The sequence below is a fragment of the Cohnella silvisoli genome, from assembly GCF_021190915.1.
Lineage (GTDB): Bacteria > Bacillota > Bacilli > Paenibacillales > Paenibacillaceae > Cohnella > Cohnella silvisoli.
Genome location: NZ_JAIOAP010000002.1, coordinates 459,523 through 516,674 on the forward strand (window position 1 = coordinate 459,523; position 57,152 = coordinate 516,674).

Annotated in this window: 61 protein-coding genes and 1 other annotated feature (2 of these 62 only partly in view); of the genes, 15 read left to right on the forward strand and 46 right to left on the reverse strand. The window is 52.5% G+C overall.

The features are described 5' to 3' along the window. The 9 genes from K7P76_RS05760 to K7P76_RS05800 all read right to left on the reverse strand — a co-directional run. Positions 1-277, reverse strand: the 5' portion of a protein-coding gene (locus tag K7P76_RS05760) for a SpoIIIAH-like family protein (protein WP_232184195.1). Its footprint begins 407 nt before the window's first position; only the first 277 of its 684 coding nucleotides appear in the window; the start codon lies at positions 275-277; the stop codon falls past the left edge of the window. A gap of 53 nt (positions 278-330) precedes the next feature. Next, positions 331-978 carry a stage III sporulation protein AG gene (gene spoIIIAG / locus K7P76_RS05765; RefSeq protein ID WP_232184196.1) on the reverse strand — a complete coding sequence of 216 codons (648 nt, stop codon included), beginning with the start codon at positions 976-978 and terminating at the stop codon, positions 331-333. Positions 979-994: 16 nt separating this feature from the next. Continuing rightward, positions 995-1,732 (reverse strand): stage III sporulation protein AF, encoded by a 738-nt coding sequence (spoIIIAF, locus tag K7P76_RS05770; RefSeq protein WP_232184197.1) that lies wholly within the window; start codon positions 1,730-1,732, stop codon positions 995-997. A gap of 19 nt (positions 1,733-1,751) precedes the next feature. Further along, a complete protein-coding gene (spoIIIAE, locus tag K7P76_RS05775; RefSeq protein ID WP_232184198.1) occupies positions 1,752-2,996 on the reverse strand; it encodes a stage III sporulation protein AE in 1,245 nt (414 codons plus the stop codon). 25 nt (positions 2,997-3,021) lie between these two features. Continuing rightward, entirely contained in the window at positions 3,022-3,411 is a 390-nt protein-coding gene (spoIIIAD, locus tag K7P76_RS05780) for a stage III sporulation protein AD (RefSeq protein ID WP_232184199.1), read from the reverse strand. Positions 3,412-3,420: 9 nt separating this feature from the next. Beyond that, on the reverse strand, positions 3,421-3,624 hold the full coding sequence (gene spoIIIAC / locus K7P76_RS05785) for a stage III sporulation protein AC (protein WP_232184200.1): 204 nt from the start codon (positions 3,622-3,624) through the stop codon (positions 3,421-3,423). A gap of 30 nt (positions 3,625-3,654) precedes the next feature. Further along, the gene (spoIIIAB, locus tag K7P76_RS05790; RefSeq protein ID WP_232184475.1) at positions 3,655-4,182 is read right to left on the reverse strand and encodes a stage III sporulation protein SpoIIIAB; all 528 of its coding nucleotides are present in this window, start codon (positions 4,180-4,182) and stop codon (positions 3,655-3,657) included. Further along, positions 4,175-5,314, reverse strand: coding sequence for a stage III sporulation protein AA (gene spoIIIAA, locus K7P76_RS05795; protein ID WP_232184201.1), 1,140 nt, complete (start codon positions 5,312-5,314; stop codon positions 4,175-4,177). Before spoIIIAA ends, spoIIIAB begins: the two co-directional genes overlap by 8 nt. A gap of 100 nt (positions 5,315-5,414) precedes the next feature. Further along, positions 5,415-5,678: a YqhV family protein gene (locus K7P76_RS05800; protein WP_232184202.1), complete on the reverse strand. Its 264-nt coding sequence runs from the start codon at positions 5,676-5,678 to the stop codon at positions 5,415-5,417. 191 nt (positions 5,679-5,869) lie between these two features. Between K7P76_RS05800 and comA the strand changes: the two genes are divergently transcribed. Beyond that, a complete protein-coding gene (gene comA, locus K7P76_RS05805) occupies positions 5,870-6,694 on the forward strand; it encodes a phosphosulfolactate synthase (protein WP_232184203.1) in 825 nt (274 codons plus the stop codon). An 89-nt stretch (positions 6,695-6,783) separates the two neighbouring features. Next, the gene (locus K7P76_RS05810) at positions 6,784-7,242 is read left to right on the forward strand and encodes a DUF441 domain-containing protein (protein ID WP_232184205.1); all 459 of its coding nucleotides are present in this window, start codon (positions 6,784-6,786) and stop codon (positions 7,240-7,242) included. Positions 7,243-7,328: 86 nt separating this feature from the next. Here the strand turns inward: K7P76_RS05810 and K7P76_RS05815 are convergent, their stop codons facing one another. The 5 genes from K7P76_RS05815 to K7P76_RS05835 form a co-directional block, all read right to left on the reverse strand. Next, a complete protein-coding gene (locus K7P76_RS05815) occupies positions 7,329-8,582 on the reverse strand; it encodes an aspartate kinase (RefSeq protein WP_232184206.1) in 1,254 nt (417 codons plus the stop codon). A gap of 161 nt (positions 8,583-8,743) precedes the next feature. Next, positions 8,744-9,301 (reverse strand): elongation factor P, encoded by a 558-nt coding sequence (gene efp / locus K7P76_RS05820; RefSeq protein WP_232184207.1) that lies wholly within the window; start codon positions 9,299-9,301, stop codon positions 8,744-8,746. 35 nt (positions 9,302-9,336) lie between these two features. Further along, complete coding sequence (locus K7P76_RS05825; protein ID WP_232184208.1) at positions 9,337-10,410, reverse strand: M24 family metallopeptidase; 1,074 nt, start codon at positions 10,408-10,410, stop codon at positions 9,337-9,339. Between the two features lie 54 nt (positions 10,411-10,464). Beyond that, positions 10,465-10,908, reverse strand: coding sequence for a type II 3-dehydroquinate dehydratase (gene aroQ / locus K7P76_RS05830; protein ID WP_232184209.1), 444 nt, complete (start codon positions 10,906-10,908; stop codon positions 10,465-10,467). A gap of 163 nt (positions 10,909-11,071) precedes the next feature. Next, the gene (locus K7P76_RS05835; protein ID WP_232184210.1) at positions 11,072-11,614 is read right to left on the reverse strand and encodes a YqhR family membrane protein; all 543 of its coding nucleotides are present in this window, start codon (positions 11,612-11,614) and stop codon (positions 11,072-11,074) included. Positions 11,615-11,800: 186 nt separating this feature from the next. Between K7P76_RS05835 and K7P76_RS05840 the strand changes: the two genes are divergently transcribed. Beyond that, complete coding sequence (locus tag K7P76_RS05840; protein ID WP_232184211.1) at positions 11,801-12,736, forward strand: DUF1385 domain-containing protein; 936 nt, start codon at positions 11,801-11,803, stop codon at positions 12,734-12,736. Positions 12,737-12,750: 14 nt separating this feature from the next. Further along, on the forward strand, positions 12,751-13,062 hold the full coding sequence (locus K7P76_RS05845; protein ID WP_232184212.1) for a hypothetical protein: 312 nt from the start codon (positions 12,751-12,753) through the stop codon (positions 13,060-13,062). Positions 13,063-13,109: 47 nt separating this feature from the next. On the opposite strand, the gene K7P76_RS05850 is transcribed toward K7P76_RS05845, so the two are convergent. From K7P76_RS05850 to K7P76_RS05895, 10 genes are all read right to left on the reverse strand, one after another. Further along, positions 13,110-14,060 carry a patatin-like phospholipase family protein gene (locus tag K7P76_RS05850; protein ID WP_232184214.1) on the reverse strand — a complete coding sequence of 317 codons (951 nt, stop codon included), beginning with the start codon at positions 14,058-14,060 and terminating at the stop codon, positions 13,110-13,112. Between the two features lie 167 nt (positions 14,061-14,227). Then, positions 14,228-14,650 carry a transcriptional regulator MntR gene (gene mntR, locus K7P76_RS05855; protein WP_232184215.1) on the reverse strand — a complete coding sequence of 141 codons (423 nt, stop codon included), beginning with the start codon at positions 14,648-14,650 and terminating at the stop codon, positions 14,228-14,230. A gap of 113 nt (positions 14,651-14,763) precedes the next feature. Beyond that, entirely contained in the window at positions 14,764-15,474 is a 711-nt protein-coding gene (locus tag K7P76_RS05860; RefSeq protein ID WP_232184216.1) for a cytochrome c biogenesis CcdA family protein, read from the reverse strand. 18 nt (positions 15,475-15,492) lie between these two features. After that, positions 15,493-16,296: a metal ABC transporter permease gene (locus K7P76_RS05865; RefSeq protein WP_232184217.1), complete on the reverse strand. Its 804-nt coding sequence runs from the start codon at positions 16,294-16,296 to the stop codon at positions 15,493-15,495. Between the two features lie 6 nt (positions 16,297-16,302). Continuing rightward, a complete protein-coding gene (locus K7P76_RS05870) occupies positions 16,303-17,079 on the reverse strand; it encodes a metal ABC transporter ATP-binding protein (protein ID WP_232184476.1) in 777 nt (258 codons plus the stop codon). Between the two features lie 60 nt (positions 17,080-17,139). Then, positions 17,140-18,105 carry a metal ABC transporter substrate-binding protein gene (locus K7P76_RS05875; protein ID WP_232184218.1) on the reverse strand — a complete coding sequence of 322 codons (966 nt, stop codon included), beginning with the start codon at positions 18,103-18,105 and terminating at the stop codon, positions 17,140-17,142. A 125-nt stretch (positions 18,106-18,230) separates the two neighbouring features. Beyond that, entirely contained in the window at positions 18,231-20,261 is a 2,031-nt protein-coding gene (gene metG, locus K7P76_RS05880) for a methionine--tRNA ligase (RefSeq protein WP_232184219.1), read from the reverse strand. Between the two features lie 45 nt (positions 20,262-20,306). Further along, positions 20,307-20,564 (reverse strand) — a binding site (T-box leader). A gap of 67 nt (positions 20,565-20,631) precedes the next feature. Next, entirely contained in the window at positions 20,632-21,810 is a 1,179-nt protein-coding gene (locus tag K7P76_RS05885) for a mannitol dehydrogenase family protein (RefSeq protein WP_232184220.1), read from the reverse strand. After that, positions 21,807-22,991, reverse strand: coding sequence for a mannitol dehydrogenase family protein (locus K7P76_RS05890; RefSeq protein ID WP_232184221.1), 1,185 nt, complete (start codon positions 22,989-22,991; stop codon positions 21,807-21,809). The genes K7P76_RS05885 and K7P76_RS05890 overlap by 4 nt, the downstream gene beginning before the upstream one ends. Positions 22,992-22,995: 4 nt before the next feature. Then, the gene (locus K7P76_RS05895; RefSeq protein ID WP_232184222.1) at positions 22,996-24,537 is read right to left on the reverse strand and encodes a xylulokinase; all 1,542 of its coding nucleotides are present in this window, start codon (positions 24,535-24,537) and stop codon (positions 22,996-22,998) included. Between the two features lie 167 nt (positions 24,538-24,704). Here K7P76_RS05895 and K7P76_RS05900 point away from each other — a divergent pair, with 167 nt between their 5' ends. Beyond that, positions 24,705-25,442, forward strand: a complete 738-nt coding sequence (locus K7P76_RS05900; protein ID WP_232184223.1) for an SDR family NAD(P)-dependent oxidoreductase — start codon at positions 24,705-24,707, stop codon at positions 25,440-25,442. A 124-nt stretch (positions 25,443-25,566) separates the two neighbouring features. Here K7P76_RS05900 and K7P76_RS05905 read toward each other — a convergent pair whose 3' ends face one another. Next, the gene (locus K7P76_RS05905; protein ID WP_232184225.1) at positions 25,567-26,904 is read right to left on the reverse strand and encodes a hypothetical protein; all 1,338 of its coding nucleotides are present in this window, start codon (positions 26,902-26,904) and stop codon (positions 25,567-25,569) included. A 123-nt stretch (positions 26,905-27,027) separates the two neighbouring features. On the opposite strand from K7P76_RS05905, the gene K7P76_RS05910 reads away from it, so the two are divergent. Beyond that, on the forward strand, positions 27,028-27,891 hold the full coding sequence (locus K7P76_RS05910; RefSeq protein WP_232184227.1) for a helix-turn-helix domain-containing protein: 864 nt from the start codon (positions 27,028-27,030) through the stop codon (positions 27,889-27,891). Here the strand turns inward: K7P76_RS05910 and K7P76_RS05915 are convergent. The 5 genes from K7P76_RS05915 to K7P76_RS05935 all read right to left on the reverse strand — a co-directional run bounded on the left by K7P76_RS05915 (position 27,884) and on the right by K7P76_RS05935 (position 35,361). Then, the gene (locus K7P76_RS05915) at positions 27,884-28,609 is read right to left on the reverse strand and encodes a FadR/GntR family transcriptional regulator (protein ID WP_232184229.1); all 726 of its coding nucleotides are present in this window, start codon (positions 28,607-28,609) and stop codon (positions 27,884-27,886) included. The two genes, K7P76_RS05910 and K7P76_RS05915, sit on opposite strands and share 8 nt — an antisense overlap. A 170-nt stretch (positions 28,610-28,779) precedes the next feature. Continuing rightward, positions 28,780-30,921, reverse strand: coding sequence for a TIM-barrel domain-containing protein (locus K7P76_RS05920; protein WP_232184230.1), 2,142 nt, complete (start codon positions 30,919-30,921; stop codon positions 28,780-28,782). Between the two features lie 36 nt (positions 30,922-30,957). Beyond that, on the reverse strand, positions 30,958-31,233 hold the full coding sequence (locus K7P76_RS05925) for a 2Fe-2S iron-sulfur cluster-binding protein (RefSeq protein ID WP_232184231.1): 276 nt from the start codon (positions 31,231-31,233) through the stop codon (positions 30,958-30,960). After that, a complete protein-coding gene (locus K7P76_RS05930) occupies positions 31,230-32,600 on the reverse strand; it encodes a DUF455 family protein (RefSeq protein WP_232184232.1) in 1,371 nt (456 codons plus the stop codon). The genes K7P76_RS05925 and K7P76_RS05930 overlap by 4 nt, the downstream gene beginning before the upstream one ends. Positions 32,601-32,655: 55 nt before the next feature. Further along, complete coding sequence (locus K7P76_RS05935) at positions 32,656-35,361, reverse strand: family 78 glycoside hydrolase catalytic domain (RefSeq protein ID WP_232184233.1); 2,706 nt, start codon at positions 35,359-35,361, stop codon at positions 32,656-32,658. A 105-nt stretch (positions 35,362-35,466) separates the two neighbouring features. Between K7P76_RS05935 and K7P76_RS05940 the strand changes: the two genes are divergently transcribed. Together K7P76_RS05940 and K7P76_RS33055 are read left to right on the forward strand one after the other, a co-directional pair. Continuing rightward, positions 35,467-36,369 carry a phytanoyl-CoA dioxygenase family protein gene (locus tag K7P76_RS05940; protein ID WP_232184234.1) on the forward strand — a complete coding sequence of 301 codons (903 nt, stop codon included), beginning with the start codon at positions 35,467-35,469 and terminating at the stop codon, positions 36,367-36,369. An 86-nt stretch (positions 36,370-36,455) separates the two neighbouring features. Beyond that, on the forward strand, positions 36,456-36,590 hold the full coding sequence (locus K7P76_RS33055; protein ID WP_255678304.1) for a hypothetical protein: 135 nt from the start codon (positions 36,456-36,458) through the stop codon (positions 36,588-36,590). Between the two features lie 391 nt (positions 36,591-36,981). Here the strand turns inward: K7P76_RS33055 and K7P76_RS05945 are convergent, their stop codons facing one another. From K7P76_RS05945 to K7P76_RS05975, 7 genes are all read right to left on the reverse strand, one after another. Beyond that, complete coding sequence (locus K7P76_RS05945) at positions 36,982-38,070, reverse strand: RNA-guided endonuclease InsQ/TnpB family protein (RefSeq protein ID WP_309244733.1); 1,089 nt, start codon at positions 38,068-38,070, stop codon at positions 36,982-36,984. Between the two features lie 290 nt (positions 38,071-38,360). Then, positions 38,361-39,959: an extracellular solute-binding protein gene (locus K7P76_RS05950; RefSeq protein WP_232184236.1), complete on the reverse strand. Its 1,599-nt coding sequence runs from the start codon at positions 39,957-39,959 to the stop codon at positions 38,361-38,363. Positions 39,960-39,990: 31 nt separating this feature from the next. Beyond that, positions 39,991-40,875: a carbohydrate ABC transporter permease gene (locus tag K7P76_RS33400; RefSeq protein ID WP_232184237.1), complete on the reverse strand. Its 885-nt coding sequence runs from the start codon at positions 40,873-40,875 to the stop codon at positions 39,991-39,993. 4 nt (positions 40,876-40,879) lie between these two features. Continuing rightward, a complete protein-coding gene (locus K7P76_RS05960; RefSeq protein ID WP_232184238.1) occupies positions 40,880-41,785 on the reverse strand; it encodes an ABC transporter permease in 906 nt (301 codons plus the stop codon). Between the two features lie 315 nt (positions 41,786-42,100). Continuing rightward, entirely contained in the window at positions 42,101-42,337 is a 237-nt protein-coding gene (gene yidD / locus K7P76_RS05965; RefSeq protein ID WP_232184239.1) for a membrane protein insertion efficiency factor YidD, read from the reverse strand. A gap of 31 nt (positions 42,338-42,368) precedes the next feature. Then, on the reverse strand, positions 42,369-42,569 hold the full coding sequence (locus tag K7P76_RS05970; protein ID WP_232184240.1) for a hypothetical protein: 201 nt from the start codon (positions 42,567-42,569) through the stop codon (positions 42,369-42,371). Between the two features lie 74 nt (positions 42,570-42,643). Further along, entirely contained in the window at positions 42,644-43,111 is a 468-nt protein-coding gene (locus K7P76_RS05975; RefSeq protein ID WP_232184241.1) for a hypothetical protein, read from the reverse strand. 181 nt (positions 43,112-43,292) lie between these two features. Between K7P76_RS05975 and K7P76_RS05980 the strand changes: the two genes are divergently transcribed. From K7P76_RS05980 to K7P76_RS06005, 6 genes are all read left to right on the forward strand, one after another. Further along, positions 43,293-43,529, forward strand: a complete 237-nt coding sequence (locus K7P76_RS05980; RefSeq protein ID WP_232184242.1) for a spore germination protein — start codon at positions 43,293-43,295, stop codon at positions 43,527-43,529. Continuing rightward, positions 43,529-43,735, forward strand: coding sequence for a spore germination protein GerPB (locus K7P76_RS05985; RefSeq protein WP_232184243.1), 207 nt, complete (start codon positions 43,529-43,531; stop codon positions 43,733-43,735). Before K7P76_RS05980 ends, K7P76_RS05985 begins: the two co-directional genes overlap by 1 nt. Positions 43,736-43,749: 14 nt before the next feature. Next, complete coding sequence (gene gerPC, locus K7P76_RS05990) at positions 43,750-44,430, forward strand: spore germination protein GerPC (RefSeq protein ID WP_232184245.1); 681 nt, start codon at positions 43,750-43,752, stop codon at positions 44,428-44,430. After that, the gene (locus K7P76_RS05995) at positions 44,408-44,611 is read left to right on the forward strand and encodes a spore germination protein GerPD (RefSeq protein ID WP_232184246.1); all 204 of its coding nucleotides are present in this window, start codon (positions 44,408-44,410) and stop codon (positions 44,609-44,611) included. The genes gerPC and K7P76_RS05995 overlap by 23 nt, the downstream gene beginning before the upstream one ends. Then, positions 44,611-44,994: a spore germination protein GerPE gene (locus tag K7P76_RS06000; RefSeq protein ID WP_232184248.1), complete on the forward strand. Its 384-nt coding sequence runs from the start codon at positions 44,611-44,613 to the stop codon at positions 44,992-44,994. The genes K7P76_RS05995 and K7P76_RS06000 overlap by 1 nt, the downstream gene beginning before the upstream one ends. Before the next feature lie 115 nt (positions 44,995-45,109). Then, the gene (locus K7P76_RS06005; RefSeq protein ID WP_232184250.1) at positions 45,110-45,235 is read left to right on the forward strand and encodes a sporulation protein YjcZ; all 126 of its coding nucleotides are present in this window, start codon (positions 45,110-45,112) and stop codon (positions 45,233-45,235) included. Positions 45,236-45,306: 71 nt separating this feature from the next. Here K7P76_RS06005 and K7P76_RS06010 read toward each other — a convergent pair whose 3' ends face one another. Next, the gene (locus K7P76_RS06010) at positions 45,307-46,989 is read right to left on the reverse strand and encodes a PucR family transcriptional regulator (protein ID WP_232184251.1); all 1,683 of its coding nucleotides are present in this window, start codon (positions 46,987-46,989) and stop codon (positions 45,307-45,309) included. A 47-nt stretch (positions 46,990-47,036) separates the two neighbouring features. Continuing rightward, complete coding sequence (locus tag K7P76_RS06015; RefSeq protein WP_232184252.1) at positions 47,037-47,186, reverse strand: ATP-binding cassette domain-containing protein; 150 nt, start codon at positions 47,184-47,186, stop codon at positions 47,037-47,039. A gap of 590 nt (positions 47,187-47,776) precedes the next feature. Between K7P76_RS06015 and K7P76_RS06020 the strand changes: the two genes are divergently transcribed. After that, positions 47,777-48,097, forward strand: coding sequence for a hypothetical protein (locus K7P76_RS06020; protein ID WP_232184253.1), 321 nt, complete (start codon positions 47,777-47,779; stop codon positions 48,095-48,097). 192 nt (positions 48,098-48,289) lie between these two features. On the opposite strand, the gene K7P76_RS06025 is transcribed toward K7P76_RS06020, so the two are convergent. From K7P76_RS06025 to glgB, 7 genes are all read right to left on the reverse strand, one after another. Next, positions 48,290-48,886, reverse strand: coding sequence for a zinc ribbon domain-containing protein (locus K7P76_RS06025; protein ID WP_232184254.1), 597 nt, complete (start codon positions 48,884-48,886; stop codon positions 48,290-48,292). A 269-nt stretch (positions 48,887-49,155) separates the two neighbouring features. Next, positions 49,156-49,866 (reverse strand): DUF1361 domain-containing protein, encoded by a 711-nt coding sequence (locus tag K7P76_RS06030; protein ID WP_232184255.1) that lies wholly within the window; start codon positions 49,864-49,866, stop codon positions 49,156-49,158. Between the two features lie 174 nt (positions 49,867-50,040). Continuing rightward, entirely contained in the window at positions 50,041-52,041 is a 2,001-nt protein-coding gene (locus K7P76_RS06035; protein ID WP_232184256.1) for a glycoside hydrolase family 15 protein, read from the reverse strand. A 17-nt stretch (positions 52,042-52,058) separates the two neighbouring features. Then, positions 52,059-53,486, reverse strand: coding sequence for a glycogen synthase GlgA (gene glgA / locus K7P76_RS06040; RefSeq protein ID WP_232184257.1), 1,428 nt, complete (start codon positions 53,484-53,486; stop codon positions 52,059-52,061). Between the two features lie 22 nt (positions 53,487-53,508). Next, positions 53,509-54,621, reverse strand: a complete 1,113-nt coding sequence (gene glgD / locus K7P76_RS06045) for a glucose-1-phosphate adenylyltransferase subunit GlgD (protein ID WP_232184258.1) — start codon at positions 54,619-54,621, stop codon at positions 53,509-53,511. After that, the gene (locus K7P76_RS06050; protein ID WP_232184259.1) at positions 54,618-55,784 is read right to left on the reverse strand and encodes a glucose-1-phosphate adenylyltransferase; all 1,167 of its coding nucleotides are present in this window, start codon (positions 55,782-55,784) and stop codon (positions 54,618-54,620) included. The genes glgD and K7P76_RS06050 overlap by 4 nt, the downstream gene beginning before the upstream one ends. A 102-nt stretch (positions 55,785-55,886) precedes the next feature. Further along, positions 55,887-57,152, reverse strand: partial view of a 1,4-alpha-glucan branching protein GlgB gene (glgB, locus tag K7P76_RS06055; protein WP_232184260.1) — the 3' portion only. The gene runs 642 nt beyond the window's last position; 1,266 of the gene's 1,908 nt are visible here — the last part of the coding sequence; its start codon lies off the right edge, out of view; it ends in the stop codon at positions 55,887-55,889.

The following is a 57,152-nucleotide window of genomic DNA, read 5'->3' on the forward strand; positions in this document are numbered from 1 at the left end:
CCTTATCCGTACCGCTGGCATCTCCGGAAGCGATATCGGTTACGGCTCCGTCTTTCTGCGTTCCTGCCAAGCTGTCCGTACTCTGGTCCACTTCCGTAACCTCTACGTCATTCGGATTCGTCGTCGATACTTTGCCGGCATTCAGAATATCCGTTTGCTGCGTTTTGCTTGCATTGTCGGTACGAGGCGCGTCTTCGGTAAAGAGATAGTAGGCCGATAAAATAACCATCAAGCTCAGCATCGATACCAACCAAATGGTTTGGCGTTTGTTATTCATTGTTCGATTCCTCCCGGGATTGTAAAATTGGGCTTGCTTTCCGACTCGCTCGATCAAGTTTTGCGCGGCACGACGGAAATCCGATGGATCGGCACGTCGAGTCCGCGGGATACCGCTTCGGCTATGAGCCTGTGGACCGTCTGATTCTCGGAGCCCTTCGCTACGATAAGAACTCCCCGAATTCGAGGTTTCAGCTTCTTAACGACGATAGGCGACTGGCTGCCCGACACCTCGTACAACACGACCTGGCCGTCCTTCGTAATGTCGGTGATATGCCGGCTCGCACCGTTGCGGTCGGTTTCTTCGGTAATTTGCGACATCGTTTTCTCGTTCAGCTGCACGACGGTTTCCTCCGTTGAATCGACCGTAACCATGACGTCCGCCGTACCTACCCCGACTATCCTTTCAAGCAAATCCTTCAACCGGCCTTCGATCTCGGATTCAATGTCCGTAAAGGAATTGCCCTTGTTATCCCCGCTGCCTAGGAAGGTTTCTTGCTGGGGGATATCTTCGTCGCGCGGCGGGGACAGATTCGGATCTTTCTCGGGATCGACCGTCTTGACGTTCATCAGGGAGGCCGCGAGCACCATGGCGGCGCCGATCAATCCGATCAGCACTAGCCACCGGAATGCTTTGACCCTGCGCGGTCCGCCCGAACCTCCGCCGATGAACGATTCCAGCTGCTGCAGCCATTTAGCCACATCGCACCTCCCCTGGTCAGTTAGAGTTTGCCGTATCCGCAGCCACAGGCGTTTTCACTTCAACGATGCTAGCCGCAAACCCGAAGCGACTTGCGATAAGCGCGGATATCCGCAAGCGAGCTTCGCGCTCCGGATTTAGTTCCTTCTCATTCACTGAGTTTCCTTCGACTTTCGGTGTAGCCGACACCTCGTGATCGTCGCTAGGCCAGCTATCCACCTTGATCTGGATATCGACGTCCGCGATCGGATCCACTTCCTTTGCAGCAGAGCGTACGCGGCTGCTTTCGCCGCCTACCTGTTCGGGCTCCAGGAGAACAATCACTTTGGCAACCGCCAAGGAACCGTCATTGCCCCGCTCCAGAACGACGTCCACTTTGCGCACGCCGCGTTTCTCGCTTTGCTCCACCTCGCTGCGAATGGCGGATTCCAGTCTTGCCGACACCAAGTCGGCAGCTTGGATATTTTGCTTATCGCGCAGCTTGGCTCCTTCTTTCTCGATCATCGCCAATTGTTCTGCCCCTTCTTGCGGCGTTCGTTCAACCGCATCGAGGCCTTCGGCAAGCTTAGTCGTGAAGTCGCCTTTCATCCAGTGCATGATCGGCGTCGCTACGGTCATCAGAATAAAAAGTCCCGCAACCAGCCGTACGTACCTCTGCATCGTGCGATTCGGCAGCAGCATATCGATGAGCGAAGCAAGCAAGATGACGGCGATAATTTGGCGAAGCCAGTGGGACAGCCCCTCCATTAACCCCATCGGGCGCCCACCTCCCTTGTCAGCGAATCATGAGCGCGGCATTGCCTGCGGTCAATATAATCGTTACAGCCAAGAAAAACATCAATCCAACCGAAGCCAATGCCGCGAAAACATAGATTAGCGTCTTGCCTATCGTCTGCAAGCAGTGGACGATCGGAGTATCTCCTAACGGCTGCATGATCGCGCCGGCTAGGTTATAGATTAGCGCAAGCGCCAATATCTTAATTGCCGGAAAAGCGCAAAGAAACAATAAAACGATGACCCCGGTGAGCCCGACCGCGTTTTTGACGAGAAGGCTGGCCGACATGACGGTATCCGCGGCATCCGAGAACATCTTGCCTACGACGGGAACGAAATTACCGGTTACGAATTTGGCTGTTCTAAGCGCCACTCCGTCGGTAACGGCACCGGTTGCCCCTTGCACCGACAGCACTCCGAGGAATACCGTCAGCAGAATGCCTAGAACGCCGATCCCGACGTTCCTAAGCAAGTTCGCCAGCTGGGTCACTTTATAGCGATCGGTAATCGCGCTGACCAAATGCAGAACCGCCGAGAAGAACAGCAACGGGAAAACGACGAGGTGAATGAACGTTCCTACCGTATGGATCATGAATACGATCAGCGGATGCAGCACCGCTACGGAAGCGACTCCTCCCGTGCCCGCAAGCAATGTAAGCAATAGCGGCACCATCGCGAGCATGAATTGCACCATGCTCTGGATCGCGTCACCCGCATAAGAAGTCGCCGTGCGGAAACTATTTACCGCCAATATGATCAGCACCATGTAGGCGATGCCATAAGCGACTTTGCCGACCGCATTGCGCTCGAATGCGCTTTGCATCGTCTCAAGCAGCATCGTGAACACCGTAAGCAACACGATGGTTACCAGGAGTTTGCCGCTATACAGCACCTCGTGGAGGAAAAACCGGGCAATTCCGCCAAATGCCTGTCCGACGCTCCATTGCTTCCCTTCGGGAAACATCAATTGGCGCAATTCGGGCAGTTTTCCTTCCGGAAAATAACCGCCGTATTCGGTTTTCAGATCATTCCAATACTTCTGAATTTGCCTCACATCGACGGCTTCGCTCTGCTGCTTGGCCAAGTCGCCCGATAGATTGCCTTGCGCCATCGTTCCCGACTCCGTCGCCGTTTTATCGGGGATTCTCGAATCTGCGTATACGAGGGAATCTCCCATCGGAAGAAAGAACATTAGCATAAACAGCAGGATCATTAGCTGTCTCTCTATTCCCGTCTGTCGAAGCATGTTCTCCCTCCGTCCGCGATGCCAGTCAAGCCGGCAGCAAATTCAGCACCGTTTCGACGATGACGCTGATGATGGGCACCGCCATGACCAGAATAAGCATTTTACCGGCAAATTCGATTTTGGAAGCGATGCTTTCGAGTCCGGCGTCCCTTACGATTTGCGCCCCGAACTCCGCGACGTAGGCGATCCCGATAATTTTCAACATCGTCTTGAGATAAACTGTTGGAATACCCGAACGCGCCGCAAGCTCTTCCAGCACGGTGATCACGTTGTCGATCTTCCCCACGAAAGCCAGGAAAATGGCAACCCCGACGAACGAGGCTAACAAATAGGCGAACATCGGCTTTTGTTCCCGGATGACAAGAATTAATACGGTCGCTAGAAACCCGATTCCGACGATCTGGAGAATGTCCACCCGCTTCACCTACTGGAACAGGAAAATCGTCTTGATTTCCTGAAATAAATCGTTGAGCATCCTCACGACCATGAATAAAACGACGACGAACCCGATTAAAGTAACCCAATGCGCCATATCTTCCTTGCCCATCTGCTTCAACACCGTATGAATCATCGCCACGATGATGCCGATACCGGCGATTTGGAATATGGTGCTGACGTCGATGTTCATCGTTATGGCCCCCAGTACTAATCCCCAATCTTAAACCATCAGAATGACGACCAAGGCGGCGCCTAACATTCCAAGGCTGCGGCTTAGCTTCTCATATCGTTGCTGATCGTCCCTAGCGGTCGATTCTTCGGCCTGCAATTGAATCATTGCCAGCCGGATATGCTTGAGTTGATCTTCGCGTCCGCTGCCGCCGAGCGTTGCGCCAAGCCTGAGCATCGCTTCTTTTTCCGCGTTTTTCATCGCCGTCGAAGGCCAATGAGCAAGCACGGCGTTTTCCCAGCATTCCCGTACGGTCTCGCCCGAGCCGGCGGATTCTATGGATAGCGACTTGGAAATGGTTGCGAAGAGAGCGGTCAAAGGCTGCTGCATCATCCCGGATATTCGTAGTAACGCTTCCGGCAAAGGGGTTTGACCGTAGCTGATCTCCGTTTCCAAACGCTGCAGGGCATGAAGCAGTTGGCGAATCTGCCGCGGTCGAGCGGCAAATCGGGCTGCCTGCACAAAACCTATCATCGTACCGGCGAACAATACGAGAAGTATTCCGACGAATTTAATCATCATCGTTCCCTCTTGCAGCCGTTAAGTCCGGCGATCGAATCGCTGGCATCGGCCGAGCCTTGACGGTTACGAGCGCAGGCGAGGGGGTGACGACGCTTGCGACCGGAAGCGCGGTTCCCCACGGCGCATCCCTCGGAGTCGCTCCGATTGTACGGCTGTATCGGCGAGAGGTTTCCTGAACCGCCTCCTCGGCAGATACGATTCGGTGCTCCACCTTCCCTCCAACTCGTGAAAGCAGCACATAGTTGCCGAATACTCCGTCCGCGGCGAGTTTTGCCAGTACAGGTCTTGCAAATACATCCGATAAATCGGAGGCGTGCGCGGTGGCCAATACCCGAACGCCTGCATGAATAGCTTCATTTAAGGCTTCCGCGTCCTCAGGACGGCCGATTTCGTCGACCACGATCACTTCCGGAGATAACGATCTCAACATCATCATGATGCCTTCGGCCTTCGGACACGCATCTAATACGTCGCAGCGGGGGCCTAGGTCGAAGGTCGGAACGCCTCTTTCGCTTGCGGCTATTTCCGATCGTTCATCGACGATTCCAACCTTACGGCTTCCCCAATCGAGCGCTCCGGGATGACACCATTCCCCCGAGCTGATACAACGTGCTATATCCCGAATTAGCGTTGTTTTCCCTTGCTGGGGCGGAGAGACGATTAAGGTGTGGCGTATCGTTCTCGATTTGAAATCCAACAAGCCAGGCAATACCTGAGCGCCGAATCCGATACGAGCTCTTGCCATGCGCACGTTAAAACCTGCGATATCCCGCAGGTGAGAAACGAGACCTTTGTCCAGTACCGTTCGTCCCGCCAAACCGATGCGATGTCCGCCCGGCACCGTGACGTAGCCTCTGCGCAGCTCTTCTTCCACCGCATAGACCGAGTGGTTCGTTACCCGCTCGAGCAGCGCGCGGCATTGTTCCTTGCTCGGTACATAAGCCGCCCGAAATTCATCGGTTAACGTCCCATCCTCCCGAACGAATGAAAACCGGCTTCCATAACTAATTTCAAGCGGCCTATTTTCACGTATGCGGATCTCTTCCAACGACTCCATGACGAACGCCGGCAATTGCTCCAGCACATGACGCAAGGAAGTCGGGAACAGCTCCATTAAAGGTTGCGGCACCTACGCCCCCCCCTTTCCGCCAGAAGTTGTCCTTTGCTGATTCATATTTATGCTTGGACCGTCGGAATATGCCTGCTTGACCGAAAGACGGAATCGTAAGCTACTTTCTCAGGATGCCGATTAACAAACAACCCACCCCTGCCATAATCCAAACGAATTTGACCGGAGAAAGCTTGTCCGACAAGCCGACAAGCCCGATCGCAGTGGTGGAAATAAGCACAAGCGGACCGACTAAAGCCAGCATGGAGTTAACCGCCAACGCTTTCTGCACATCATTCAACCGAAGCATGACGATTGCTGCCGTTAATTCAATACTGCCGGACAGTATACGAAGCATCGCCATGCTGAAAGCCGCTTTATCCATTTGATCTCCTCCCCCATCCAATGAATTGCGCAATACCTGCGTTACTATACCTATGCGAGCTTAGCCGACAACTTGTCTCATGTGATAAGAACATTACTTGCTTTCGCGTTGAATTGGATCACCAATGATTGGGCGAACGCATATATTGGCTTGTGAAAATCCACCTTGTGACTAAGCGAGGAGAGTAAAAAATGGAAGTAACAGCGTCAAGATCCACATGGCCTCAGGCTTTGTGCGATCCAAGTGGACAAAGGCAAGCCAAGCCTCGCACGAAGGGCTGTACGATGGTCATCGACAAAGGCCTTGGTCAACATGCCTTCGCGGATTTGCTGTCCACGTCCGGTGAATACATCGACATCGTTAAATTCGGTTTCGGTACGTCCCCCTTGTACCCGCTGCCCGTTATCCGCAGTAAAATCGAATTGGCCATCAAACACGGAATTACGGTCATCCCGGGCGGAACTCTGCTTGAGGCGGCGGTGAGGCTCGATTTAGTTCCCGGCTTTTTCCGACAGGTTATGACGCTCGGATTTACCGGGATCGAAGTTTCCGACGGTACGATTAATCTTAACCGCTCGCTGCGCAGCGATCTCATTCGGGACGCGGCAAGCTTAGGACTTAAAGTGTACACGGAATATGGGAAAAAGCTGTTCGGCTCGCGAATCGACGTTGACGATTTTGCTTTAACGGCGGAGAAGGATTGGGAATGCGGAGCGGAGCTGGTTACTGTTGAGGCAAGGGAATCCGGCATAGGCGTCGGTTTGTTCGATGAGCACGGAGATTGCAGGGACGGAGATCTGTCGCATATTCTTGACGTGGTTCCGAATCTGGATCGCGTGTTATGGGAAGCCCCGCTTAAAGAACAGCAGGTTTCCTTGATCAAAGCGCTGGGAGCCGATGTTCACCTAGGGAATATCCCGGTGCAGGATGTCATAACGTTGGAAACGATGAGACGGGGATTACGCTCTGATACGTTCAATTTACAGAAGGTGCAAGTCTTGGATTACATGATCTAAGAAGGGTAATCGCCTCAAGCCTCGTGTTCTAAACGCGGGGCTTGTTCCATATCGTAAACCAACAATCCAATCAAGGGTGTGTCATCGTTATGTACGGAGAGTTGGTACTGGTTGCGCTTATCGTCATCGGGCTGCTTGGAAGATCGTCAATCATTACAACTGCCGCCTGTATACTATTAATCGTCAAGCTAACGCATCTCGAGCGCTATCTTCCGTCAATAGAACGCAGAGGAATCGAACTCGGACTGCTCTTCTTGACGTTAGCCGTCTTAGTTCCGTTCGCTTCCGGCCGGGTTCAGCCCAAAGACATTGTGGCCGCTTTTTCCGGTTGGACAGGCTGGGTCGCCCTCGCCGGCGGCGCAATAGGCGCCTATCTAAACAGTCGGGGCCTGGATACGCTTAAAATGGATCCTCAATTGATAGTCGGCATCGTGGTCGGTTCGATCGTAGGCGTTCTTTTGCTCCGCGGAATCCCCGTCGGCCCGCTAATGGCTGCCGGTATAACGGCGATTATTCTGAAACTTATTCAATTGCTTGTTGGAAAATAAATAGGGCGTGCGGAGATCAATAAAAAACTGCTCCCCAAGTCCGAAGACTCAAGGAACAGCTATGCATTAACTCTATCAAACTGATCTTATCTACGATCCTGAGGGCCGCCGACGAACGCGGTTTCGGCCGTATCCAACCCGTAGGCGGTATGAAGCGCGCGAACGACATCGTGTACCGGCTCGGCGGAGATGACGCATGAAACTTTGATTTCCGACGTACTCACCAGCTTGATGCTAACGCCGACGTTCGAGATCGCTTCGAACATTTTGGCGGCAACGCCAGGATTAGATACCATACCCGCACCTACGATCGATACTTTAACAAGTCCTTCTTCATAGGTTGTTTCGCGGTATGGCACTTCGTTTTTAATGCCGGCGAGAACATCGATAGCGCGTCCGCGATCGGCTAAAGATACCGTGAACGAAAAGTCAGCTTTGCCGTCCAGCACGCCGCTTTGCACGATAATATCCACGTCGATGCCCTGATTAGCGAGCGCCCCGAACATCTTAGCTAGCACGCCCGGCAAATCTTCAACGCCCAGCACGCTGATGCGGGCTACATTTTTATCAAAAGCGATTCCCCTTACGACTACGCCCTGTTCCATTTCCGCGTCCTCCCTCACCAACGTGCCTTCATTATGCGTAAAGCTTGAACGAACGACTAAATTTACTTTGTTATGTTTGGCGTACTCAACCGCGCGCGGATGAAGCACAGCAGCGCCTAGGTGCGCCAATTCCAACATTTCATCGTATGAAATGACATTCAGTTTTCTCGCGCATTTCACGATGCGGGGATCGGTGGAATAAATCCCGTCCACGTCCGTGTAAATTTCGCAAACGTCCGCTTTAATCGCCGCCGCCAGCGCAACTGCCGTCGTATCCGAACCGCCACGCCCAAGCGTCGTAATTTCTCCGCTTTCGGTCATCCCCTGGAATCCTGCAACAATAACGATGCTGCCCTGGTTCAACGCCGCGAACACCCTATCCGGCGATATATCGCTGATCCGTGCCTTGGCATGGACGTCTTCCGTCACGATTCCCGCCTGCCAACCCGTATAAGACTTAGCTTCGTGACCAAGCTTATGAATGGCCATCGACAAGAGCGCAACGGATATTTGTTCGCCCGTCGTTAGAAGCATATCCATTTCGCGGGAAGGCGGATTATCGTTTATCTCGTTTGCTTTGTCGATAAGATCGTCGGTAGTATCGCCCATTGCCGACACGACAACGACGACACGGTCCCCTTGCAGCTTTTTCTCGATTATCCGCTGCGCGACGCGACCCATTCGTTCTGTGGTGCCGACGGAACTTCCGCCGAATTTCATGACTATCAAAGACACCGGTTGTCACTCCCCAAGTAAAACCGCATTTTTCTAAACGTTCATAAGAACATCCGCATACAGCATTATATTATAGCACAAGTCTATTGGCCCAAAAATATAAAAATCCCCGCTTTCGCAAAATTTCGCGAAAAACGGGGATTTCATCAGCCAGCAAAAAACTAAGCGCGAGAAATATATTTACCTTCGCGCGTATCAATCGACAAGACATCGCCTTCGTTAATGAACAGCGGCACCTGTACGGAGAAGCCCGTTTCAAGCTTAGCGGCTTTCGTTGCGCCTGTTGCCGTGCTCCCTTTAATGCCTGGCTCAGCTTCGATAACTTTAAGATCGACGCTGTTCGGAATGTTGATCCCGATAATTTCTCCTTGATAACTGGAAATGTTAACCGTCATATTCTCGATAAGAAAATTGATTTCCCATTCCAATTGGCTTTTGTTCAGCTCGAACTGGTCATAGGTTTCATTGTCCATGAACGTGTAATCCGCACCCGAGTTGTACAGGTACTGAACCGCACGGTTCTCGACATGCGCCCGGACTACGTTCTCTCCCGCGCGGAACGTTTTCTCCACTACGTTGCCATTGCGGAGGTTTTTCAGCTTAGAGCGCACGAATGCCGCGCCCTTGCCTGGTTTAACATGCTGGAAGTCAAGTACGTTATATAGACCGCCTTCCACTTCGATCGTCAAGCCCGTCTTAAATTCGTTTACGGAAATCACTTAATAACTCCTCCTGTAGAGACATTGCTCCATAATTAGTCCAATACGATTAGCTGTTTGGGTGAGTTCGTTAATATTCGGATGCCCTTGTCGGTAATGACGATATCGTCCTCGATTCTTACTCCGCCAAAACCGGGAAGATAGATGCCGGGTTCAACCGTTACCGTCATTCCGGGTTCCAAAACGACGTCGCCCGTTAACGATAGCCGGGGCGCCTCATGAATTTCCATCCCGAGTCCGTGTCCCGTCCCATGACCGAAATATTCACCATAACCATACCTTGTGATGATATCCCTAGTCAAGGCATCCCCTTCTTTTCCCGTCATTCCGGGAACGAGATGGTCTAGGGCGTATTGCTGGGCTTCCTTCACGATTTCGTAGATTTCGCGATGCTTATCGCTCGGTTTGCCCACGACGACGGTGCGCGTAATATCCGAGCAATATCCTTTGTAATAGGCTCCGTAATCGAGCTTAACAAACTCATCGCGCCCGATGATCCGATCGCTGGCAACCCCGTGCGGCAATGCCGAGCGTTCTCCTGATGCGACAATCGTGTCGAAGGAGGAGCTTGCGGCGCCTTGGGAACGCATGAAAATTTCAAGCTCCAGCGCGATTGAACTTTCGGTCGCACCGGGTTTAATGTACCGCAATATATGAACAAAAGCCCTGTCCGCCAAGTCCGCAGCCTCTTGCATGATCGCAAGCTCGCCGTCATCCTTTATCATTCGCAGTTTCTCAACGATACCTTCCGAGGGTAACAGCTTGACGGGAGTCAAGGCTTTATCCATGGAGGAATAGGCTGCGAAGGTGACATTCCGTTCCTCAAACAACAAGACGTCGACGTTCCATTGCCGAAGCAGATCGGCAACCGTCGCATTTACGTCCGTTCCGTGTTCTACGATTTGAAATCCTTGCGCTTGTTGAGGCGCTTGCTCCCGGTAACGAAAATCCGTGATGAGCGCCGCCTTATCCGCAGTGATGAGAACAACGCCGGAAGACCCCGTAAAACCGGACAAATACCGCCTGTTAACCGGATGCGTAACGAGAAGCGCCTTCCCTTGGGTGGTGGCCAGTTGCTCGCGCAGACGGGTAATACGTTGATTAGGCATAGGTTTAAACCTCGCTTTCATGTAGAACGGCATTGAAGACCATGGATGATGACCCTATTTCTGCGATTGGATGTGACGGCACAACGCTTGAAGTCCGAGTTCGTAGCTAACCGGCCCGAATCCCGCGATCTGCCCGAGAGTAGCTGCCGCGGTTACCGATGTATGACGGAAAGCTTCCCTTTTATGAATATTGGACAAATGGATTTCGACTGCGGGAAGACCAACGGCCGACAACCCGTCCCGCAACGCATAGCTCGTATGGGTCAATGCTCCGGGATTGATAAGGATTCCGTCGTGTTTGCCGTAGGCTGCATGGATTTCGTCTAACAGCGCACCTTCATGGTTCGATTGGAAAAAATGCAATTCGACACCGAGAGACTTACCCAAAGCGGTAAGATTAGCTTCAATTTCCGCCAGCGTAACGGCCCCGTAAATGCCCGGCTCGCGAACGCCCAACATATTAAGGTTCGGTCCGTTAATTACCAAAATACTAAGCATGTCCGATTCTCCTCCCGCCTCCGGCTTCTTACCCAGACTGTTAAAATGGATCTTGACCGCAGGTAAAGTTCACCAGACATTGTAACATAAGCGGGACGCTCAGGAAACGGTTGTTTGCATGGTTGTTTGCATGGTCGAAGCGGAATAATGACGTTCTTCGATTTCAGGATGAGGTTTGCGGCTTTCCTCCCGCGGATTTCTTAGTCGGCTCGCGGCCGGCTTCGTTATGAAACTCGAAAGCAATGCTATACCCGATAAAAAGGCCCCACACGAGAAATAAACAACAATCAGTGGTTAAGCTGCTCCAACCGATTTGGTTAAGGGGAGGAACGGCTCCGATGACCGGACCTGCCCAAGCATAAAAGAGTCCCCACCATGCCGCACCGAAAAAAATTCCCGGCCAGGGCCCCTGAAGGCGCTTTAAGAGCAATACATATAGCAGCGCAGCCAGCATAGACATCCCGATAAACATGACTAAACCGGCCGTTTGCCAGTATAATCCTCCCAATACCTTTCTTTGAACGAAAGGGTCGAGTAGAAAAGCTTGCGATACCCGCGTGAAATTTAATCCCGTCTCCAGCCAACGAACCAATCCCCAAATAACGCCGGCGAAAAAACCGATTTTCAAGCTGAATAAAATGGGGTTCGTAGGTTGGGGATCATTATTGCTCCTTTGTCTGTTCGAGTCAGTCTGTGCGGAAGACATCTCATCCATCCTTATGCCGATTTGGAAAAACTGGGGGTTAGTATTTCCGTCGTGCACAAGAACTAATCATCGTCGAAATGAGCCGCTCCCTTCCCTGTGGCTTTCTACCCTTTAATCTAGTAAAATAAGAGTACTTGGGCGTCATGCATCGACACTCAGAGTTTCAAGCAAAGCAGGTGGCCAATTATGTCCGAACAACCGACCGCGATCTATGGCGGGCAGGCTGTAATAGAAGGCGTCATGTTCGCAGGCAAGCATGTTCACGTAACCGCCGTGAGACGCAAAGATCAGCAGATTACTTTCTACGAAGTTCCTAAGAAACCGTCCAATTTCCTGCAAAAAGTGAAGAAAATCCCGTTCATCCGCGGAATAGTCGGGATCGTTGAATCAGCCGCCAAAGGCTCGCAGCATTTAACTTATTCCGCCGAAGCATACGCCGAGGACGAATCCGGCCCGGAAGAGGCCGCTAAACCGAAGCAAAAGGAACGCTGGAATTTGACGATGGTGCTTGGCGTTGCGCTCGTCGGCGTGCTCTCATTCGTCGTCGGAAAACTTATTTTTACTTTAGTACCCGCTTTCGTGGAAAGTTTGATCTTTGGACAAGCATTCGAGAATAAGATATTGCACAACCTACTCGAAGGCGCTATCAAAATCGTGTTCCTGCTCTGTTATCTCTGGTTTATATCCCAGACTCCTTTAATTAAGAGGCTTTTCCAATACCATGGCGCGGAGCACAAGGTCATTAGCGCATTCGAAGCAGGATCCGACCTGACCGTTGCCGACGTACAGAAATACAGCAGGCTTCATTACAGGTGCGGCAGCAGCTTTATTATTTTCACGGTGCTCGTTGGTGTCATCATCTATTCGTTCTTCACTTGGGACACAATGGGAGAAAGAATCGTTCAGCGTATCCTTCTGCTGCCGGTCGTTCTTGGCGTTTCTTACGAGGTGCTTAGATGGACGAACGCTTTGCGGGATATTCCGGTATTGAAGTGGCTTGGCGCCCCTGGATTGTGGCTGCAGCTGCTGACGACCAAAGAACCGAACGATGATCAAGTCGCCGTATCCATCGCTTCTTTTAATCGGATGAGGGAATTGGATCGGCAAGTCAATCCATCCTAATTGGGAGGAATAATATGCGAAGCAGAATCCAGCCTTGGTTTGCCGTCGTATTGGTGTTCATGGCCATCGGTTTGGCTAGTCGCTTGTACTCCGGATCTGCTCAGTCGTTGATCATTCCGCTAGTACTGGTTGCCATCGTATACGTGCTGTATAAGTTCCCGCCAACAAAGTGGCGCAATCCGCCCCAGCGCGGGCGCACTTCAACTCGCGGCCCGCGGCCCGACTTTCGCCGCACGAGCGCGAAGACGGACAAACGCCGCACTTCGCCGTTTACGGTCATTGAAGGACGCAAAAACAAAGATGACGAGCCTCCTCGTTATCACTAACAGAACCGCCTCGTTGGCAGGATGAATACCTGCTGCCGAGGCGGTTTTTATTTCGCAGTATTATTAATCGATACTTTGAGAGTGCCCAGCTTGCGATCCCAGCTTTGAAAAAACTTCTGCCCTGCCGCTAATCCCGATTCATACAGATCTTTGTTCAATTGCGGAGATAAATTAAACTGGGTACTGCTGACTCCAAGCGCGGGAATCTTGATCGTCCGGATAAGGTTATGTTTCTCGATATATCGCTCGTCATGCGCGCTGAGCATTGTATCGAACATCGCCTGGAACATCGTAATCGGCCCGCCGATCGGATGAGGCTGCGCCTCCGTGCGTCCGACCATCTGAAAACCGATAACCGGCATAGGCGCCCCTTCAAGCATATCGTCCTCGAACAACCACAAAGGAAAGTTGCTTAATAAGCCCCCGTCTACGATGTAAGAAAATTTCGTCTTCACGGCATTTTTCTTGCGTTCCTTCAGCGGCTGCTTCAGGATGACAGGATCGAAGAAGTAGGGGATGCTCGTGCTCATGCGGATCGCGCGGGCAATCGATAATTGGTGAGGCGCTATCCCATAATGCGTAATATCTTGCGGCAGGACGAGCAGTCGTCCATTCGTAATGTCCGAAGCGATAATTCGCAGTTTGTTGGCCGGTAAATCGCCGAAGTACCTAATTCCCTTAGCGATTAACAAACCGTCGATCCATCGTTCCAGCGCATCGCCGGAATATAATCCTTTGCGCAGCAATAAGCGGATTGCCGGTCCGATAACTTTGATGTTGAAAAACGGACTTCTCTTAAGAAGCGTTCGGAAAGGCGTCTTCTCGATGACTTCCTTCAACTCCGTTGCCGAGTAGCCCGCCGCAATAAGCGCAGCGACGATACTCCCCGAAGAAGTACCCGCAACCCGGTTAAAGACAACTCCGCAAACCTCGGCAGCACGCACCGCGCCAGTAAGCGATATGCCTTTAACGCCTCCGCCCTCGAACACCGCATTCACTGGAGTCGTCTGTACAGAAATCGCCTCCGTTCACCCGATTGCTTGCATCCGCACTCACTTACATCCATATGCCTGCTCCTATGGTGATATCACCATTAAAAAAAGCCGCCGCTCCCCAGATTTCTCTGCAGGAACAGCAGCTTCGTTTATTTACATTCGTTGGCTATTCAGTCATTGTCCATCTCGGCTCGAATTTTGCTTAATTCCTCGCCGCGCAATGGATCGCGATTGAAATACTCCACAAGCGTTTCGATGCATGTAATGGAATCCCAGCTAAGATGATGCTCGATTCCTTCCACGTCACCATAAATCTTATCTTCCTGAACCCCGATGATGTTCAGAAAGGTTTCCAACAGATGATGCCGGTCCACAAGCCTCTTGCCCATCTTCTTGCCCTTGTTCGTGAGGACGAGTCCGCGGTATTTTTCATAAATCAAGTAATTGTCCTTATCCAGCTTCTGTATCATCTTCGTAACCGATGAGGGATGCACTTCCAGCCCTTCGGCGATATCGGAGACCCGGGCGTATCCCTTCTCGTCAATCAACCGATAAATCCGTTCCAAATAATCTTCCATGCTTGGGGTTGGCAACGCAAATCCCCCTTTCCTTGAATATCATACACTGCGGCGAGGGGGCGGGGCAAGTCCCGATCTGCCAAATAGAATCGGGATAACCGCAATAAAATCGAATATTTCACGTGACACTAAAATTTCAGCCACTCCGGCGTAATGCTCTGCAGCCATATCGTGATGGAGGTCATTCTGTCCGTAAACAGCAATACCCCCATGAGGATCATTATCGCGCCGCCGATCTTCATGAGCGCGTTCGAATATTTCAGAATCCAGCGGGTCGAGCCTAGGAAAAAGGCAAGTACGAAAAACGGAACCGCGAATCCGAGCGAATAAGCGGTCGTTAATCCAACCCACGTCCCGGGATGACTCGCGGCAAGCAGCAAAATGGAGCCTAATATCGGGCCTACGCAAGGAGACCATCCAGCCGCAAAACCAACGCCGAATACGAACGAACCGAGGTATCCTGCCGGCTTCCACTTGAGATTCATTTTCCTCTCCTTCATGAGGAGTTGAGGCTGAAAGATTCCCATAAGGAAAAGCCCCATCAATACGATAAATATCGCCGATATTTTGCGTATCGAGTCTTGATGATCACGGAATGCGTCCGAGAAAGCATTGGCGCCATAGGCAAGCGTAAAGAAAACGGCCGAAAAACCGAGAATGAAGAAAAACGTATGGCTCATCGTCTTGAAACGCATGCTTCTGCTCGTATCCGTCTTGATTTGATTTACGGAAACGCCAGTTATGTAAGATAAATACGCGGGATATAATGGCAAGCAGCAAGGGGAAATAAAAGAGGCAAGCCCTGCCGCGAAAGCGATTCCCACGTTAACGTCCGTCATGATGGTTCCTCCTTAAGGCTAGGCCCGCCTAATTTGTGTTCCCAGGATGGATACGGCAAGTATGCCGATTAGCAGCAGTACGATCGTCCCGCCGGGAGCTAGATTCCATATCCCGGCCATCCATAAACCGGCTAGGACGGCTGCCTCCCCGATCACGACCACAAGGATGACGGCTTGCTTGAAGCTGCGAGACAGCGTTAGGCTGCAAGCGGCCGGAATCGTGAGCAAAGCGGAAACGAGCAAAGCCCCCACGATCTTAATGGATGCGCTGATGACCAACGCCGTCAAGATGCTAAGCATGATGTTGAAATATTTAACGGGCAAACCGCTTACCGCGGCCGCATCCTCGTCAAAGGTAAGCAGGAAAAGCTCTTTCTTATTTATAAGCACCATTGTCAATACGATGACCGTTACTCCTGCAATGACCGCTAAATCCGTGGAGTCGAGCGTATAGATGCTGCCGAATAAATACGAGCTTACATTGAGATTAAAGCCTTTTCCCATCGTAAACAACAAGGATGCGAGCGCAATACCGCCCGACATAATAATGGCAATCGATAATTCGGCATAAGTGCGGTATGTGCGACGCAGGACCTCGATGGCGAAGGATGCGAGTATGGCAAAGACGAGTCCGACCGCAACCGGGTACACGTTGATTAGAAATCCGAGAGCGACTCCGGCAATGCTGACATGCGCCAGCGTATCGCCAATCATCGCAAGCCGCCTGAGCACGAGAAACAGCCCCATTAGCGGGGCAGTTACCGCAATCAAAGCGCCCCCGATTAGAGCCCTCTGGAAAAATTCAGCCGTTAAAATATCCAACCTCAACTAACCTTCTTTCCGCAAGGAGTGCAGCAAATCCGTTCCATCGCAATCTTCCAAATCGTGCGAGTGGCGAACGTAGAACGAGAGCTTGCCGCATTTTTCTTTGGGCTCCTGCCCCAGATACGAACGAACCATATCCATGTCGTGGGAAACCATCAGAAAAGTAATGTTGTGCCGTTGGTGCATATGCTTGATCAGATGGAAAAAGCTTTGCTGCGTCTCGATATCGATACCGGACAAAGGTTCATCCAGTATAAGCAGCTTCGGATTATTAATAAGCGCGCGGGCAAGGAATACGCGTTGCTGCTGACCGCCTGACAGCGCCCCGATTCTTTTGTCGCCCAGATCCTGAATTTTGAGCGCCCCAAGCGCATCCTCGCACCGGCTTACGTCTTCTTTGGACAGCCGCTTAAACAGCTTCTTGCGGCCATACAGCCCGGACAATACGACTTCCCTCACCGTCGCCGGGAAAAGGGGGTTGAAATGGTTTCTTTGCGGGACGTAACCGATATGATTCCAATCCTTGAACTGTCCGGAGGGAATTCCGAACAAGGAAATCGCCCCTTGCTGCGGACGAATCAATCCAACGATCATCCGCAGCAAGGTCGTTTTTCCGGCTCCGTTGGACCCGATTAAACCGACGAAATCGCGTTCCTTGATCGTAAAAGAGACATCGGAGAGAATAGTCTGGGAATCGACGGAAAAAGATATGTTGTCCAATCTGATGATCTCTTGATGGCATCCTGGCTGCTGCTGCGACTGCAGCAAACCCGCGTTCATACTCATGGAGGGCACCTCCTCTTTCTAAGCTCCCGTAGGTATCAATCCTTCTATGTTAGTTCACTGCAGTGCCTTCTGCAAGTTTTCCAAATTGCGCTCCATTAATGTGATATACGTTTCCCCTGCTTTCTCCTGCTCCGGGGTCAAACCTTCCAACGGATTAAGCACAAGCGTATCCACGTGCGCTTCACTGGCGAGCGTGTCGGCCAATTGTTCGGAAACGAGCTCTTCGAAGAAAATATATGGGATCTTGTGCTCTTTTACGAATTTCGCGATATCCAGCAGATCCTGAGATCTCGGCTCCGCCTCGGGAGACAAGCCCATGATCGCAATCTGGTTCAGTTTATAGTCGCGGCACAAATAACCGAACGCTTGGTGGGATACGACGATATCGCGCCGCTCGTATCCGGATAATTGTTGCGTGAATTTGGCGTCCAGCTGTTTCAAACGGTGTTCAAGATCCGCATATCGCGTATCGTATTCCTTCCCGTTTGCTGGATCGGCTTTGACGAACGCATCGCGGATATTGGCCGCCATCACGATAGCCGAGCGCGGACTAACCCACGTGTGGGGATCCACGTCAAGATCGGAATGACCGGGCTTCGCCTCGCCAGCGTGACCTTCTTCGGGATTTCCTTGGATCAACTGAATTCCTTTACTTGCTTCAACCGTCATTACTTTGCTGTCGGAGCCTAAGCCATGAAGAAAATCGTCGACCCAGCCCTCTAGGCCGGCACCGTTATATAGAAACAATTGCGCTTTGGACACGGCATCCAAATCCCGGCTTTTCGGCGTCCAATCGTGCGGTTCTACCCCGGCAGCTATTAAATTGACGACGTGGACGCGATCCCCGCCGATCTCTTTGGCAAAATAATAGAGCGGATAGAAACTCGTTACAACGTTAATCTTACCGTCTGCTTGTTCGGTCTTACCGCTGCCGCCGCTTCCGCATCCGGATAATAACGCCGCAATCGATAAGCATATGCTAAATAGGAATAGTTTCGATCGTCTCGATGAGCTAGTCATGTTAAATCCCCTTAATCGTAATCATTATTATTAACTTAACCGATTATATCCCCCTCACCTTGCACTGTCAACAAAAAGACCCTGCCTTAACGAACAGGGCGGGTCTTCTGCTAACAGTGTAAGCTTTACTTCACGATCGCGCCGTTCGGCATGTTATCCGGCACGGTCGCTAACGTCAATTGTTCGCCCTGCGATGCGGCGAGAACCATTCCTTGCGACATTTCTCCGCGCAGCTTAACCGGCTTCAAATTCGTCACGCAAATGACTTTGCGGCCGATCAATTCATCCGGCTTATAAAACTTGGCAATGCCGGATACGACTTGCCGAACCTCAAATCCAAGGTCCAGCTGCAGCTTGAGCAATTTGTCCGCTTTCGGAATCGGCTCGCAAGCGATAACTTGGGCAACCCGCAATTCTACCTTCGCGAACTCGTCGATCGAAATTTCAAGCGCAAGCTCGGGGGCAGCATCCGTTGCGGCATCCGTTGCGGCAGCCGCCGTATCCACAACCGGTTCGGTTTGTGCAGGTGCTGCCTTGCCTCCGCCCATCGATTCAACGATCCATGCCACCTCGTCCGCCATCTCAAGGCGCGGGAAGATCGGGTCGCCTTTGCTGATGTTCGTTCCGGCTAGCTTGTCGCCAAATGTCTTCAAGCTTTCCCAAGCCGTCAATTCGCCTTCTTGGAGTCCAAGCTGCGCCCAGATGCGACTCGGCGTGTGCGTAAGGAAAGGTTGAATAAGAATCGATACGAATCGCAAACTTTCCGCTAAATGCCCCATTACCGATGCCAATGCAGCCCTGTTCTCTTCCTCTTTCGCAAGTGCCCAAGGCTTCGTTTCGTCAATATATTTGTTCGTACGCCCGACCAAAGCCCAGATTGCGCCTAAGGCAACGGAAAACTCCATTTTCTCAAGCGCCGACTCAACCTTCTCGACCGTCGACAGCGCCATTTCTTCCAATTCGCCGTCGAACTCCGTTAGTCCGCTCTCGAATTCAGGCACGGTTCCATCGAAATATTTGTCGATCATCGCGATCGTTCTATTCAGCAGATTGCCGAGGTCATTCGCTAGATCATAGTTGATTCGCTCCACGAAGCCCTCGGGCGTAAATGCTCCGTCCGCGCCAAAAGGCACTTCACGCAGAAGGTAATAACGAACGGCATCCAAACCGAAGTGCTCGATCAGCTTAACGGGATCGACGACGTTGCCTTTGGACTTGGACATTTTGCCATCCTTCATCAGCAGCCATCCGTGTGCGAATACCTTCTCCGGCAAAGGCAGTCCGAGCGCCATCATCATAATCGGCCAATAGATCGTATGAAAACGAACGATTTCTTTGCTCATCAGATGGACGCTTGCCGGCCAATATTGCCGGTACAGCTCATCCTCATCCGTACCGTAGCCAAGCGCCGTAATATAGTTGGAAAGCGCATCGATCCAAACGTATATGACGTGTTTAGGATCGCCCGGCACTGGAATCCCCCAATTAAACGTCGTCCGCGATACCGCCAAATCCTCAAGGCCCGGTTTGATGAAGTTGTTTATCATTTCCGTTTTGCGCGATTCCGGTTGAATAAAGTCGGGGTGCTCCTCGTAGTACGCAAGAAGTCTGTCGGCGTACTTGCTCATCCGGAAAAAATACGATTCTTCTTTGACAAGCTCGACAGGGTGTCCGCTGTCCGGGCTCTTGCCTCCGACGACCTCGCCCTTCTCGTTGCGCACGACATCCGTTAATTGCGTCTCCGTATAGAAGGTCTCGTCCGAAATGCTGTACCAGCCTTCGTATTCCCCTTTATAGATATCGCCCTGCTCGAGCAACTGAGTGAAAATTCTTTGGACCACTTTGGTGTGACGCGGCTCCGTCGTGCGGATGAAATCGTCGTTCGTGATTTCCAGCTTGCGCCATAATTCCTTGATTCCCACCACGATGTCGTCTACGAATTGCTGCGGCGTTTTGCCTGATTCCTGCGCTTTGCGTTCGATCTTCTGGCCGTGCTCATCCGTTCCCGTCAAATAACGCACGCTATACCCGCGCAGCCGTTTGTAACGAGCCATCGCATCCCCGGCTACCGTCGTGTAAGCATGACCGATGTGCAGCTTGTCGCTTGGATAATAAATCGGCGTTGTAATGTAGAAGGATTTGTTCGCTTCCGTCATATTTTCCATCTCCTTAATCTTTTTAAAGACAAAAAACTCCCGTCCGTATGGGACGAGAGTTGTTACTCACGCGGTACCACCCAATTTTCCCCCGCAATCGCGATTGCAGAGGCTCATTAAGACTTATCCGTTAACGCCGGAAACGCGTCATCCCCTTACAGGCGTTCGCTTTGTAAGCCGCTGCCTTGCTCGAAGACGATTCCTCCGGGACCATTTTCCAAAGCTGCCCTATACCGGTTCCCAGCTGCTCCGGCTCTCTGTGATAGGCGCGTATCTTCGTACTTATCCCTTCCATGGAAAAACTCGATATGTGCTATTTGCCAAAATATAACCGACTTGCTTCACCGATGTCAAGCCTGAAGGCCGCCATTCAAAGAAAAGACTTCAGCTCTTCAGGATGACTATGTTCTCGTTTTAAGCGCACGTAATAAGCGACGATTCGCTCGATCGCCGGATCGCCCGACTCCATTCCCCCGATTTCCCGCAAGCAGGCGGCTGGCCCGGCTTCCCGCAAGCGCCTCCTCAACTCGGCTTCCCGCGTCTCCCCATACCATAGCGCGGCTGCGCTGACGAGACAAAGCGGTGCCGTCTCCCCGCCAGCCTCCCTAACGAGACGAAGCGGTGCCATCAGACGTTCGTCCGGACCCAACTTCCGGATCACGTCCCTGGCGTTCCGGTCGATGTCGTCGCGAATATCGGGATTGCGAAACTTGGACAGCGCTTGTTCGGCAAAAAGCATCTGTTCTGGTAAAGGAATGTCCAGCTTTAGCGAAAGCGCTGAGTTCAAAGGACCCAACGTCCGATCCAGCACGACGGTAATATCGGGGTCATTCGCGGCTTCCGAATAACTTGAATAATCTTTCCAGACTCCTAAGTAAGCTATGCATGCGCTGATGCAGTTGTAAGTATAAATTTTGCGTGTAAGCAGCTCCCGCATGCGCGGCTCCGCGACCATGCCCGAAAGCAGCAATGACGAGGGCAATCGAAGGGAGTCTACCGGCAGCTTGTCAAAGCTTTCCGACAATATATCGAGCCTTGTGCCGGGAAGATCAACCGTCGAGCAGAATACCGCCGCTTCCGCCACTCTAACCGCATCCTGTGGAATTCCCGCTTCTCGGCAAGCGATTTCGAGCGTTTCTCCAGGCCGAACGCCGTTCTCACAAGTTAAGACGTGCAACGGTTTCATTCTCGGCATATGCAAAATACGCGCGATATCCGTTGCCACTCTCCCTAAGTTTTGTTCCCCTACCGCCGTTATCATCAAATCGGCTTTCGCAATCAGATCAGCAGCACCGTCGCTTCCAGCCACCGCAGCATCCTTCAGCTCAATCCAGACCGGAGAGCGTTCCCCCCCGAAAAAATGGACTCCGTATTTCAAGTCCTCCCGCAGGTAACGCACGAGCAACTCGTTCGCGTCTATAAAGAATAAGTCCACAGCCGAACCTGACAACAAACGTGCGGCGAACCCGCGTCCCGTTCTTCCGGCTCCGATCACTACGACGTTAAGAATACGGATACCATCCGTCGGTAAACCGCCCTTTCGTGTCATTTCAACCAGCCCTTCCGCTTCAAATCGGCTATTCCTTCTTTCACTAGCGCAGCGAGCGGGTCTTCGGCTGGCAAACCGCAAACATGGTAGAGGATGGAGTCAATGCCTTCCTCCGTCAATCTTCGCTTCAGCTCCGGAGCGGAGGGATCATCGGGATTGCCGGACTCGTAATAAATAGCCGCCGCAATCGCTGTCGCTAAAGAAACCGGCTGTACGCCGTAATTCATGCAAAGGCGGGCTGAGCCGACCAACCGATCGTCTTGGCCTAGCTTTCGTATCGGGTCGCGAGCATTTCGCTCGACGTAATCGATGATGCTCCTGTCCTGCAGTTTCCTTCTGGAGGAATCCGCGAAAGCGAGCTGCTCCGTTTCCAAGATGCCGTATTTGCGGGCGAGCGCTTTACCCGTTTCCCGATACACTCCGTCCAGAATACGGACGATTTCCGGATCCGAGGCCGCTTCGGCGATGAGGCGGTGGCCCCGCAAGCATCCGAGGTAGGAAACCGTACCGTTCGCTGCGTTGTAAGTGTAAAACTTCCGTTCGAGAAAGCCTGCAAATCCGTCGATGTAGCGGACACCAGGAATAGATGGCGGCGTTCCCCTGAAACGCTCCCGGTCTACCGGAAGCTCCCAGTAATCCTGAACGTATACGCCGAGCGGATCCTCCGCAGCTTGTTCCGGCGTCGGCTCCACGGCCGAACGCATGACGACGGCTTCGGTCACGCCGATCTGATCATCGAACCGTCGAGCCGCCTCCGCCGGCAAAACGGAACGTATCGCCTCCCTTAAGCTTAGGGCAGGCTCTTTCCAATTTTCGCACGTAACGAGCGTAAGCGGACGTGTCCAGTTCGGATCCTCGAACAATCGTCCGAACGCGTCCCCCAACGTCAGCCCAAGCGCTGTTAGATGTTTGCCCCCCACGGATGTGAACGCGACATCCGCGCCTCGCAGCGCCTTCGCCACCTTATCCGTATCTTGAAGCTGCAGACATTCGTAATCGCTTATTATTGCGTTTTTGTCCGATGCCCCCATGACATGAACCCGGTATTTTTGTTGTTTGTTCATTAACTGTACGAGACTTGGATTGACTTCTACGAACGTCACTTCGTATCCGCCGGCTTGCAGCAAGTGAGCCACAAAACCTCGCGCAATTTTGCCTGCTCCGAAGATAACTCCTTTCATAGATTTACGACACCCCTTCGTCTCGGCGATTCGCCGATTTCTGATACAGCTCGACAAGCGACAAATACAGTTCGGTAAACAATCCGTACGACTCGTCATATAACGCCTTGAATTGAGGCCGGGGCGTATACTCCTCACCTGTCCGCACCATTCGCGTTCCCGCCTCCTCCAAGGATCCGTACCACCCGAGGCCGTATGCGGCAAGTACGGCGGCACCGAGACAACCGGCTTCGGTCGTCTGGGTGCGGGATACCGGAACGCCGAGAATATCGGCTTTGATTTGATTCCATAGCCCTAGCTTGCTTGCGCCCCCCGCCGTTACCAGAACGCTTGGCACATAGGGAAGCCTTTCCAATATGGAACGAAGAGCAAAGCCGACCCCTTCCAAAACTGCCCGGGCTAAATGAGGGCGACGATGGGAGAAGTGCAGACCGAAAAATACGCCGCGCGCGTGCGGATTCCACCAGGGGGCCCGCTCTCCGTTCAAGTAGGGAAGAAAGATCAAGCCGTCCGCACCTGCTTCGATGGCGGCAGCCTGTTCCGCGATTTGTCCGAAATCGATGGCGACTCCTGGTTTACCGCCTCGGCACGCTATCTGTTCGGCGTACCATTTGAACGCGTGTCCGCCGGATGACGTCACGCCGTATACGGTTTGGTAACCTTGAAGAAAAGGAATTTTGTTAATGCCGTGATGAGGGGACAAGACGCCTGACGAGTCTCTGGTTAGCAGTCCAATATGCTCGGAAGTGCCGGTAATATCGAAGCCAAAGCCTTTCCGGGTCCAGTCGACGGTACCGAGAATCGCCGCATTAAGATCGTTCCACCCGAGCATCACCGGGAGGCCGCGAGCGAGTCCCAACAGCTCCGAAGCTTCAACCGTTAAAGTGCCGGCCGTTTGGTGCGGTTCACCGACAGGGGGAATCAATTCCCTAGACACGCCGGCCCAGGCCAATAAAACATCGGCGGGCTCCCCGGTTTGCTGATGCACAGCCCCCCTTGCACTCGACAAGTCCGTCATCCATTCCCCGGTCATTTTCCATAGCACCCACTCCTTCGGCTGTACCATATAGCGGGCTAGCTCGACCTCGGCGGGACGGTATCGGCTCAGCCAACTCAGCTTCGGAATGGGCCACGAAGAACCGGGAGGAAGCTCCGCGCCCAAGTGGAAAAATAACTGCTCCGGCGTAAACGATTGTTTCATCCGCTCCGCCTGATCATTGGCGCGGGAGTCCATCCAGGTTATAATTCGCGTCAAAGGCCGGTTATCCGTTCCTACCAGAAAATGAGAGGAAATTTGCGAGCTAAGAGAAATCGCGGCAATTCGGCCTTTGCCCGAATATCGGGCCAATGCCCGGCCTACCGCTTCACAAACGCCCTGCCATATTTCATCCGGCTCCTGCTCCGCAAACGTCTGTCCTTCCGCGAAATAAACCGGATACTCACCGGAGCCTGAAGCCATTTCTCTTCCCGAACCGTCAATGACGACCGCTTTGCACGAAGAAGACCCGATATCCAAAGTCAATATGCTGCGATCGGACATTTTCATGGATTACATTCTCCTTCGGTAACTGATAATATAAGATGATATCATGAAATATGATAACTGGCAATTATCTGTTTACCCCATTGTTTCGGAAGGTCTGATTCTATTGTTGTAACTGGTATTATGAGATGATATGATAAGAAAAGAGAATGAACTAGGAGGCATCAACTATGGAGCTTATCGACAAATGCGCCGTCGTAGCAGGCGCAAGCCAAGGCATCGGAGCTGAAATCGCAAGGCTGTTCGCCAAGGCGGGAGCTGCCGTTATCCTGTTGGCCAGACGAAAGAATCCGCTTGAAGAAGTGGCGGATTCTATCCGTGCGAATGGAGGAGCCGCACAAGTTTATCCGATGGACGTGTCTGTCGCCGGGGAATGGCGGGAGCTATCCGCCTGGATGCGGCAAAGAGGCCTCGCCTGCGACGTTTTAGTCAACAACGCCTACTGGAGACGGCTCGTTCCTATCGGCGAATTGACCGACGAAGACTGGCGGCAGACGATGGACGTTTCCCTCGGTTCTTATTTCCTTGGCACGCGGGAAATGATTCCGTTCATGCTGGAGAGAGGCGGAGGCAGTATCATCAACATCTCCTCCCTGCAATCCCATACGCCCGAGCCGAACTTTGGAGCCTACGCCGTGGCCAAAGGCGGCGTCGACGTGCTGTCCAAAGTCATCGCCCGCGACTATGCTCCGTCGATTCGCGCCAACACTCTGGTGGCAGGCGCTGTAGACACGCCTGGCTTCGCGGAAGGAGAAGAGGTCAAACGAGAACTCGGCCGCAGGCTTCCGGCCGGTCGGATCGGCTATGCGTCGGAAATCGCGGAAACCGCGCTGTTCCTCGCCTCCTCCCGCTCATCATTCGTTACCGGAACTGAAATCATTGTCGACGGCGGACGTTCCATCACCTGATGCATTAGATGAAACGGGGGAACTATTTCAATGATTAGGGCTGTCCCTCGGGTCATTTAAGACCTTATGGGACAGCCTCTTGTGTGCTATTAAGAGAAGTTTTCGCTGGTTCTTGCAAGTGCGCTTACTCCCGCATCTCCTTCACGAACCGGGGCCACCATTCTTGCTGCTCCGACATCGCGATATATTTCTTCTTGCTCTCGAACGCCCTAACCCATACTTTCTCGTATTCTTCCTGCATCTGCTCCGCGCTTTCGAATTCCGGAGAGAGCCATTTGCGCCCGATTTGGGCATGCAGCACTTCGTCCGCCCAATCGTAATCTTGAGCCGACACCGCATAGGGCATGCCGGACTGCTGCGCAATGATCCATTCCCATCGCTTGCCCTTGTCTTTGTTCATCAGTCCCTGCTCGATCCCCCACAGGATCAGGTGGGATTCAAACGGGGTGAAATCGGTGTTCAGAGAAGAGGAGGCTTTCAGGTCGATCGGATAGCGGTAAAAAGGCACCTTGTTGTGATACAACCCGACTTCCCCCATCATGGAGTGGCGCGTCTCATCCCACAGTTGACGGCTTAAATCCGTGTAATATTCCCATGGCTTGCCCCGCGTTTTGTACAAAATCGGCCCCATCCATTCCGGTACGTCCATCTCGCGCAACCGCTTGAACAGTAAAGCGAACGTCCGTTCATCCGCCGGGAGTATTTCGTCCTGATAATATTCGTCGACCTTAGCTGAGCGGTTGTACACATCGCGAAAACGCGCGTCGCGCCGGGGCATGTTGCTCATGCGATAAGCCCCCCCGTCGGATCGCGGTGCCGGAAGTACTTCAGCCGGAGAAAGCTGCTGCAAGTCGCCAGCCAATCCGCCGGCAGCCCGTAAATAAGAATTCAGATGGGCGACCCATGCTTCCGCCCTCTCCCGCAGTTCCGCTGAGACGGTCAGAGCGTTCAACGCCCGTTCGCCCCAGGCGATCATCTCCTCTTCATCGATTAGCATGAACCGAAATAGTCGGCAGGTCGGCTGATCCATCAGCGGATTCGTCACCTCCAAGTGCCGCCGCATTGCGCGCGCCAGCTGCGGCTTCACGACAAGGTAGATACCGGCCAGCAGCTCCGCAGTGTTTTCCGCCCGGATCGCCTCGTCGAAAAAGGCTTCCAGATACGGGTCGGGTACCTTGTCCAAATGAAGCGGCGGTTTACGCATTTCCGACACCCGCTTGCGCAGAGATGCGCTGTGCTCCGCATCCAGCCATAAGTGGTGCCCGAACGCTTGCTTGATCTCCCATTCGGGCGTATGCGCCAAATGTGCGGCGAACATGCGGTGCAGCGATACTTTCGCATAATTGAGGCGCTTCAGCAACTCCACGTTGTCGTCCACTGAAACACCTGTTCTGCACGCCTCCTCATACGTGCAAATCCCTGCAAGAGGAGGGATGCCTAAATTGTCGATTTGAACTCTCACGACAGAAAACCTCCATTCAAAGAAGTATGATATACTTCTAGAATAAAGGTTTTCTGCGGCCTAAGCTTTGTCGCCGTAAACTTCGTTTTTGTATAAATGAACTGCGAATGCGGAGGAATAAGGATGAGCACGCTGTTCGGACTGACTTTCGCGCCTTACATCCGCCATGCCGACGAAGCGGTTCGGGAACCCTGGAGCATCCCTGCGAGGCGGACGCTCGATTATTTGCTGGTGCTCGTGGATAAAGGGACGCTGTTCATTGATCTGCCGGATGGATGTCAGCGGCTGGACAAGGGCGAATTCGCGCTCGTCCAGCCGAACGTTCTTCACGCCCTTCGCGCTCCCGGACCGACCGTTACGCCATATATCCATTTCGATATATTTTACAGTGTCGAACGGATGCAAGGGTTTTCGACCAGACCGAGCCAGGTGGATCTTTCAGAATACAGACACCTGCTGCAGCCGAGTCTCAACGATCTGCTGGCCTCCCCGATTCCGCTGCGAGTCCGGCCATCGAAGCCGGATGCGTTTCGGCATTCGCTTCTCCAAGCGATCCGGTTGTGGAAGCTTAGACAGCCTCTCCGATCCCTGGAAGCTAACCTGCTTGTCGGAGAATTCGTTCTGATGCTGCTTGATGATTACTCCGCATCGGAGCCGGCCGAAGCCGCAGGCTATCCGCCACTTCATTGGATGAAAGCCTATTTGTCGATTCATCTTTCCGACCCGCTTACGGTGGACGACATGGCCCGGCAGGCGCATTTGTCCAAATCCCGGTTTAACGTCCTCTTCCGCGAGCAGTTCGGCATGCCGCCCCATCAATATTTGCTGCGACTGCGCATTCAACATGCTTGTGAGCTTCTACGCAACGGGAGCCTATCGTTGAAGCTCATCGCGGAATTGTGCGGCTTTGCCGATATTCACCACTTCACGAAAGCGTTCCGAAGTGAAACGGGGTTGACGCCGGGCTCCTTCCGTAAAATCAGGTGAGATCCGCCAGCGAGGTTCTCAAGTTGTCTTCCGTCTCTTCCAGATGGACCCGCATCGCGCGGCGCGCCTCTTCCTCGTCCCTCTTCTCGATCGCCTCGTAAATGCGGCGGTGGGCATCGGCTGCCTGCTTCGTTTTTTGCTCGCCGCGGAAAGATATTTTGCGAATTTCCATTAAATAATCGGTAAGCGAACGAAGAACAAGCTCGAAGGCGGGCTGCCCCGCCGCAGTGAACACGGTTTCATGAAATTCCACATCAGCCTGAACATAGCCTTTCTCTTCCAGCAAATAGCGCTCCATTTCTTCCAGCTTACCTCTCATCTCCGCAAGATTCTCGTCCGTTGCGTGAAGAGCCGCCAATCCTGCGCTCTCCACCTCCAAAGCTTTCCGGAGCGCCAGCACGTCCAGCACGGAAACACCTCCTCGGCGAAAAGCCAAACCGAGCGACTCGGTAACCTGCTCATGGGACGCCGGACGGATCGTGATGCGTTTGCCGTGTTTGACGTTCAGTATGCCTTTCGAGACAAGTATCTGCGTCGCCTCCCGGATGACCGTTCGACTGACACCGAACCATTCCGTTAATTGATACTGTGACGGAAACGATTCTTCCGCCTTAATTTTCCCTTCCACTATAGCATCTAGAATCAACTGGCTAGTCCGTTCGGCCAAGGACGGAGTGGACAGTTGCTGGGCGTTTAGCCTTTCCGCTCGTTCACTCATTTCCAACAAGATCTCCTCCTACTTTTCGTACATAAATTGTAATATAAGATGATATCACATATTCTAAAAAATGTCAATTTTCAGCAAGGTGATTCGGTAACCTTCGGGAGCTCTAGCGTTGACGACAGGCGGTAAACGCGCAAAAGGCCACTAAGGTGGCCTTTGTCCGCTTATGTCCGCTCTGGCAAAACGAAGCTCAACCCATAGGCTGCACCTTCGCGCCCGGCGTCTTCCGCCTCGAAGAGCACGTTGCCGTCCTTCTCCTCGAATGGCACTGTCCGCTTCCCGTCCATATCGATACGGACGAGCGCTTCGATCCGAGCTCCCGCCGGCAGCGGTACCCGCAGCCTACGGTCTGCAATGGCGGCAATTCGAACCTCCCCGCCATTGTAACAGGCGATGCCATGATTGTCGCCAAGCAACAGAGCCGCATAGAAACCCGCAAGCGGACCGTCGGTATATTTACGCCACATTTCACTGCGGCGCAAATCGATGTGCCGCTCCTGCCGGTTGTCGATGGGGGCGTGCTCGTATGCGCGAAGAACGGCGCTTACCCTGCGATAATCTTCCTCGGCTATCGGGACGGGGATACCGCCGGGGGCAACGCCCCCATAGCCGTTCAGCATGTGCCCCTGCTCACCGCGATATCGAATGGCATAGAGTGCGGGGATGCCGAAGACGCTTTTCTGCATCGTCATGGGAACGAAATACTGGGCGTACGACCACCAATCGTCCGTATCGGGCACGGATGCGCCAGCCAAATTCGTCACATGCGCCCTTAAAGGATATATTCTCGGATTATTGGTAACGTCGTCATTCAACCGACACGCGTCCTGCGTGTCATTGAAAAAAGGATTGGCCGCAGAGCCTTCCACAAAACAGTCGGGCTTCACCTTCTTAGCCGCTTCGTACATAAATTGCAACACACGATGCACCAGCTTCTCGCCTTTCGGCCACGCGGGATTGTAGAAGCTGCTGTTCGACGGAGGTACATGATAATAGAAATCGACCTTGAATCCGTCCGCGTTCAGGCAGCCTTCCTCATCGGACAGAAGCCGCCGAATGACTTCCTCCATGTGGTTCCGCGTACCCGGATGAGAGTAGTCGAGCAGCGGGATATCGGAATCCGGATTGACCAGCCATTCCCGATGTTCGCGAATAAACGCGTCTTCGCGTTTGCCGAGCAATTCAGTGCTGAAAGGGCAAATCCACAACACGATCCGTTTGCCCTGCGCATGGCATTCGTCAATGAATCGGCGCAAATCCGGAAAACGTTCCGCGTTCGGATTCCACGTTGCCACCCCGTCCATCCAACCGGCATCCAAAATCGCCAATCGCCATGGAATGTTTTTGTCCGCCATCGTATCGAAACACATCCGGGTGAACGATTCAGTCAGGAGGTTGACGCCTCCGGCCTCGCGAAGCTGACCGGTCTCGATCATGTCATGATAGATCTGGTCGCCGATCGTGCAGTAGATCGGCCCGGACCACCAGTCCGTCCATTCCCTCATGGCCGGAATTGCATCGCGCCGCTTCAGCAAGGATACATATTCCTTCAATACCTCGTCGGCTTCGCGCCCGAAGGTGAAGGCGACAGCAGGCAGCACGGCAGGCATGCCGGGCTGCAACGTTAGTCCTCCCCGGAAGCGGAACGGTAACGTCAATCGTCCTTCCTCGTATTCGAACAACAGCCCGTCCTCCGACTCGGGTACCTCGAGCGTTCCGACGCCCCACCAGTCGGCATTGCCGAAAGCGGCTACATACGGAGGAATAATGAAACGGCCGCCGTCGGAACGGAAATATCCGTCACGGATTTCGTGTTTGCTGGAGAGCGAAGCGCTCGCGATCCCTTTCTTCGGAAGCACGCAATGGTACAAATCCGGGGACCATACCTTCATTTCAGTCGCGTTCGTAAGGGAGCCGCCTTCCCGCGTGGCGGCATCCCGGTCGCAGCCGTATATGACGTCCTCCACCTTCGCGGCAAAGCCAGCGGAAAGCTCCGCCCGGTATAGGACATAACTATCCCCGAAAACGACCGTCGCCTTGCCTGTCAGCCCTCTGTCTTCGGAGACCAGCTGCCATTCCGTCGACTCACCTTGGTCCGAGCGAACCGCCGCGCAGTTCGTCGGCCGAAGCGCGATCGTTTTTCCGTCGGTCAACCGCACGGTTAGTCCCAGTCTGTAAGCGACGCTGTCTTCTCCTCCGAAAGGATGAATAGATACGATGCCTTCTTTATTATCGAATTCCGCGCGATACCGGTCGGCGGCTTTCCGTCCTTCGGCTGCGTTTCCCCTATTTTTTGTGTCAGTCATTAATTTTACGTTCTCCCTTCGATTGCGCATCATCAGTCAACGTTTCGTTTCGACCACCAAATCCGACCGGACGTAAGCGCAGCACGCCAATCGCCAGCCGGCGCCGAGCTCTGACGGTTGAATGGCCGGCTCAAACGACAGATCTTGCTCCAGCGTGCCTTCCACCACCCGGACCAAGCAGGTTCGGCAAGTGCCTCCACGGCATACGAACGCGATTGGCGCGCCGCCGATGATAGCCGAGTCCAGCAGGTATTCATCCGGCTCGGCTTCGAATTCGGCGTCTTTGTTCGCGATTCTGACCCGGTACGTCATGCCATGCTCCCACCGGCCGGAAGCAGTCCTTTGGCTTCCGCCAACCGCAGAATCCGATCTCGGAAAACCTCATAAGGCTTATCCGGTGAAGCGAGCACCCGTTCATTGAACCATTCCGACCAGATGCGGGCCGATTCGTCTCGCAGCGCTTCGAGCCGCTCAGAATCCCCTCCTAGCCTATGCAGCAACCATTTGTAGCCGTAAGTCAGGTGGAGCGCTTCGTCGGCCCAGTCGTAGTCCAAATTCGAAGCGCTGTCTTCGTCTCCAGCCGTTTCAAACCATTCTTTGGATGCCTGCTTCGTATTCGTGCTTTCGAAATAATGCAGCAACCCCAGTAACTGCTCGTAGCCATGAGGAAACAGCGCCGCGTAGCTTTCTCCCGCCATCGGGTAGTCGATTCCCGTCTCGAAGCCGAGCCTGCTCATCATTTGCTCGCCCATCCGGCAATGCCTTCCTTCGTCGTATAGCCAGCGGGCCGCATCCGTATAAAAATCCCACGGCATATCTTCCCAAGCCCACATGACCGCCCCGACCGCTTCAGCCGCCCACATCTCGTTCGCATGGCTGATGCCCTGGATCAGCTTCTTCTCCAGCGCCTCGTCGAACCGATCATCCGGCAAAATCCGCCGATCGGCGTTGTGATGGAACGTCGGCGTGAAACGGGAATCCCGCACAGGCACCGCCGGCGGCGAATACGGCTTACGGTTTTCCACCGTATCCTCTTGCGCTCCCTGACCGGGGCGGGTAAGACGTGAACCGAAATCTTCGGATGCTTGTGCCGAGACTTCCAGAAGAGCGGCGACGCAATGACGCTCCCACCCGGCAGCCAAGGGATTCATATCCGGCTTGTCCCGATAGAGACGATGAAGCAGTCCTTCGATTTCTGCGATTTGTCCGGATAAATCGGAAACGAACCGAGTAAGCGGCTCGGCCGTCGGCTCGTCGAGCAGAGGGTCGGTCAGCGATAGATAAGTTTCGTAGCCTTGCAGGCAAGCCCGCTTCCAGACGAGGTACACGCCTGTCGCGAATTCTGCGTCTCCGCGGCAGCCTAGCAGTTCCTGAGCCGCCTTCATAACTGCCCGCTGGCTTGCTGTCCGCGCATCAACATCCTTGCGCGGAAAACGGAGCTCCAGCGTACGCTTGCGGATAAAATCGGCGCGCCGGGCGTCCTGCCAAACGTGCACGGTCAGCCGCTTCTTCAGCTCCCAGTCTTCGACGGCGGGCAAATATCCCGCCGACAAGCGCAGCAGCTCCTTCTCCACGACGAACAGGAGCTTGAGTCTACCCGCCGCTTCGTCCACGGACTGGAATAAGGTGTCAGGTACGTCGTCCGGATACGCGCCCGACGGCCGGTTCAATAATGCCATTTTGACACCCTCCTAAACTGGTATGATGAGATGATATCATCTTTTGGAAGCGCGGTCAATCGGCTTTTTCCCAGCTAGCGTTCTGCCATTCGACAGCAACCGAATGGAATTCAAATGAGCCGGAACCGACCCGACATACCGCCTCTCCCTCCCCGAAGGTCGTCAATTCCACGTCTGAGCTTTCTTCAACCGGAATGCCGCCTTCCAGAAGCCTGTACCCTGGCCTCATCGGTATGTGAATGCGGGCGGAAGCGTTAACGGGAACGGTCACGCGCAGCGATATTTTACCCGGTTCCGCGCGCCATTCCGATCGAATCGTCCCATACGAACATTCGTAAGCGGCCTCGACGAAATCGAGTCCTTCGCCGATACGCGGACGGATGACGATCTGCTTGAAGCCGACTTCTTGATCGTCCGTGTCAATGCCTGCCGCGTGCCGGAATAGCCATTCGCCGACGGAGCCGAGTGAATAATGGTTAAACGAATTCATGTCCGGCGTCTGAAATCCCTTCTCCTCCGTCCAGCCGTCCCACCGCTCCCAAATCGTAGTTGCGCCATGGCTGACCGAATACAACCATGACGGATAGTTCTCTTGCAGCAGCAGACGATACGCCAAATCCGTTCGACCGATTCCGGACAGCACCGGCATCAAATATCCGACGCCAAGAAAGCCAGTCGTCAAGTGTCCGCCGCGGCGCTCAATATCTTCCGCGAGCCTTGCTGCGGCAGCGGCGCGAAGACGGTCGGGAAGCAGTTCCATGTATAGCGCCAATGTATAGACGGCTTGCGTATCCCCCTTGATGCGGCCGTCCTCCGATACGTAAGCGAACGAGAACGCCTGCTTGACCGTTCCGAACAACTTTTCATAACGCTCCGCATCATCCCGCCGCCCAATGATCGCGGCCATTCTCGCCATTAATCGGGCGCTATAAGCGAAGTAGGCCGTTGCCATGACGTCCTTCGGCGTCTCCGCGTTGACAGACAGCCAATCTCCATAACCGATGTCGGGACGCAAACCGCCTACGCTATTCGCTTCCAAATAGGCGATCCAATCTGCCATAGCTTGATAATGTTTTTCGATGATCCTCTTGTCGCCGTACATCCGAAACATAGTCCAAGGAACGATGACGCCCGCGTCTCCCCACCCCGGCTTGCCTTCGTTCAGCGAGGCCGGTTGGGGATTCGGCGCCACGTCCGGAAACGCCCCATTAGAAAATGACGCATCCTCCACGTCGTCCATCCACTTCGTGAAAAACGAGGCGACGTTCATACGATATGCAGCGGTGCCTGCGAAGATTTGCGCGTCTCCCGTCCACCCCATCCGCTCGTTCCGCTGCGGACAATCGGTCGGAACGCTCAGAAAATTACCTTTTTGCCCCCATAGAATATTGCTTTGCAGCCGGTTGACTCCCGGATGAGAACAGTTCCAGGCTCCCGTCTCCGGCATTTCGGAATGAACGACGCAACCCGTCAATTCAAAGCTCTCCGGCAATCCGGGATTACCGGTTACCTCGACGTACCGAAAACCGTGGAACGTGAACCGGGGTTCGAAAATCTCTTCCAGAGCGCCTTCGGCAATATATTCGTCCGTCTGCCTAGCGCTGCGTAAATTATCGGTATACAAAGTGCCGTCGGAATGAACCGTCTCGGCAAAACGAAGACGAATACGGGTTCCTTCCGCAATATTGTTCATCCGCAATCTAACCCAACCCACCATGTTCTGGCCCATATCGAACACATAACAGCCGGGCGACGGTTCCTGACTCGCCAACGGAGGCAGTGACTCTATGACGGCAACGGCAGGACCGACGCCGGGCGTTAGACCCGTATACGGAAGATCCAGCGACTGCGCCGGGCTCCATTTCGAATCGTCGAAACCCGGCTTGTCCCAGCCCGGCATGTTGAGCCGTGCGTCGTATGTCTCCCCGTCCTGCATGTCGGAAAATAATATCGGACCGAAAGAAGCGCGCCAGCCTCCGTCCGAAACGACCAACCGTTTCGTACCGTCCGAGAATGTCATTTCTAGTTGAAGCAGCACGCAAGGTTTCGTACCGTATTGTCCCGGTCCGTACCAGCCGACTTGTCCGGCATACCAGCCCGTACCGATGATGGCCCCGATTGCGTTCTCGCCTTCCGTAAGCAGTGTAGTCACGTCATATGCCTGTACGTGAACCCGTTTGCGGTAATCCGTCCACCCGGGCGCAAGCACGAAAGATCCGACCCGGTTGCCGTTTAGGCGCGCTTCATACAAGCCAAGCGCCGTCGCATAGAGCGTGGCGATCTCGGGCTTGCTGTCAAGCTCAAAAACCGTGCGCAAATAAGGGGAAGGCTGCCTCATGACGGCTTCGGGATTGCCTTCCTCCGGACTTGACGGATGTCCGATAAACCGAGCCGAATAGTCTTCTTCATTCAACAATCCCATCGTCCACAGGCTGGTTTCGCTCCAAACCGTCTCCGCGCCCTTCGAATCCCGCGCCTTTAACTTCCAATAGCAGCGCTGTCTTGATAAGAGAGGTGCACCTTCATAAACGATATGAACAGACTGATCGCTGGATATTTCACCGGAATCCCACAGGTCTCCGCAGTTCTCTTCCAAAAGCAAGGATGATGAAGCGACAAGGATATGGTACGCCGACTGTTTCTCCGCGCGCGAGTCCGACCTGAGCTTCCAGCCTAGCCGGGGCCGGGTTTCACCGATGCCCAGCGCAAAGCTCCCGAGCTCGACGGATAAATCGTATATCCGCATCGCAGAATGTGCCACTAGAAAAACCTCCCCAAAAATTAAGTATGGATATCTGGTATGATATATGATATCTTATCACCAGAATAAAGAATAATATTCTTTTTGTAAAGGAGAAGGTGTCAGATGAAGCTTTTGGAAGTAGATGCCCGCAAGCAATCGTGCATCAGCGAGGAGCAGGCGCAATTTTTTCTCGACAACGGTTTTTTGGTTATCCGCAACGCCCTCGGCGAAGAGGAACTACAGCTCATTCGGGAGGAAATGATGGTTTTGTTGGAGAAGGGCGCCGCCGGCGTGGAAGGCGATGCCGATTTCATGTACGGCAAAGGCGGTAAAACCGGCGCCAAAGTGCTGAAGCGCATCGAGTATGTCATCGACAAGTCGGATGCGATGAAACGGCTGTTGGGACATCCGTTCATTCTCCGTTCCGTGGAGAAGCTTCAAGGTTCAGCGCTCATTCCGACCTGGGACTCGATGGTCGTCAAAATGCCCGACGAAGGCATCATCGTCCCATGGCATCGGGACGGCACCCGGCCCGAGCCTGAGGGATCGTACGATCCTAGGCCGATCTTCAACGTCGACTTCTATTTGGACGAAGCTGATTTGTCCAATTGCCTTTGGGTCATCCCCGGCAGCAACCTATGGTCGACTGAACGGGCGAAAGAACGGTATTCCCGCGAAGGCTTCGATACTTCGGACGCGATACCAGTTCCGATGAATCCGGGCGACGTTATTTTCCATGATATTATGGTGTTGCACGGATCGCCCGCCGGAGACGGCAACGCGCTGCGGCGAACGGTCTACTACGAGTTTCGCCCCGCCGATCTCGAAGCAAAGTACGGACCTCATAACGAGGCGTACATCCGCTTGAAGCAACAGTTGCTGCTCGCATGCATAGAACGGCGCAAATCCGCCTCTTACGGCACCGAGGAAACACAGTTCGAGTACCGGCCAGACGGAGCTTTCGCCATCAATGATATTCAGCAGCCTGAAACTTACCGTTACGCACACGAGGATTTCGCGCGTTAAGACACTCCCTATGGCGACAAAAGCCTCCAACCCCGCTGCGTTTGCGGGATTGGAGGCTTTCTTTGTCAGGCCTCTTCTAAGGAGTGATGATTAGCACCGTCGAGTCGGTTCCGACGTTCGAGCTCCAATTCAGAACGCCTTGCGCGTCTGTCGACATGGTTGTCGTCGTCGTGCCGGAAGACTTGACAATGCGTACGCCGTACGACGTACTCGCCGACTAGTTTCCGACGTCGTCCAAATTGAGCTTGTCGCGACCACCTTGATTCCGTTGGCATAAACGGGTTCGAAATCGGCAACAAACGAAGGATCGAGCTCCCAAAACGGCATGTTACGATAGTATAGCCCAGGGATATCCTTCCAGGTCGTCCCGCTGTCCGTCGTAAATTGAATATGAAAGCTGTCCGGGAATGCTTGACCTCCCCAGGGATTCGGCGTCATTTCAATACGGCTGATCGTTGCGGCAGTGAATGCTCCCACCGCCTATAGAGGCGGAGGCTTCTTGGTTCGACGATCTCTGCCTTTCCCGGGAGAAAGGTCTTACATGATCTCCACAAGCGTTCGATGCTGCTCGCATCCCGTTCGGGGCAAACCCTCCCTACGGTGTTCGGCCCATCAAGCCGATATTTTCAAGGCGCGCTGCAAGATGATCTTGGCCGAGACGACGTCTCTGTCTTGAATAAGCCCGCATCTTTTACATTCATGAACTCGAACTGCCAACGTTTTCGGAACGTCCGCGCCGCATAGACAGGTCTGCGATGTGCCGTGGGCGGGCACTTGAACGAATCGCTTTCCATGTCTTTCGGCTTTATAAGATAGGTATGTGATAAACTTTCTCCATCCGGCATCGGAGATGCTTTTGGCCAGGCGGCGGTTGCGTACCATGTTCTTGACTTTCAACTGCTCCACCACGATCAGATCATGGCCCTGGACGATGTGGTACGATTGTTTGTGCAGAAAATCTTTTCGCTGCCGTGCGACTTTTTGGTGGGTTTTGGCAACCTTTCGTTTGGCCTTCTGCCGGTTGCGGGAACCTCGCTGTTTGCGGGAAAGCCGCCGCTGTGCGCGCCTCAGCCGCTTCTCCGCTTTGCGCAAATACCGCGGGTTGTCCACCTTTGTTTCATCGGACAGCGCCGCAAACGCGTTCAGCCCTACGTCTATGCCGACGGCGGATTCCACCGCTTGCATGGCTTCCGTATCCGGCACTTTCACGCTGATGTTGATCATCCACCGGTCCCCATATCGTTTCACATTGATTTGCGTCACGCTCACCCGGTCGAAGGGACGGTGGACATTCATTTTGACAACGCCGATTTTTGGAAGATAGACGGTTCCCTCTTTGGCAAATGTCTTTTGTACCGCACCGGGCTGCGGGTAGGTAAAGGAGACGTATCGATCTGCCGACTTGTAATGGGGGTATCCTGCTTCACCGCGGAAGAAACGCTGATAAGCATCATCCAAACGTTGCAGGCAATCCTGCAGCACTTGCGAATGGACTTCCTTGTAGGCTGGAAATTCCTTCTTGAAGGCAGGCAAGCCGTTCTGCTGCATGGCATAAGTGATGGTTTTACCTTCTTGGTTGTAGGCGGTCTCACGTTGTTCCTTGGCCTTATTGTAGAGCTCCCGGCACAAATCCAACGTTCGATTCATTTGTTGTTCCTGTTCGGGGGTCGGATAGAGGCGAAACTGAAAGGTTATTTGCACAAAGGCTCACCGCCATAATGGGAACGTATATTCCCATTATACACCAAAAACATCCACTATTCCAACTTTAGAAAATGTGACAAGCGATCGATTCTGATGACGATTCAGGCAAATAGACAAATGCATTTAGGCTTTGCCTAACCGAAATTCATCCCCTCCCTACAGAGGAAGAGGACTTCTTTCGGATTGCCGTTAAAAAAACCTCCCTCGCTTGCCAATTAAGGACAATGAGGGAGGATCGTTCCGGATGCTGCAACCGGATTATTCAGATGACCTTACTTCGGTAGACGTTACTTCAATAAACCCATGGCCGACAGCTGCTCAGTCGCGTTGTCAAGCAACACCTGGCCTCCGCCGTTAAGCCAGTTCTTGGCGAACGCATCGTAATCATCTGTTTTGCCGAGCACGTATTTCGTATCGAATTCGACCTGAAGTTTCCAAGTGTCGGCGGCGGCCTGCGGATCGAAGTTGATCAGTCCTTCGTAGACCGGATACCGCTCTACTTTGGACGCCTTGGAGTCGAGCTCTTGCTGCTTCAACTCCGTCTTTCCCGGATCGGGGTTGTTGCCTTCCAGCACCATGTCGGAGCGCGTGCCGATCCACGTGCCGTAGTCGTCGACGCCCGGATTGTCGAGCCGTACGCCTTCCTTGGTTTGGTTGACGTACTTGGCACCGCCTTCCACGTCCTTCAACTCGCGATTAGGCAGAACGTCCTTGCCCCAGCGCATTTTCCAATAACCGTCGTTCGGGAACGTCGAGTTCTCAATAATTTGAAAGATGCGATCCAGCTTGACCGGATCCTCGGCGGCCTTCTTGGAAATAGCGATCATGCCTCTCGCGATTTGCGACGGGATATCCTTGCCGCCTTCCGGCGAGCCTTTAGGCACGCCCATCACGTCCCACCAGCCTACGGTCGCTCCGGTCGCACCGGTCGCGCCTTCGCTTTCCTGCACGATTACGCCCGGATAATAGACAGAGCCGATTTTGCCTGCGAACAACTGCGCTTTGCGCTGCTCCCAGCCTTGCGTGAGCCAGTCGGGATCGATCAGCTTCTCCTTCTGCGCGGTGCGGAGGAAGTCGAGGAACTTCTTATGCGTGCCGTTCGTGATCGAATGGACGACCTTTCCGTTCTCCACATGGAAACCGACCTGGCCGTACATGGATTCCAGGAACAAAATTTCGCCAAGTCCGCCGCCACCGCCGGCCGAGCTGATGCCGTACGTATCTTTTTTGCCATTTTTGTCTGGGTCGCCGTTGGTGAATTTACGCAATACGTCCAGCAATTCTTGATCGTTAGTCGGCATTTGCAGGCTGAGGGCGTCGAGCCAGTCTTTGCGGATCATCCACGTCTGAGTGCCGGGATCGGGCAGAGTTGGTAAGCCGATCATTTTGCCATCAGACGAGGCGAACGCTTTGGCTTGGTCGCTGTAACTCTTGGCCAACGTCGGCACTTTATCGAGATACGGCGTCAGATCCTCGAGCAGCATGCCTTGCTCATTCAGCTTTTTGATGACGTTTTTGTTATAAGCGAAAATGATGTCCGGTCCGTCTCCCGATGCAAACTCGACGAGCAGCTTGGATTCGAGGTCCGCGTCCGGTACCGACGTTAGCTTGAAATCGACGTTAAACGTCTCGTCGATCCACTTCTTGAACGGATCGTCCCCGGAAAGCGGGATATTCGCCCAGCCGTTCTCCATCAGCTCGATCGATACTTTCTGGGCGTTCGGATCCGCGGACGGGCTGGCCGACTCGCTGGATGCTGCCGAAGAAGGCGCGCTTGAGCTGCTTGAGGCCGCCGGCGACGGATCCTCGTTTTTGCTGCATGCCGATAATAGCAGGCCCGCCAGCATTGTGACCGTTAATAACATTGTTGCGACTTTCCTTTTCATTTCTGATGCCTCCCTTTTGTAATGGTTTGTATTATCCTTTTACCGCTCCTAAAAACATTCCTTTGGTAAAATGTTTTTGGATAAACGGATATACACAGAGAATCGGGATCGTACCCACGACCGCAACCGCCATTTTGAGCGACTCCATCGACACCCGTTGGGTCGGGTTCAATACCGACGACGGGTTCATTTGCGATCCGATATTGACGTTGGCGAACATGTTGCGCATGATCAGCTGCAGCGGCTGCAAGTGAGGATCCTTGATGTAAATGAGCGCGTCGAACCAGCTGTTCCAATGGAATACGGCCGTGAACAATCCGATCGCCGCGATAACCGGCTTGCTCATAGGCAGCATCAGCCGAATCATGAGGACGATCTCGCCGGCGCCGTCCATCTGTGCCGACTCCTCCAATTCGGACGGGATATTCTCGAAAAATTGCTTGATGACGAGAACGCTCCAGCTATCGATCAGCCCCGGGATGACGAGCGCCCAAATCGAATCAAGCAGGTGGGTGTCCCTTACGACCAGATAGGTCGGGATCAAACCTCCGTTAAACAAAACCGTAATCAGAACCGCGAACAGCATCGCCCTGCGGCCCGGGAGCGCCCGTCTGGAAACGATGTACCCGGCGATCGTAGTCATCGTCAGCATAAGCGCCGTTCCCAGAATTGTCCTAATGACGCTAACTATTAGCGCGTGCGGGAAAATATCGCCTTTAAATAAACGTTCATAGGCCAGCAGCGTAGGCGAGTGTGGCAGTAGAATGAACCCCCCTCGCTCAATCCACTCCTTCTCGTTGACCAACGACATGGACACTACATAAATCAGCGGAATGAGAGAAGCGAGCGTGACGACAGTAAGTACCGTGTAAGCGAATCCCTGATACACTCTTTCCTTGTTGCGAATTGCCCTCACCCCTTTACCAAAGGCCGATACCGGCGCGTTTTTTGGATATCGCGTTGGCCGTTAGCACGAGCAAGAGACCAAACAGCGATTGGAACAACGACATCGCAACGGCAATACTGTACTGGAGCTGTCCGAGCCCCTGCCGGTAAATCCACGTGTCGATGATGTCCCCAACCCCATAGGTTGCAGGATTGTAGTAAAGCAGCACCTGTTCCCCGCCGGCATAGAGAATGCCGCCGATTTGAAGGGTGAACAGAAACACGACGACCGGTGCGATGCCCGGTAATGTCACATGGATAATCCGGCGAACCGGCCCCGCCCCATCCAGCTTGGCAGCTTCAAATTGTGCCGGGTCCAGCGACGAGAGTGCCGCGAGGTAAATGATCGTCCCCCAACCGATCTCTTTCCAGATGGCAGTTCCTACAAGAATCGGCCGGAACCACTCCGGGGAGACGAGGAAGCTGACAGTATCCGAATTCATAAGCTTAAGCATTTGGTTGACGATGCCGGATTCTGAGAAAACGGCGAAAGTGATGGCGTAGATGATTACCCAGGAAAAAAAGTGGGGAATGTACATAATCGTCTGTGTAAATCGGCGGAACACCTTCGAATGGATATCGAACAGGAAAATCGCCAATATGATCGGCGGAAAGAAACCGAATAACAGCCGTAGCAAGCTAATGACTACTGTATTACCCAATACGTGAACAAAATCGGCTTTGGAGAACAGCTCTGCGAAATTGTGCCAGCCGACCCACGGACTGCCCCATACCCCATCCGCCAACCGATATTTTTTGAATGCCAGCACGGCTTGCAGAAACATCGGATAAAAGCGGTAAACGGCATAGTAAGAGATGATAGGTATCATCAGCAAATATAAGGGCCAGAATCGTCGGAACGCGGATCGGATGCGGTTCATGGGTGAGAATCCTCCTATCAATTGTTAAGCCGCAATTATAATAAGCGCTTTCATAAACTTGTATGATGAGATGATATCACACATAAAATTCACTGTCAACGGACTCTTTCCAAAAAAAAAGAAGCACTAAGGGTTAGCGCGTTTTCCTGAACAAAATCAGCGAGTGGCGGATGGCTCTGCTAGGAAAAGGACGTGCCTAGCTTGGTAAAGTGCATTAAAAACAAAAACAACTCTCGTCCGTATGGGATGAGAGTTGTTATTTAGCCAATACCGCCGACTTGCTTCACCGATGTCAAGCCGAAGCGCGCTTGCGCCTTATTTCCTTACCTTCAGGGGCGGAACGGGATCGTAACCCCCGCGGTGAAAAGGATGGCACCTGCATATTCTGCGAAATGCCAAATATGAACCTTTGGCTGCCCCGTGAACTTCTATCGCCTCTACCGCATAAGCCGAGCATGTCGGAAGGAAGCGGCACGAAGGCGGCGTTAAGGGCGAGATGAACTTTCGATAGAAAAGGATCGGACCCTGCAACGTTCTTCGCATGATACGCATTAGACCCTCCTGCATGAGGCTTATCCCATTGCTATGAAAACCACTTGTTGATTACGAGAATAAGGACGATGAGCGTCAATCCGGAAAGTCCCAGGAACACGCCGCCTTGACGTTTCTTTAATTGGAAAAACCGCAATACTCCAAGGCTTAAGAATGAACCGATCAACATGATGAAAATAATGCCCGTGATGAAAAGCGCAGGTGATACATCGGATACGTCAACTAAATCCACGACAATTGCCCCCTTAAAACTTTGCGACTCTTTATCATATGCCGACTCGTAGCTTCCTCTAGCATTATACCGATTTACGATTGGATAAACAATTCGTATTCGGACTTTTCCAGCGGCCTGCGTTTGAAGCGGATGAGCAAACGGTCTTTTTTCATAACGGCTTTGCCGGAGCGAGCATATACCGGGCATGGAAACCGAATCGCGCGTTTCCTATCGCCGGATAGTCCCGTTATCTTAAGCCGTTCCGAAGTCGCGAATAGCTGCAGATGGCGAAGGTCCATCTCAGGATCAAGTCTGATGGTCACGTTGACATAGTTATTATCCTTTATAGCGTCAATTTTCATATTGTCTTGAGTTTGAGTTTGGCGGAAAGGCGTTTCCTGCCTTGATTTCGTCATCATATCCTTGACATATTGGTTCAGCCAATTGGAATCGCCCGCCTGATCCCAGCGCTCGGCCAGGTTCCAAGGAATATCTTTACCCAGCCAACGCTGAATATCTTTCCAATCCGGAAGCGGTCCGCTATCGAAAAAGGAACTCATTACTTTATCCCTCCTGAGGCAACTGTCTGCGTAAGTAATACTGCAGAATTCTTTTCTTCAACATATGTCTGGGCAGTCCCGCCTGTGCGTATGCGATTGTTCAATCAATGAAAGATGAACCTCTGGGTATTTGCCTTCATACACTGTTGAATGACCCCACAGCGAAGGAGTCGTTATGCCCATGCCATGCATCGTCGGCAATGTCAAAATCCTTAGCGTCGGCAGCAGCGGCGTCGTCCAATTCGGGGATGCTATACAAGTTTCTCCGTCGAGCACTAACAAAACATATGCCGGCTCCGGTTCCTTCTTAACGGGCGATTTATCGAGGAGCAACAACGCAATCAGCGCGACGAACACGAATGATCCGGATGTCCAGGACTCTTCTGAAAATAAAATTGGCAACTCGGGGGTCATCTGATGAAATGGAACATATATCAGACCATAACCATCGGCCAACTCCGTGTCGACGCTGTAACCAATTCATCCGTTCTGCAAATCGGTAGTGCCGGCAGTATCCAATCGCTATCCCAGCTCTATAATACGGGGGGGTACACGGGGCCGGCTCCACAGCTAGGAGAAGCCACTACGGCCCTTTCGCTCGTTCCGCTTCCAAATCCAACGTGAAAGGGGAAACTCCGATGCAGCAACCTTATTTATGGAACGGGATGCCTGCAGCCGCAGCTCCCATTGCTCCTGATTGGAATCAGTGGATTCAGCGGCTCTATCAATCCGAGTTAAAATTGACGCAAATGACGCAACAACTGGCAAATATGCAGAAACAATTGGATGACATTAAGAATAAGCCGCCCCTTCATATCGAATACCACTTCGATCAATTAAAGGTCAACAGACTGGAAGGCACGCTAAACGTCGGATTATCATCGCCTCAGGGTATGCCGGATATCGAATCTTTCGAAGCACCCGACCCTGCCTGCTGGAAAGTCGATTCGGACCAAACGGATGATCTCGCCCCTCTCATTCGCGGCTTGCAAAATGAAATGAGCAACTATATGAAAGATAATGCGACTAACGCTCTGATCGCAATGGAACAACAATTCGGAATTACGCTAGATGATAATCATCGTTCTCGAATAAGCGACGATGTTCGGAAACAATTAGACGAACGCGTACATTATTACGCGAGAACATCTCCTTACCCGTTCAAAGGAACGGATGAAGAGAAGCAACGGTGGAAAGATTCCATCAAAGAAAAGACGCTTAGGGATATTCAGGGAGCTTTCTCCGCCTATTTAAGCAAACAGCGGCAGCAGAATCTGCAGAAAGGAGCGGATCACCATGACGAATTGCTTAAATCTTAACGTAACCAACGGACCCGTAAGCGTCGGTTCCATCAGACTCATCGGGATTTCCGGTTCCTCTTCCTTGTTGCTGGGGGACACGGAATCCCTTACACTTTACTCCTATTTCGATACACCGCCGGAGTCCGTGATCGTAGGACCCTTGGCACCGCTTCCCGCGCTCTCCGAGGAGGAAGCTTGATGAGTTTGCAATGCAGGAACACAACGTTAGGCAGATTATTCGTGAATACGATCAGCTCATCCGGCATCGTTCAACTTGGGGATAATAAGAACTCAACCCTCACCTCTAGAGTATTAGCCGTGCAAAGAGCAATACCTGACTTCGAGGGTGATGAGTACCGATTTGCCTCATATCCGATCTTCTATCTTCCTAGACTAACCTTGCAGCCATGCGTAGCCGTGGCTTTCCACAGTTGTTCTTCCTTGCCCAATATCCAAGTAGGCTCGTTGGAAACGATTGGCGTCGACTCTTCTTCGCTCCTTCGCGTTGGCTGCGGCGGTCCATTGTTAGCCGAATCGAGGATTATCAATATCCGTCATTTCAATAACCGGTACATTCGCTGAAAAAATAGGGATTATCTGTCTACCCGGTACAAACGTACAGGATTCCCCATGCCCCCCGCCATATGCTGACACTGTGATTCGCCATCACAAACAACGCACACAGGAGGTTTTCGCTATGGGTTATCCAGTTGGAGGTGCCGCGGTTGGAAGTTGTGGCGGGTATGGTGGAGGAATGGCAGCAGCTGCATTCGCTCTTGTTCTTTTCATCCTGCTTGTCATCATCCTTCGCGCAGGCTACTAATTTTTAATTCATTACTCCCAGTACAACGTAAAACCCCGTCCGCCGGACGGGGTTTTACGTTTGTAAAGAGATTAGCCGGGTATTCCCGGAGTAATCTGGCCGAGCTTTAACGCCAAGTGAAGCTGCAGACGATCTTCCGGATCGTCTAAAGAAACGCCGAGGATAGATTGGGCTTTCTCCAGCCGATAGACGATCGTATTATAATGTGCGTACAGCTTCTCGGATGTCAGCTTAATATTGCCGTTGCAGCGGAAGAACATCTCCAACGTCTCTACGAGCCTTCCTCCACCTTTACGGTCTGCTTGTTGGAGCGGGGCCGCGAAACGGCTTAGAAACTGTTCCCTTTCCTCCCCGGACGGGATCAGATAGAGCAAGGAATATACGCCTAGCCTATCGTAAGCAACGATTTCTCCCGGCAATCCGCATACTTCCGCCACCTGCCGTGCCCGCTTCGCTTGTGCCCAGCTCCCTTGCAACCCGTCCGATCGTTCGACTACTCGTCCGGCGTATAGTTTCAAGTCCCGATCTCCCAACAGGGCTCGCAGCTCCGCGAGCAGCTTGTTAGTCAATTGCGCTGTCGCCTCTTCGCGATCAAGATCCGAAAACGCCAAGTTTCCGATCGGAAGCACCAGAGCTAAGTCGTCTCCGATCGGAGCAGCAAGCAAACCCTCCACGGTTCGCAGCCTCTCGGAACGAAGCCTGCGGGCAATTTCCCTGAGCTTCTCCGCGGGTTCCGGTGCGCGCCATCCCACCAAAATGGCGCACATTGGCGTTCCTTCCGGTATCGTACAGCCGCATACGTCGGCTCTAAGTTTCCAATCGGCTTCCGAAACGATTTTGCCGGAGAGCCAATCCTGAATGAATTGGTCCAAGTATTTGCCTTCGACCTCGCGAACGGCCTCGACGTTCGCCAGTTCCAAGCCGGCTAACGAGGACAACCGGTCTACGCTTAACGCATCGAGCGGATGGATATCCCGGGTACGCTCGATCAGCACCAAACAAGCCTGCTTCATCTTTCTCGTGGGAATCGAGTTAACGTAAATCCGGTATGCGTTTTGCAGCAGCATAAATCCGTTGCTCGAACCGCGTCCGACTTGCCGGAACGTGAGCGATTGCATGAGCGGCCAAACTTCCGTGGGCTCCGCGCTTCTTAGGCTCTTGGATAACCACGGCTTGTCGTTCTCCCTGACAACCGCAACGGGATTATCCAGCATATCCTCCATAGCGTCCAAGAACGCGTAAAGACCGCTTCCTTCCAGAAGCAGGCGGGTCATGCTCTGTATGCGATTTTGCAAGTCGGCCAGTTGGGATGTTTCCTGCGCCAGCACCCGCTCCATAGCGATCCTGACCAGGTCGGAAAACACGGTATCGCCCGGCAGCTCGAGCAGCGGCAATCCATGCTTTTGCGCTTCCTCCACGACCTCGGGCGAGAGTTTGTCAAAGTTTGGTTTAGTCTTGATACCGAGGGCGGCAACGCCTCTCTTCACGAGCTCCGGAACCAATTGCCGAAGCAGTTCGGGCTCGTCCCGGAAAGGATATCCCGTCGTCATCAGGAATTCTCCGGGCCTGACCCAAGAGATGACATCGGGCACCTCCATTACGTTAACCCGAGTTATGGCTTTATGAATGCCTTTCTCTCCTGCTAGCAACCGCGCTTCCTTTAGCAACGGAATGGCGAGTAGTTCTTTAACTGTAAATACGACTTCCTCCGACTGGCTTCCGGGCGCTTTTTCTTTACGCGGCATCATGGCCATATGACCGCCTCCTTCTTCTGAGTCCTGATTAGGATATAGGAATTCCTTCAAGAACGGACGCCGTGTCCGCGGGCCTTCACCGGACTCATTAGCCTAATCGCTCTGCCCTCGATCGCGATTTCTCCGCCATCCGACTGAAATACTCCGTACAACATTTTCGTCAAGGTGCTTTTATCGGCTCCGTTCTCGACTAACACCGCATGAATTTCGCCTTCCTTAAGCTTGCAACGTCACTCCGTCGTTTACCGCGAGTTTTCCGAACACTTTAGTTAAGTCCGATACGCTCAGAAATGGTTCCTTCATGAACATTCCCTCCCTTGAGCTCTAAAGTTACGTTATATAAAGTGACATTTGATAGTTATAAATTCGCATTGTTCTCCATGTGTAATATATTATAACACTAAATTGAAAAAGTCTTTAGAGATTATCAATGATAATGGAACAATGTTTATGGTTTATATACACAAATTTGAATCCCGTTCCAATTTAATGTTAGTTTTAGTCACAAAATAGGTGTGTGAAATTGTGACGTATATAAAAACAGACCACTTTTCGGACCGCGGTTTCGGCCGAGCGAACGATCATGCATGACATAAGGTCAATAATTGGCTTGTTCAATGCGAATCCGTGCGATTGCCCACTCTGAAACCGCGGCAAGTAGGCAATTCTTGACATTTGTTACTCCGTCTAAAAAATAAGGGATTTGGAGGTAGACGAAAGGAAGTTTAGAATTACTTTTGAAGATACAACCGCTCGGACGCGAGTTTGAGGAGGTTTAGAGTTACTTTTGAAGCTGGAGCTGACCTATGCCGCACAGGAATTAATCGAATTATTAGAGCAACTCCTGTCGTTGACCCATGCTGCACAGGAATTAATCGAATTTTTAGAACAACTCCCGTCGTTGACCCCTGTTGCACAGGAATTAATCGAATTTTTAGAACAACTCCCGTCGTTGACCCCTGCTACACAGGAATTAATCGAATTATTAGAACAACTCCTGTCGTTGACCCCTGCAGCACAGGAATTAATCGAATTTTTAGAACAACTCCCGTCGTTGATCCCTGCTGCACAGGAATTAATCGAATTATTAGAGCAACTCCCGTCGTAGACCCCTACCGCACAGGAATTAATCGAATTTTTAGAGCAACTCCTGTCGCGGCGGTGAACGAGGGGAGGTTTAAAATTACTTTTTTGAAGCTGCAGCTGCTCAGAGAAGGGTTCGGGGAGAGGAGGTTTAACGTTACTTGTTGATGCTGCAGCAAAGAAAAGAGGGAGTCCGAAAGACTCCCCCTGGCTTAACTTATCGAGTTGATTGACCGCAAGTCGGGCAGAAATGGCTGTCAGCGTATAGCGGCGTGCCGCAGCTGCCGCAAATCTGACGCTGGTCTACAGGCGGCGTTGGAGGTGCTTTTGTTTCCAGCGAGTCTAGATCCCCCGCTCCTCCAAAGGTTTCAATTTCCGGTTCGCTATCTGGATCGACGGGGACATAAGGATCCGCTTGAATCGGAGATTCCTCAACGGCTTCCGGCTCCGGTTCAGGGAACGGATGTCCGCACGACGGGCAGAAACGGGTATCGTAAGGCACCCTTTTACCGCATACGCATTCCTTCTCATTGCGGATCGTCTTGATTCGGTCGTCCAGAGCGGCAATCTCGCCTCGAATAGCCGTTATCTCCTCGCAGCCCGGAATGACCTTCGATTCGGCCCTGGACAAATCATGCGCCAAATAAGCCTCATATACGGATGCCCCTATATTCGCGAACAATTTGTCTATTTCTTTGCGCTTACCGGATATTTGGGCGTTTAACCTTGTTATTTCCACCGTTTGTTGTGCTTTTTCAGTCGCCGTACTAACGCCTTTGCTGACGGTTTCCGTAAATTTCTTAAAGAAACTCATACCTATCCACTCCTCTCTAAGCTATTATCTCATACGGCAAGTAATTAAACATGGTTCCATAATCCCCAATCACTGCATGGAATATTTTAGCACCCTCGTCATTCTAAATAGAAAACTCCTTACTGCGCCAGGCCGGCACATGCAAGGAGCTTCCCCTAATTTCTATTTTAAGCGATCAACTTTATGATCCACAAGTCCCGGCCGGACAATTCATTGGCTGGAACAAGAATACGCCAGCCCCAACACGGGCTTGACCATACTTAAGATCGTTACAGCGACCTAGCTTTACGGGCCTTATTTTGACCTAAGAGATAGAGAGAGCAGTAGATGATTAATATCAACATTCCGAACAGCATCGTGAAGATCGCCGACTTCGCGTTTATCCCTTCTATAACCCCTTCGATTAATCGGAAGGGACTCAACACATCCCAACTATTCAGCCGGACAACCCGCCCCAAATATACGCCGAATCCTCCAAGGAAGGATACGATGAGAACGAACACCCAGCCCGACCATCCGTTTATATAATGACTTACGATCGAGTGAAAGTGTCTCATCGAGAGAAAACCCAACAACAGCCCGCACCACGAGAACAGGAAAAAAAGCACCAAATCGTACCACAGGAGCAGCCCTTCCGGATTGTATACTTGGAAACCCGGATTATAGATGAGATGAATAAAGTCGGTCGTGAGATAGGGCGCGTTCGGGTAAAGGAGCAGCCAGGCAATCCCGAACAACGTGAGACCGATCGCTAAAGTTCCCCCTTTGACGATACGGGTTAGCCAAAGTGCCGATATCGAAACGATCAAAGGCAGCCATGCGAGGAACAGATTCCAAAGAAGAAATTGGAACCGCACGTAATCGACTTGAAACGACCGGACAACGATGAGCAGCGCGCACAATATCGATGTGGCTGTCAGCATATAAAAGATAGGATCGATGATAGTATGGTTAAATTTCGTAACTTCCGGCTTGGCCACGGAGACAGTCTCCCCCTTTATACATGGAATAATCCCCCTGCTATACATACTGTATCAAACAAGAAAAAGTTGCAACAATCTCTCATTTTTACTACCGAAATAAAAAAAGAAGGACGTCTCTAGAAGTCAATTAGACTCCAGAGACACCCTCATCATAAGTCGCATGGTTTAGTACTACCACGAAATACTTTGTTCCTTGTTATTCGAAGAAGCAGACGAAATAAATTGATCTTGTTTGCGCACGTATTTGCAAACCGTTGACACATATGTCGCGTGAGACCAAGTTAACGGGGCAACCGATAACGGTTCGCCGGTTTCCGGATGAACTTGCTCGGGCAAATTGCCTCCGGCAAGGGCGAACGTTGTTACTTTATCAAGCGTTTTTCTCGGCTCGGCCAAATCTTCTATCGTTTTGGCGGTTTCGATTTGAAAATTCGCTACCCACAGCGTGCAAATGATCCAAGGGTTTCCGGGCACCTTGTCGATGTCATCGGATTGGCGGAAATAATAATCGTTCGTATACCGCGCAATACCCCCGACTTCCGTATGAATGCGAAGCTTCTCGGATATGGCCATCATCGTACGCGCAACCCGATCCTCTTCTGCCGGAAACACGCCGAATTCGAACAAACCGAACAAGCTGCTCTCCACCGTCATGTCTTTAACCCATTTGCCGTCTTGATATACGACGCCTCGGGCATAACGCCCTGCTTCTTCATCCCACAAATGCGTTACAATCCCCTGTTTGATTTGCTCGGCTACGACGCGGTACTGGTCGCTGCGGTCATAATCCCCGAACAAATCGGCGAAATAGGCCGCAGCCATTAGCCCTCCGTAAACGGAAGCAACCGTGTAAGTCCATATACCGTAACGCTCTTCCCATAAATCATAGCTTGGTTTCGGCAAGCCTAAATCCGGCTCCATGTATTCGCACAAGAATGCCGAGGCTTTCCGAATCAAGGTGCTGTACAACGCCTGCGGAAGCTCGATTTCGCCATGGCGGGCATAGTCTTTCCAGAGCGCGTAAAGCACAAGCGCCGTTTCGTCTTCTTGGATAGGCAGACGCGGAACGCCTTGTACGACATAAGGGTGCCAACTGGAACCTACCGTTCCGTCCGGGTTGTATTTATGGTGCAAGTATCCTTCGGGAGACAAATTCCGTCCGCAGAAGTGGAAGAACGGCGCGATCGTACCATGATAGCCGGCAAGCGACATCGCGTCGGCGATAAGCGCTCCATCCCTAGGCCACATATAGCTGTAATGGTCCCGATTGTATTGCAAAATATCCGTGTCATTCGCCGCTAAAATAGCGCCGCGCTCATCGATCTGCGTTCTTACGATGAGCAGGCTGTGCTTGAATTGATGAACAACGTTGGCCGGCAAATCGCCGAACCGGTCACCTACCCTTGACAGCCAATGGTTCCAATAGATTACGATTCGGCTTAACAGCTTCTCCGGATGGCTTTCCTGCACGTATTGATCCAGCCGCTTCACTTCTTCCATATCGGAGCCGACGGACATCCAGTAATAGATCGTTCTATCGTTGCCTGGCGGCACGATCGTACGAAAGCTGATCGTGCTGTCTACCGAACCTTGGGAAATCGAATTGCCCATTAACTCCCCGTCCTCGGCATCGCGCCAAGTACCTTCCGCGGATTGAAATCGCTTGATGCCCGTCGAGAACTGATAGATTCCGCCTTTTTCGGATCTGCCGTTAAACATGAAGTAGGAGGAGCGTTTGTAGTGGAACAATGTCCGATTACCGGGGTAAAAGGCCGCCGTATCCCCTACCTCATTGCCGTCGATCATCAGATCATGGTGGAAAAACACCCGGACGTCCTTCTCGGTATCGCCTAAATTACGGACAACGACGCGTTTCATATAGATGCATTCCCGTTGATGGATGCCGTCATTAAGCTGCAGTTCAAGCCCTAATCGATGATGGCGAGCGATTACGTTCGTAACGAGCGAATCCTCGATATAACCAAGCTCGATGATCCACTCCGGATCGTCCAACCACGCGAACGTACCGTCGCACCATACGCCGAATCGGCATAAACTGCCGCCAACGTGATTTAATTGCCCCACATACGGAAAATAAACATCGCGAATAAAGCAGTTGCTGTCCAAATTGACGAGCATTTTCCCATTACCGATGACCAGATGTCTAGCCATGACTATCCCACTCCTTCTTAGCTGACGAGTTCACGATATAGTTTGTAATATAGCCGGGCGGAAGATTCCCAGCCGTAATCCTTCTTGGCACCGTTAGCCACGATTTTGTCCCAATGTTCTTCCCTGCCGTAGAAGGATAAAGCACGCTTCAACGTAAACAACAAATCGTGCACCGTTGCGGGGCCGAATGTAAATCCGTTCCCTTCTCCGGTATATTCGTTATACGATTCCACGGTGTCGCGCAGTCCACCCGTTTCCCGAACGATCGGAACGGAGCGATAGCGAAGAGCGATCAACTGGCTTAAGCCGCAAGGTTCGAACCGCGACGGCATCAGATACATATCCGAAGCCGCGTAGACCCTGCGGGCTAAACCTTCGTTAAAGCCGAACCATAGCGCCATCTTGTCGCGGTTGCGCAACAACGTCTCCCGCAGCATCGCTTCAATTCCCGGATCGCCCGAGCCGAGAATAACGAGCTGAAGGCTCTCCTTCATCAAGGCGGGCAAAGCCTCACCGATCAGGTCGAAGCCTTTCTGTGCCGTAAGTCTGGAAACGATGCCGATCATCGGAACTTTTTCATCGATCGGCAGTCCTAGTTCCTGCTGCAGCGCGGTTTTGTTCTGCCGCTTCTTAGCCTGGGAATTCCGGTACGGCACAACCAAATGAGGATCGTTCATCGGATCGTACACTTCGGTATCGATTCCGTTGATAATGCCCCATAAGTCGTTCGCGCGTTGCCTGATGACGCCGTCCAGCTTCTCGCCGTAGGCTTCGGTCTGTATTTCATGGGCATAGGTGTTGCTAACCGTAGACAGCTTGTCCGCAAACCGAAGCCCCGCCTTCATGCAGCTTCCCGCTCCGTAAAATTCAAGGCTGTCCTCCGTAAACGAATCATCTCCGGTCGCAAGCAAATCCTGAAGCAGTTCGCGGGAATAAACGCCCTGATATTGCAGGTTATGAATGGTGAACACCGTGCGTATTTCCCGATATCCCGGGCGATTCGCGTATCGCGTTCGCAACAGAAAAGGAATTAAGCCGGTTTGCCAATCATGGCAATGAATGATATCAGGCATAAGGTCCAGCTTGTCCAGCATCTCGAGCACCGCAAAGCTAAAGAAAGCGAACCGCTCGGCTTCGTCCCCGTACCCGTACAAGTAACCTCTTTTGAAATAAAACTCATTGTCGATCAGCAGAAACCGGACGCCGTCGACGGTTACTTCCTGAACGCCGCAATATTGCCGGCGCCATCCGAGCTGAACTTCCATGACCGCCGCCGTAACGGCCCGGTCCGTTATCGCGCTTGGGATCTCCCCGTATTTAGGCAATACGACGGTGACATCTACGCCTCTCTTGGCGAGCGCTTTAGGAAGGGCGCCGACAACATCGGCCAGCCCTCCTGTCTTAACTAGCGGCATCGCTTCCGACGCCGCGAACAACACCCGCATGAGGTCAACTCCCAACTTCCGGTTATATGACTTTCCGCTTCAAGGCGATGAACGGCATTTCGCTCGAGCCTCTCAGCTGCTGCAAGGCACGGATTTCGACTTCCTTGTCCAGGATGCAATTTTCAAGCGAGCCACCTTCTCCGATAACGCCGTTCTGCATCACGATGCTATTGCGAACGACAGCCCCTTTGCCGACCTTAACGCCGCGGAACAAAATACTATTAAACACCGTGCCTTCGATATCGCATCCGTTAGCAATAAGGGAATGGGTAACATCGGCCCCGTTGCGGTAATGCGTCGGAGGCTCATCCTTAACTTTCGTATAGATAGAGCCCGGCTTGAAGAACAATTCCTTCCACACTTCAGGCTGCAGCAACTCCATGCTGTGGCGATAATACGCGGCGATGTTATTGACGACACCTAACACTCCGTCATGCATATAGGCATTCACTCGCAGTTGGTTCAACCGGGATAAAATCGTGTGGCGCACGAAATGATCGCGTCCTTGCGCCAAAGAAGTTTCCACCAAGTCCAGCAGCAAGTCCTTGCTCAGAACGTACATTTCCATCGATACAACATCGCTTTCGAGCCTTCCAAAGTGATCCTGCATCTCCACGATACGTCCCACTTCGTTGATTTTCACTTTGCGCGCGAGACCGGGCAACCCTTCGGGCGTTCTTTTGCAGACGACGGTAATATCTGCCCCCGTCTCCCGGTGCTGATCGAGAACTTGAACGAAATCGACGTTACAGACCATATGGCTGCGCGAGATAACGACATATTCAACCGGACTGCGCGCGAAATAATCGCGATTCCGGTAGAAGTGGTATAAATCTCCTTTGCCGAAATCCGTCTGGTCTTCCATCGAAGGGGGCAGCACGAACAAACCGCTTTGCTTGCGGTGCAAATCCCAATTGCTGCCGGAACCCAGATGATCCATAAGCGAACGGAATTTCGTATGCGCGAATACGGCAACCTTAGGAATTCCGGAATTGACCATGGAAGAAAGAGCAAAATCGATGAGTCGGTATCTTCCGCCGAACGGCACCGTGGCCAAGCAGCGGCCCGCCGTTAACGATCCCATCTCATCCGCTTCATGAATTAAGTTGATAACCCCCATCATTGGCAGCTTCATACCGGCTCCGCCTCCTTAAGCTCCGCTTCGAGGCGGATCGTTTCTCCGCTTCCGACAACTGCGATATCCTCCGCTTCAATGCTTCCTACCTCGCATCCGTCGCCGACAACCGCCCCCTCGCCAACGATCGCGCGAATGATCCGGACATCCTTGCCGATGGTGGCACCCGGCATAAGAATGGAATCCTCAACCAAGCTCCCTTCGCCAACGCGGGCACCATGGAACAACACCGAACGGTTCACTTGCCCTTCCACTACGCAGCCTTCATTAATAAGCGAGCCCTGAACTTTAGCTGTTGGCGCTATATATTGAGCCGGTTGGTTCGGACTTGCCGAGAAAATCCGCCAGGAACGATCATTTAATTGAAGGGAAGGCTTATCTTCGAGCAGATCCATGTTTGCTTCCCACAAACTATCAATCGTGCCTACATCCTTCCAATAACCGTCGAATCGATAGGAAAATAGACGAGCACCGTCCGCAAGCAACGTTGGAATAATATCCTTCCCGAAATCATTCGAGGATTGGCGCTCCGCCTCATCCCGAATCAAAGCCTCTTTGAGCACCGGCCAGGAAAACATATAAACACCCATAGATGCTAGATTGCTATTCGGCTTTTTCGGTTTTTCCGCGAACTCGACGACCCGATCGTCTTCGTCCACGCTCAGGATGCCAAATCGGCTCGCTTCCGCCCAAGGGACGCTAATGACCGCCAATGTCGCGTCCGCGCGGTTCTTTTTATGGGCATCCAAGAGAAGGTCGTAGTTCATTTTGTAAATGTGATCACCGGAAATAATGAGGACGTATTCCGGGTCATACCGTTCGATGAATCCTAGATTTTGATAAATGGCATTGGCCGTGCCTTTGTACCAAGAACCGCCCTTCTGACGGACGTACGGAGGAAGCACATGCATTCCGCCCTCCCGGCGGTCCAACCCCCACGGCGTACCGATTCCTAAATGCTGGGTCAATTCAAGCGGCTGGTATTGCGTAAGCACTCCGACGGTCTCGATGCCGGAATGGACGCAGTTGCTTAAGGTGAAGTCGATAATGCGGTATTTTCCCCCGAAGTGAACGGCCGGTTTAGCTAAATCTTTAGTCAGAACGCCCAAACGACGGCCTTCCCCGCCGGCTAATAACATGGCGATACACTCATTCTTGCGCATGAACCTCACTCCTCCCCAAGTAAAACGGCTCCGCCGACCGAAGGGCGACGGTACGCGTTTGTTCAAGTTAGATGCCGAAAGCTTAATATACCCTATGACTGATCAAGCTGTTTCTGACTTCCATAGCTGAAAGGATAACGCGGGAACGGGAACTTCAATACTATAAGGCTTTCCATGAAACGGGGTGGGTTGCGAGGCTACGCGGGACGGGAACGAATATCCGCCTCCCCCGTATTCCGCTTCGTCGCTATTCAGAATAAGCCGATAATGGCCTTGGTTCGAAACTCCGATTCGATAGATCGAATGGGTCTCCCTCGAGAAATTGCAAACCGAGACGGTAGAAGATTCAGCGGATTTGCCGTTTCGTTGAAAAGAGAGCATGCATTGCGGCGCGTTATTCACGTCGATCCATTCAAACCCGCCCTGCTCATGGTCCCTCTCCCATAACTCGCCATTGTTCAAGTAAATATGGTTTAACGCTCTAACGTAACGTTGCATGCTGTCGTGCAGCGGGAATTGCAGCAAGCTCCAATCCAGGCCGGCGTAATCTTTCCATTCGTCGAATTGCCCGAATTCTCCGCCCATGAAGAGCAGCTTCTTGCCGGGATGAGTCATCCAATACCCATAGAACAAACGAAGGTTTGCAAACTTCTCTTCATAGGTGCCGGGCATTTTATTAAGCATGGAACGTTTACCGTGAACAACTTCATCGTGCGAGAGAGGTAATACGTAATTTTCGGAGAATGCATAATGTAGAGAAAACGTAATAAGAGAATGGTAGGATGAGCGATGGCTTGGGTCGGTCTCCATGTATCGGAGCATATCGTTCATCCAACCCATATTCCATTTGTAATTGAATCCGAGTCCTCCAAGGTAGGTGGGCGATGTGACTGCTGGATAAGAGGAAGAATCTTCTGCCATCATGAGGCTTTCAGGGTAATGAAGGAATACCGTTTCATTCAGCTTGCGCAGGAAGGCGAGCGCCTCGATGTCCTCCGTACCGCCGTAACGATTTTCCGTTCGCATGGACTCGGGCTTGTCGAAGTTCAAATCGAGCATACTGGCAACCGCATCCACACGCAAACCGTCAATATGGTAAACGTCGAGCCAGAACAAAGCATTGGAGAGGAGGAAACTTAGCACTTGCGGCTTGCCGAAGTCGAAAGCAAGAGTGCCCCAGAGCGGTTTCTCCGCTCGTCTATAATCGGAATTCTCGTAAAGCGGGGACCCGTCGAATAACCTAAGGCCGTGATCGTCTTTGCAGAAATGGCCGCACACCCAATCGAGCAGCACGCCGATTCCTTGCTGGTGACAGCGATCTATGAGCTTCTTAAGTCCTTCAGCCGGGCCGTAACGGCTAGTCGCCGC

What these genes read in the sequence shown, in the direction of transcription:
- K7P76_RS05940 (WP_232184234.1), top strand. Translation starts at nt 35,467, where the DNA reads ATGAAGCTTTTGGAAGTAGATGCCCGCAAGCAATCGTGCATCAGCGAG.
- K7P76_RS05875 (WP_232184218.1), bottom strand. Translation starts at nt 18,105, where the DNA reads ATGACTAGCTCATCGAGACGATCGAAACTATTCCTATTTAGCATATGC.
- K7P76_RS05840 (WP_232184211.1), top strand. Translation starts at nt 11,801, where the DNA reads ATGTCCGAACAACCGACCGCGATCTATGGCGGGCAGGCTGTAATAGAA.
- K7P76_RS05890 (WP_232184221.1), bottom strand. Translation starts at nt 22,991, where the DNA reads ATGAAAGGAGTTATCTTCGGAGCAGGCAAAATTGCGCGAGGTTTTGTG.
- K7P76_RS05985 (WP_232184243.1), top strand. Translation starts at nt 43,529, where the DNA reads ATGAAATGGAACATATATCAGACCATAACCATCGGCCAACTCCGTGTC.
- K7P76_RS06000 (WP_232184248.1), top strand. Translation starts at nt 44,611, where the DNA reads ATGAGTTTGCAATGCAGGAACACAACGTTAGGCAGATTATTCGTGAAT.
- spoIIIAE (WP_232184198.1), bottom strand. Translation starts at nt 2,996, where the DNA reads ATGCTTCGACAGACGGGAATAGAGAGACAGCTAATGATCCTGCTGTTT.
- K7P76_RS05960 (WP_232184238.1), bottom strand. Translation starts at nt 41,785, where the DNA reads ATGAACCGCATCCGATCCGCGTTCCGACGATTCTGGCCCTTATATTTG.
- K7P76_RS33055 (WP_255678304.1), top strand. Translation starts at nt 36,456, where the DNA reads ATGATTAGCACCGTCGAGTCGGTTCCGACGTTCGAGCTCCAATTCAGA.
- K7P76_RS05800 (WP_232184202.1), bottom strand. Translation starts at nt 5,678, where the DNA reads ATGGATAAAGCGGCTTTCAGCATGGCGATGCTTCGTATACTGTCCGGC.
- K7P76_RS06050 (WP_232184259.1), bottom strand. Translation starts at nt 55,784, where the DNA reads ATGCGCAAGAATGAGTGTATCGCCATGTTATTAGCCGGCGGGGAAGGC.
- K7P76_RS05975 (WP_232184241.1), bottom strand. Translation starts at nt 43,111, where the DNA reads ATGAGTTCCTTTTTCGATAGCGGACCGCTTCCGGATTGGAAAGATATT.
- K7P76_RS05860 (WP_232184216.1), bottom strand. Translation starts at nt 15,474, where the DNA reads ATGACGGACGTTAACGTGGGAATCGCTTTCGCGGCAGGGCTTGCCTCT.
- K7P76_RS06010 (WP_232184251.1), bottom strand. Translation starts at nt 46,989, where the DNA reads ATGGCCATGATGCCGCGTAAAGAAAAAGCGCCCGGAAGCCAGTCGGAG.
- K7P76_RS05915 (WP_232184229.1), bottom strand. Translation starts at nt 28,609, where the DNA reads ATGAGTGAACGAGCGGAAAGGCTAAACGCCCAGCAACTGTCCACTCCG.
- K7P76_RS05910 (WP_232184227.1), top strand. Translation starts at nt 27,028, where the DNA reads ATGAGCACGCTGTTCGGACTGACTTTCGCGCCTTACATCCGCCATGCC.
- gerPC (WP_232184245.1), top strand. Translation starts at nt 43,750, where the DNA reads ATGCAGCAACCTTATTTATGGAACGGGATGCCTGCAGCCGCAGCTCCC.
- K7P76_RS05995 (WP_232184246.1), top strand. Translation starts at nt 44,408, where the DNA reads ATGACGAATTGCTTAAATCTTAACGTAACCAACGGACCCGTAAGCGTC.
- spoIIIAB (WP_232184475.1), bottom strand. Translation starts at nt 4,182, where the DNA reads ATGATTAAATTCGTCGGAATACTTCTCGTATTGTTCGCCGGTACGATG.
- K7P76_RS05845 (WP_232184212.1), top strand. Translation starts at nt 12,751, where the DNA reads ATGCGAAGCAGAATCCAGCCTTGGTTTGCCGTCGTATTGGTGTTCATG.
- K7P76_RS05895 (WP_232184222.1), bottom strand. Translation starts at nt 24,537, where the DNA reads ATGAAAATGTCCGATCGCAGCATATTGACTTTGGATATCGGGTCTTCT.
- K7P76_RS05885 (WP_232184220.1), bottom strand. Translation starts at nt 21,810, where the DNA reads ATGACACGAAAGGGCGGTTTACCGACGGATGGTATCCGTATTCTTAAC.
- K7P76_RS05925 (WP_232184231.1), bottom strand. Translation starts at nt 31,233, where the DNA reads ATGACGTACCGGGTCAGAATCGCGAACAAAGACGCCGAATTCGAAGCC.
- K7P76_RS05920 (WP_232184230.1), bottom strand. Translation starts at nt 30,921, where the DNA reads ATGACTGACACAAAAAATAGGGGAAACGCAGCCGAAGGACGGAAAGCC.
- comA (WP_232184203.1), top strand. Translation starts at nt 5,870, where the DNA reads ATGGAAGTAACAGCGTCAAGATCCACATGGCCTCAGGCTTTGTGCGAT.
- K7P76_RS05930 (WP_232184232.1), bottom strand. Translation starts at nt 32,600, where the DNA reads ATGGCATTATTGAACCGGCCGTCGGGCGCGTATCCGGACGACGTACCT.
- K7P76_RS05870 (WP_232184476.1), bottom strand. Translation starts at nt 17,079, where the DNA reads ATGAACGCGGGTTTGCTGCAGTCGCAGCAGCAGCCAGGATGCCATCAA.
- yidD (WP_232184239.1), bottom strand. Translation starts at nt 42,337, where the DNA reads ATGCGTATCATGCGAAGAACGTTGCAGGGTCCGATCCTTTTCTATCGA.
- K7P76_RS05825 (WP_232184208.1), bottom strand. Translation starts at nt 10,410, where the DNA reads ATGCCTAATCAACGTATTACCCGTCTGCGCGAGCAACTGGCCACCACC.
- glgD (WP_232184258.1), bottom strand. Translation starts at nt 54,621, where the DNA reads ATGAAGCTGCCAATGATGGGGGTTATCAACTTAATTCATGAAGCGGAT.
- K7P76_RS06035 (WP_232184256.1), bottom strand. Translation starts at nt 52,041, where the DNA reads ATGGCTAGACATCTGGTCATCGGTAATGGGAAAATGCTCGTCAATTTG.
- K7P76_RS05835 (WP_232184210.1), bottom strand. Translation starts at nt 11,614, where the DNA reads ATGTCTTCCGCACAGACTGACTCGAACAGACAAAGGAGCAATAATGAT.
- metG (WP_232184219.1), bottom strand. Translation starts at nt 20,261, where the DNA reads ATGACGGAAGCGAACAAATCCTTCTACATTACAACGCCGATTTATTAT.
- K7P76_RS05810 (WP_232184205.1), top strand. Translation starts at nt 6,784, where the DNA reads ATGTACGGAGAGTTGGTACTGGTTGCGCTTATCGTCATCGGGCTGCTT.
- aroQ (WP_232184209.1), bottom strand. Translation starts at nt 10,908, where the DNA reads ATGCTTAGTATTTTGGTAATTAACGGACCGAACCTTAATATGTTGGGC.
- K7P76_RS06005 (WP_232184250.1), top strand. Translation starts at nt 45,110, where the DNA reads ATGGGTTATCCAGTTGGAGGTGCCGCGGTTGGAAGTTGTGGCGGGTAT.
- K7P76_RS05950 (WP_232184236.1), bottom strand. Translation starts at nt 39,959, where the DNA reads ATGAAAAGGAAAGTCGCAACAATGTTATTAACGGTCACAATGCTGGCG.
- glgA (WP_232184257.1), bottom strand. Translation starts at nt 53,486, where the DNA reads ATGCGGGTGTTGTTCGCGGCGTCGGAAGCGATGCCGCTAGTTAAGACA.
- K7P76_RS06025 (WP_232184254.1), bottom strand. Translation starts at nt 48,886, where the DNA reads ATGAGTTTCTTTAAGAAATTTACGGAAACCGTCAGCAAAGGCGTTAGT.
- K7P76_RS05980 (WP_232184242.1), top strand. Translation starts at nt 43,293, where the DNA reads ATGCCATGCATCGTCGGCAATGTCAAAATCCTTAGCGTCGGCAGCAGC.
- K7P76_RS05900 (WP_232184223.1), top strand. Translation starts at nt 24,705, where the DNA reads ATGGAGCTTATCGACAAATGCGCCGTCGTAGCAGGCGCAAGCCAAGGC.
- spoIIIAC (WP_232184200.1), bottom strand. Translation starts at nt 3,624, where the DNA reads ATGAACATCGACGTCAGCACCATATTCCAAATCGCCGGTATCGGCATC.
- spoIIIAF (WP_232184197.1), bottom strand. Translation starts at nt 1,732, where the DNA reads ATGGGGTTAATGGAGGGGCTGTCCCACTGGCTTCGCCAAATTATCGCC.